The sequence below is a fragment of the Peptoanaerobacter stomatis genome (genome assembly GCF_000238095.2).
Taxonomy (GTDB): Bacteria; Bacillota; Clostridia; order Peptostreptococcales; family Filifactoraceae; genus Peptoanaerobacter; species Peptoanaerobacter stomatis_A.
This window is the reverse complement of sequence record NZ_JH815225.1, coordinates 917,140-974,810: the sequence shown is the minus strand read 5'-3', so window position 1 is coordinate 974,810 and position 57,671 is coordinate 917,140. Positions and strand designations below refer to the sequence as shown.

Below are 57,671 nucleotides of genomic sequence, written 5' to 3'. Positions count from 1 at the left end.
CAGTAGGTAACACCATACAGGAAACAGTAGATAATTATAGAAAGATTACAACTGATATAGCTATTGAAAGTACAGACATAATATCAAAAGAAATAGTTGTAGAAGATGTAAAAAGCGTAGTAGTAGACGGAAACACCGTATTTTATATAAAAGTACAGGGAGAAGATAAAATCTACACAGCTCCTATAGATGTTGACGCTACACTTGCATTTGTTAAACAAGGAGATATATTAAACGTTTTGGGTAATGATGCGGAAAGCACATTTATAATAACTGGATTAAAAAAATAATGACTTATATAATTCAATTTATACTAAAAACTATTTAAAAAATAATGTACAATAGAAAATAATTAGAACAATCACTAAGTCTAAAAAATCATGTATAAAAAAGAGTGATATTTTAAATAGATAATATGTAAATATGTGTGAAAAAGGACTGTTGCAAAATTATAAAAAATTATAGCAACAGCCCTTTTTTTGAATTTATACTAAAAATCAATAAAATAATAGACATTCCTGTTTTTAAAAACTTATTAGCTGAGCAAAATTAAGTATATTTAAAAATAAATAACTTATATAGATGTATCTATTAATTAAATGTAGATTAGTATTATTTTATATTAGGAACTTCGTAATATCTGACGCTTTTGTCTTGCCAAGACCAAACTATCAAATCTTTGCCTGATATAAATAAATTTGCTTGACTTACAGGTACTGTTAAATTTGCAAATTCAATACCGTCTTTGTTTATAAGCTTTACTTCGGATTTATTTTTGCCTTGAAATAGCACTGCCATATTTTTTCCGTCAGTTACAAACCATTTCATATTGCTGTAAAGCGGAGTGCATTTTCCATTTTCAGCAATATATAAAGTAGTATATTTTTTAAAGTATTCGCCTTCTTTTTTAGGTGTATATTCTTCATTGCCCATAAAAAATACTTTGCCCCCTATTGGAATTATGTTAAAATCGGGATCTTTATGATTGCAGATAAGTGTTGTTTTGCTGTCTTTTAAAGAGTATGAGTATAACAGGTTGGCTGTTTTATCATTTTCATCTTGTTTCCAGTAATATATTTGATTTTCACCCATTGTCATATTGTAAATGCCTGGGATTAACACAGTGTCTTTTCCTGTTTTTCTATCTATTGCTACTATGCCGTATTGCGATTCGTCCTCTACATTTTTGGAGTACGGACATTTTATGCAATAAACTACATCTTTTTTTACAGCTGAAAAATTTACATTAGGATGGTGCATTACATCGCTGTAAAATTCGTAAAAATGTTCTTTGCCTTCGCTTTCACCCATAAAATACGGATCCGGAAAACCGTAAAATTTTTTATTTTCTATATCAACATCATAGCTTCCGTACCCTACAAGATATATCTGATCATCTTTTTTATTGTCGATTATATCAGTTTTATTTAGCAATACAGCAAGATTGCCTCCCATAAATCCGCCGCCGTAGTGAGTTGTGATATACAAATTGCCGTCGCTTAACAAATGAAATGAAGGCTGGTAGTCTACCGCTTCAAGAATTTTTACAGCCTTTTTAGATGACATGATATCCTTGGCAAAAAAAGTCGGGGAATTTTCAGAATAAATACCTCTTTTTTCATAAATCATATAATAAAGAGTACCCTTATGTACAGCTAAATTGCTATAGAATGCTTCTATGGGCAGAGTTATAAGTTTTTTCGGTTTTAACACTGAAACGGCGTATATCTGATGAATACTCATAGCGCATAAGATGAATATGGCTAAAAAAACTTTAAAAAACTTTTTCATAATAAATAACCTCCTGAAATAAAATATAAAAAATATTCTCATGTGTATTTATGATTCAATAATAAAATAACAGTATAAAAAAGTCAATTTACCATATAATTAAAAACAGATTAAATATATATGATAAATTTGCTAAAGTTGAGCAATATTATAAAATGTGATATAATTATTTAATTTATTTATTATACGATTAATAAATGCGTTTATTGAAAAAAATATCAAATATATTATTTTGAATTTATAGTGGTAAAATTAAATGATTGTTTTAAAAATTTAAGTTTAGTTGATATATAAATTATGTATAAGATGAGGTATTGATTGTGAATATAGGCATACTTGGAGGCACTTTTAACCCTATACATTTCGGACATACTTTCATAGCGAACTATGTCATGGATTATATGAAACTTGATAAAATAATGTTTATACCGTCGGGAATTCCTCCACATAAAGATTATGTTATTGACAAAAATCATCGTAAAGCTATGGTAGAACTTGCGATAAAGGACAATTCCAATTTTTTGATAAATTATTATGAAATAGAAAAAGAAGATTATTCATATAGTTATGAGACTGTCTCATATTTGTTAAAGGAATATAAAAATGACAAATTTTATTACATAATAGGTCAAGAGGCTTTTATGTTGTTTGATAAATGGTATAAATTTGAAGAACTTAGCAAATTGATAACTTTTATTGTAGTGACAAGAGGAGAGAAAATAAAATCTGAACTTCAGAAAAAATTTATAAAATACGATGTTGATATGTGTTTTTTAGATACTCCCGATATAGAAATATCTTCTACCGACATAAGAAATAGAGTAAAAGAAAATAGAAGTATAAAATATTTTGTCGATGAAAAAGTAGAAAATTATATAATAAAAAATAATCTTTATAAATTATATAATAAAAAATAATCTTTATAAATTGGAGAATGAAAATGGAGTCTATATTTGATAGAATAAAAAAAGATTTGAAACATTTGTTGAGCGAAAAAAGATATCAGCATACATTAGGCGTGGAGAAATCTGCCATCATGCTGTCAGAAAGATATGGAGAAGATATAGATAAAGCAAGAATTTCAGCATTGTTGCATGATATTGCCAAGCAATTAAGTTATGATGAGATAGAAGAAAAAGTAAAAAAATACAATATAGTTTTTGATGAAATAGAGCAAGTAAGTCATCAGTTGCTACATGCGAAGATAGGACGATATATTGCACAGTATGAATACAATATTGAAGACGAAGACATATTAAATGCAATAAGTTATCATACAACAGGCAGGGCTGATATGAGCAAATTGGAGATGATTATATGCTTGGCAGACTATATCGAAGAAAACAGAAAGTTTGAAGGAGTTGAAAAAATAAGGCAATTATCTTATATAGATTTGTACTATGCCTTATACTATGCACTTAACAACACTATGATACATCTTGCAAGCGAAAATGACCTCATACATCAAGACACATTGAATGCACGAAATTTTTTGCTTAAAAATTGTAAGAAGCATTTGGAAGAGGTCAAACATCCTCATATAAAAAAGATAATTCAAGAATAAGTTTTAAATAAAATAGTAATTATGATATGTGTGAAAAATTCTATATACATTTTATAAAAATATTGAAATAAGGCTGGAATTAATAATGAAAAAATTGCTCAAACTGCTTTTATTTATTGTAGCATTTATATTTGTTTTGGTGCTTGTAGCAAATATATATATAAACAATATTAAAAAAAGCAATCCTGATAATGAGTTGACATTGGCGGATTTACAGGAACTATCCAAGACGATGAATGATGACAGAATAAATATACTGCTTTTAGGAGTAGACAGTTTAGACGGCAGTCAAAATCATGCAAATATGAGAACGGATACTATGATGCTTTTATCTGTAGATCCCAAGACAAAAACAGCATTTATATTATCCATACCGAGAGATACAAGAGCAGAAATTGAAGAGTATAAATATAAATTCAATAAAATAAACTCTGCACATTCAATAGGAGGCATAAACTCCACATTAAAAGCTGTAAAAAAATTGTTAAATGTGGATATACATCACTTTGTAAAAGTGGATTATCAAGCATTGTTTAAAACAATAAATGATATAGGCGGAGTAGAAGTAGATGTACCTATGGATATGAATTACGACGACCCTTATGCTACACCACCTCTTCATATAGAATTGAAAAAAGGTCTACAACTGTTAGACGGTGAAAAATCTATGCAATTTTTGAGATTCAGATACGGATATGCAAACCAAGACCTTGGAAGAATAGAATCTCAGCAAAAATTTATGACAAGTCTTATAAAAAAAGTTTTGTCAGTGGAGTCGGCTACACATATACCGCAATATATTGATACATTTTATAAATATGTACAGACAGATATGAGTATTACAGATATGCTCAAAATTGCATCAAAATGTATAGATATAAAACCATATAACATAAAAAAAGAAGTATTGCCGGGAGAAGCGAAGACTATGTACGGAACATCATATTATATAGCAGATCCTGAAAAATCAAAAGAGTTATTGGATATTCTTTTATCAGGGAATTATTATATCTCACAAGAGATGCAAGATGAAAATGCGACTGCACCAGATAGTAAAAATTCTACTGATACGGCAAATGTAACAAATGCTCCTAAAATACCTTATGTTGTCATATTAAATGGGGATGGACGTCAAGGATTGGCACAAAGAGCAACAGATTTATTATTTGTAAATAACATAGAGGTTCAAGACTCAGCAAATGCAGATAATTTTGATTATGAAGAAACTGTAGTATATTATACAGATGATGAGATTTTAGCTCAAAATATAGCAACTATATTAGGTGTCAACAGAATAACACAAGAAAACAAGGCATACTACGGAAAGCCTACAGATATTCTTATAGTTCTTGGAAAAGATTTTGTGAAATAAAATTTATGAATATTTAAAATAGTTTGACATATAATTGTTTAAAGTGTATCATTAGATTAATATAGTGTAAAAATAAAAAATGAGTTTTTAAGGAGAACTTAATTAGATGACTACTAATGAAAAAATAAAAAAAATCTATGAGGTATTGGATAAAAAACTTGGCGAAGATATTGTTGTCTTGAATGTAAATGGAATATCAAGTATAACAGACTATTTTGTAATAGTATCTGCACCAAGTGAAAGACAAGTAAAAGCGTTGGAAGACGCATTGGATTATGAAATGTCGAAACTTGGTGTAGAAGCAAGAGCCGTGGAAGGCAAGAGTAGTGCAAAATGGATATTAATAGATTATAACGATATAGTTGTGCATATATTTAAGACGGAAGACAGAGAATTTTATAATTTAGAAAGGCTTTGGAAGGATGCTGTATTTGTAGATATTGAGGAGATATAGTAAGGGAAATTAGGTATGAGTGTAAAAGATAGATTTTTTTTAATATTCTATGAGAAAGATGAAAAATGCAGAACAGATATAACCTATGTTTTATTAGCTATGGGTTCTTTGGTTGTTCATATAGTTTATCATATTTTTTTTATAAAACACAATAAATTACCACTAATCGAATATAATATATTCAGTGTATTTTTTTACTTATTTTTGGTTATTTTTAGGAAGAAAATACAGCTTGATAAATTTACAATAGTGTGGAATATAGAAGTTATGCTGTTTGCTACGCTTGCAATTATGAAGATAGGCTTTGGATACGGCTTTGAACTTTTGTTTTTGATTCTTATGTCCACAGACGTATTTTTGATGAATAACAACATATTTGTCAAAATGTTAGTCATATTTTTGGAAGCTGTTATATTTTTCAGATTGCTCATATCTAAAAAATTTGCATGGAATTTTGATCCGGCAGTTATAGATTTTTACATATTAAATTTCCTTTCATATTTCTTTTCTGTAAATGTAGTGAATTATGCATCTCTCAGTTTTTTTGAGATAAAAAATAAATTTGAAAATATGAAGTTGGTAGAAGAAAAAGAAAGATACAAGAAGATAGCTGAATATGATGCTTTAACAGGATTGGTAAGAAAATTTTATATGACACAGCAGTTGGATGAAGCCATAGACGATTATAACGGTGGAAAATTGGACAACTTGGTTTTGATATTTGCAGATATAGATGATTTTAAAAGAATAAACGATACATATGGACATCCGAACGGAGATATAGTGCTTGCGAAAGTAGGCATGATTTTCAAACAGAATTTCAGAAAAGATGACATAATATGCAGATGGGGTGGAGAAGAATTTTTAATACTCATGAAAAATGTAAGAAAAGGCTTTGCATATAACATAATAGATAAATTGAGAGAAAAAATATACAAGCAAAATTTTTTGTTTGACGATGTAAACGTATCTATAACTATGACTTTTGGGGTATGTGCAGTATATGATTCCAAAATAAAATACGAAGAGTTAATAAAAACAGCGGACAATTTATTGTATGAGGGGAAACACTCAGGTAAAAATAAGGTTGTCTACAAAGAAATATAATGAGATTTAAAGACTATATTGAATTATTCTGATTAATATAGTCTTTTTTGATAATAATTTCTATTTATACTCTGAATTATGGAATAAATATTGTTTATTACTATAAAAAAATATTGTAAATTTGACGATATAAGCATATAATATAATTATAAAATTAAATTTTTAATAATAGGTTGTTAAAAAATTATTAAGACTGATTTTATTAAGAAAGAAAGGAAGTAGTGTGAAAGCTTTTAAAAGTCAAAGTGATAAACTTTTTGAAGAAATACTTGAAAAAAAAATAGTACCCATGTTGTTGGAGTACAAGCCATTTAATGATATGATCAAGTATGTACGAACACCTCAAATGGAATCTACGATTAAATCACTTAGAGATGTTATGACAATCGAAAAAACACAAGTCTTGGAAGCTAATAACATACATAAGGAAAAATCAAGGCTGGTCTCAAATGTATTATATTTATCAAATCAGTTGAACAATGGTAATGCAAAAGTAGAAAAAGAGCTGGAAGAAACAAGAAACAAAATATTGGAATTTAATGATGAGATAGAAAAAAGAGAAAACAGCATAAAAGAGTTGTTGGTACTGAAAGAAGAACATAATTTACAGCTTTTAAGAGAAACTTTAAGTTGTTGTTACAGCACAATAAAAACTGATGAAAAAGAGTTGGACAGTATATTAAAAAATATAGAGCAATTAAGAAAAGAATTAGAAAATAAACGCATAAAAAGAGATGAATTACAAAATAGAATAGATTCGACATATGGCTTTATTCATGGATTTATGGGAGCGAAAGAAACTCAAAAAATTGATGAACATTTGTTATAAGTTGTTAAAATTGAGATTAGCCTTATCAATTATATTGTGGGGCTAATTTGTATATTTAGAGAAAAATTTTAATATAGTATAGGAAAAACTGTTGTATAATTTTAAAAGTAGAGATAATATATTTTTATATTATATTTATCGTTATAAATACTAAGTATACAACAAATTATAAATGTTTAGCACTAAATAAAAATTTTCAAAAGTAAAGATAAAATTGACTTTAAATTATATTCGTCAGGAGATGAACAAAGGTGAAGTTTTCATCTAATAGGGCAATAGCAAGAATTTTTTTAAACAATATATTACATAACATAAATGAATTTAAAAACATAAGAGATAAAAAAACAAAGATATGTGCAGTCGTAAAAGCAGATGCCTATGGACATGGGAGCATTGAAGTGGCAAATTATATACAAGAATATATAGATTATTTTGCAGTATCAACAGGAGATGAAGCAATAGAATTAAGAGCTGCAAAAATATATAAACCTATAATAATACTTGGATATGTGTTTGAAGAAGAAGTGGAAAATCTGATAAAAAATGATGTGGATTTCACAGTATACAACACTAAAATAGCTGAAATCATATCTAAAAAAGCCGAGGAGCTTAAAATTACAGCTAAAGTTCACATAAAATTAGATACAGGTATGTCAAGAATAGGCTTTTTGATGCAAGATGATTATGTGTCAGAAATAAGCGCTGTTAATGATATGCCGGGCATAAAAATAGTTGGTTGTTTTTCTCACTTTGCGTGTGCGGATGAAGTTAAAAACGAGTTTAATAAAATTCAGTTTGATAATTTTAACGAGATGTGCATAAATTTAGAAAAATCAGGTATAAATCTCGGCATTAAACATATCGCAAATTCATCAGCGTCTGAATCAGTAAAATATGATTTGGATATGATAAGATTAGGTATAGGTATGTATGGATATTCATTAAACGATATAAAAAATCCTTCACTTGATTTAAAACCTGCTATGAGATTGGAAAGTGTCGTATCCAACATAAAACTTCTCAAAAAAGGCACAACCGTAAGTTACGGTGCCAAGTATAAACTTGAAAAAGATGAATGGATAGCAACTATACCGATAGGTTACGCTGATGGAATAAGCAGAGCATTATCTAACAAAGATGTACAAATTTTATTCGAAAACGGAGAAAAAGGTACAGCAGTAGGTAATGTGTGTATGGATCAGATGATGATAAGATTGGACGATTATATAGAGATAGGCAAGAAAGTATATATATTCGGATATGATAACAGCAGTGGATATTACATAGCTAAACTGTCCAATACAATAATAGACGAAACCATATGTGCAGTGCATAAGAGAGTAAAAAGAGAATATCATGCAGAATAATTAGAAAGGAGGTGTGTAATGAAATCTGATAAAGTGGTCAAGAGAGGCGATATATATTATGCGGATTTAAGTCCGGTTATAGGCTCAGAGCAAGGTGGAATAAGGCCTGTGATAGTAGTGCAAAACAACATAGGAAATAAATTCTCACCAACTATAATAGTAGCACCTATAACTTCAAAAATGAATAAAGCCAAATTGCCCACTCATATAGAGATAAGTGCAAAACAATTTGGCTTAGAAAAAGACTCTGTTATGTTATTAGAGCAGATACGAACTATTGACAAAATAAGATTAAGAGAGTTTATAGGGACAGCAGATGAAAATACAATGGGAAGAGTTGATCAAGTTTTAAAAATAAGCTTATCTTTAAATTAATACATATTACAAAAAAACATACATAATAATACTAACACCTATTTAGAGTGATAAATCTAAAATTATTACAATACATATAAAAATATAACTTACACATTTAAGTATACTATTATTTTAATTAGAGATTAGTATGAACTTCAAATTTAACGAGGTACTAACCATGAAAGCTTATAAAAAAGCACTGTTTATATACAACCCATTATCAGGTAATAGAGATATAGCAACAGAATTAGATAAGATAATCGAACACTTTATAAAAAATAAAATAATTTTGACTGTTATAAGACTTGAAGAAGAAATTTATGATATTTTAAGCGAATTGTTGAACACTTTGGATTATGATTTTATTATCGGAGTCGGAGGTGACGGCACAATAGATTCAATAGCAAGAAGAATAGTAAAAAACAATATAACAAAGCCGTACGCTGTAATAGGAAGTGGAACATGTAATAATTTTGCTTCAAATATATCTATGCCGTCAGGAGTATATAAAACGATAGAAGAAATTGCAAAATATAAAACTGCAATGGTAGATATAGGCTGTTTACAAACAGGTCAGATATTTTTATCTTCACTTGCAATTGGAGTTTTTGCAGAGACATCTTTTGAAACCAACTCGGATTTAAAAGAGTGGCTTGGTCCATTTGCTTATCATCTTCAAGGACTTACGCAATTACCTAATATAAAAACTAATAAATTTATAATAAAATCAGATAAAAAAACTGTTGAATTACAAGCATATATGGTTCTGGTCTTAAATGGAACAAATGTAGGAAATATAGGTGGATTATTCGGCAACAACGTGGATATAAAAGATGGTTTATTTGAAATGATTATAGTAAAAGAGGCAAATCCTGTAGATTTGGCAAACTTATTGGTAAAAGTGGTAAAAGGAGAAGACTTTACAAATTCGAACATAATAGAAATAATAAAATCTTCAGAATTTGAAATAGACTGCGAGGACAGGAGTTTGGCGGTAAGTATAGACGGAGAAAAAGGACCGTCACTTCCATTAAAATTGAGTGTAAAACCTAATTATATAAACGTTATAGTAGGCAACACTTATGAGGAATAAAAATCAAAATACATATAGATAATTTTTGGACTAAAATACTATACATAAATTATCTATATGTATTTTTTTGTGCAATTATTAAAAGTTATGCTGTTATTAATAGTATTATATAATGCAAATGCTTAATTAATGAATATATTTATATAAATTATTTATTTTAAGTATATTTAATTTTACTTAGCTAATAAATTCTTAAAAATAGAAATATCCATTATTTTATTAACTTTTAGTATAATATATCTGAAAATATCTTAATTTAAATAAAGTTTAGAACAATAGTAAAAAACACATAATATATTTTTTGAATTAAAAAGAATATATTATGTAAAATTATGGTATAATATTAATATTTATATGATATAAAAAGTTAAAAATTTTATATAGAATATGATACGATTATATCTATTTTTATTGTATAAGTTTTAGAATAAAATAAAAATTTTAGAAGGGAGAATAGTTGATATTTTCATATCAATGAAAGAAAACTATGAAGAGCTATGACATTATTATAGTTGGTGGAGGCTCAGCAGGACTTACAGCAGCAATCTACACATCAAGAGCAAAATTAAAGACATTAGTTTTGGAAAAAGCAACTTTTGGAGGGCAAATATCTAACACTATGGATGTGGAAAATTATCCGGGCTCTCTTGGGAATGAATCAGGTCAAGCCATAATAGATAGAATGTATGAGCAGGCGAAAAAATTCGGTACGGAATTTATAAGTCAGGAAGTAATAGATTTTGATTTTTCTAATAAATTGAAGCTCATCAAGACAAAAGAAGAAACATTTGAAGCAAAAGCTGTTATATTGGCACTTGGTGCAAATCCGAGAAAATTGGGAGTAAAAGGGGAAGATGAGTTTGCATCAAAGGGAGTATCATATTGTGCTACTTGTGACGGCCCTTTTTTCAAAGATATAGAGATTTTTGTCGTAGGTGGAGGAGATACAGCTTTGCAAGAGGCTATATTTTTGACAAAATACGCATCAAAAGTTACAGTAATTCACAGACGTGATGAATTCAGAGCGTCTAAGATATTACAAGAAAGAGCGAAAAATAATGAAAAAATAGAGTTTAAAATGAGCTGCGTCATAGATGAAATAAAAGGTGACGGCTTAGTAAACGAGATTGTGATTAAGGATTTAAAAACAGGAAATACAGAGCAAATAAAACCTCAAAATGAATTTAATATACTTGGAGTATTTGTATTTACAGGTAATGTGCCAAATACCGGCTTATTTGCAAAAGAGTTCAAATTGAACTCTAACGGGTATTTTGTAGCAGGCGAAGATATGAAGCTTGCACAAGGAGTGTATGTGGCTGGAGATTGCAGACAAAAACGTTTCAGACAAGTCGTAACTGCTGCGTCTGACGGTGCAATAGCAGCTCTTGAAGCAGGTGCTTATATAGATGAAAGTTTCTAATTAAAAATTTATTAAATTTAAGAAAGCTATTTTTAAATATGAAAATGATACAATCAAATGACAACAAGTATATAAAACTTGTAAAATCTTTACAAAATAAAAAATATAGAGAAAAATATAATCTTTTTTTTGATGAAGGAGTAAAAAATATCGAGCTTTCTTTGAAATCTGATTATATGATAAAATTTGTAATGATTAGAGAAGATTTTGTAAATGATAAATTGCTTGAAGCTTTAAGAGATAAAGTTGGAGATGAAAATATATTTTTTGTAAAAACTGCTGTATTCGATATTATATCGGATACAGTAAACTCTCAAGGCATAATGGCAATATATGAAAAAAAGGAGTTTTTCAAGCCTTTAAACAGTAAATACATACTTATATTGGACAGATTACAAGATCCGGGAAATATAGGAACAATATTGAGAACTGCAGAAGCGAAAGGTATAAATGACATATATTATATTAAGGGTACAGCGGATTTTTTTTCACCAAAGGTTGTGAGGGCTACGATGGGCAGCATATATTTTATGAATATGTTTATGCTTGATGATGTTCAAATGATTAAGGATTTAGGATATAAACTGTACTCAAGCTCTCTGAAAAATGCCGTTAATTGTGTAAATGCCTTTACAGATGATAAAATAGCACTTATAATAGGTAACGAGGCAAACGGAATAAGCGATGAGCTGTTGTCAGTTTCTGACAAAAAGATAAAAATATCAATGCAAGGTAATGCGCAGTCTCTCAATGTATCAGTTGCAACAGCAATGTTGATATATGAGATGACCAGAAAATAAAATTTATTAATTTAAAATATAAGGAAGTGGAATAATTTGAAAGAGCAGTTGCAAAAAATAAAGGAAGAATTCATCAAAGAAATGCAAAAATCAAGAGATAAATTATCCCTTGAAAATATAAGGCTTAAATATCTTGGAAAAAAAGGTGAATTAACGGCAATCCTTAAACAAATGGGTAAGTTGTCAAGCGAAGAAAGACCTCTTATGGGAAAACTTGCAAACGAAGTAAGAGAAGAAATTGAAAAGAGATTGGAAGAATTTGCAAAAGCTTTAAAGCAAATAGAACTTGAAGAAAAATTAAAATCAGAGTTCATAGATGTAACAATGCCGGTTAAACCAAGATTTACAGGTTCTCTTCATCCACTGTCTACAGTAACTTCTCAAATGGAAGACACATTTATGTCAATGGGATTTTCAGTAGTGGAAGGACCTGAAGTGGATACAATAGAAAATAATTTTGATGCACTTAATGCGCCTAAATACCATCCGTCAAGAGATATGACAGATACATTTTATCTGAACAATGATTTATTGCTTAGAACACAGACATCTACAGTGCAAATAAGAACTATGAAAACTCAAAAACCGCCTATAAGAATGATTTCTCCTGGAAGATGTTTCAGATGTGATACTCCTGATGCGACGCATTCTCCTATGTTTCATCAGCTTGAAGGTTTGGTTATAGATAAAGGAATTACATTTGCAAATTTAAAATATACATTGGAAGAGTTTGTAAGAAGATTTTTCGGTGATGATATAACAGTAAAATTTAGACCGCATAACTTTCCTTTCACAGAACCGAGTGCGGAAGTGGATGTACTTTGCTTTAAATGTAAAGGTCATGGTTGTCCTACTTGCAAAGGTGAAGGATTTATAGAGATACTTGGAGCAGGTATGGTGCATCCGAATGTACTTAGAAATTGCAACATAGACCCTGAAATATACAGCGGTTTTGCATTCGGTATGGGAATAGATAGAATAACTATGATGAAATATGAAATAGAAGATATAAGATATATGTATGAAAATGATATGAGATTTTTGAAACAATTTTAGAAAGATATTATTTAAAAATTTTAATTAAGAATAATATGGTCTGCTAATTTTATAATTATGATTTAGAATATAGATATTTTTTATTTTTCTCATAAATTTTTAAATTTGTGTAAAAATGACTGTTGTTTTATAACGTATAGTATTCAAATATTTATAATGATTCGTTGTTTTATCTTAATTATTTAATCATATAATTAAGATATAAAATTAAAAGACTGTAATATTTTTGGAGGGTTGAATTTGAGAGTACCGGTAAAATGGATTAGAGATTATGTAGATATAGATATAAGTGCCAAAGAGTTGGCTGATGCACTTACAATGACAGGAACAAAAGCAGAGACGATAGAATATCTCGGTGAAGAAATATCAAATGTTGTTGTGGGCAAGATAATGAGTATAGAGAAACATCCTGATGCTGATAAATTACAGGTAACACAGATAGATGTCGGAAAAGATGAATTGGTGCAGATAGTTACAGGAGCACAAAATGTATCAGTAGGAGATGTAGTGCCCGTAGCATTACATAAGTCAACACTTCCTGGCGGAATAAAGATAACAAAAGGCAAATTAAGAGGAGTAGAATCAAACGGAATGTTATGCTCCTGCAAAGAATTGGACGTAGAAGAAAAATATATGGACGAAAAATCTAAAAACGGAATATGGATTTTGGACAGTGATTTGAAAATAGGTCAAGATATAAGAGAGGCTTTAGATTTGAAAGACGCCATAATAGAATTTGAGCTTACAGCAAATAGACCTGATTGTATGTCTATGATAGGCATAGCACTTGAGACTTCATCAACTATAAACAAACCTATAAATCTTCCTGAAAATAAGTTTAATGAAATAGATGAAGAATTTGATTTTGAAGTAAGCTGTGAAGATGAAGCGCTTTGTCCAAGATATATGCTCAGAAAAATAAAAGATGTAAAAATAGAGCCGTCACCTTATTTTATGCAAAGAAGATTGATAGAGGCAGGAGTAAGACCTATAAACAACATAGTAGACATAACAAATTATGTAATGCTTGAATATGGTCAGCCAATGCATGCATTTGATGCAAAAATGCTCGAAACAGATAGAATTGTTGTAAAAAGAGCAAAAGACGGTGAAAAGTTTGTTACCTTGGACGATGTTGAAAGACAGCTTGACAGCTCTATGCTTATGATAACAGACGGAATAAAATCGATAGCAATAGCAGGAGTGATGGGAGGACAAAACTCAGAGATAACAGATAATACAACTGAAGTAGTATTTGAATCTGCAAATTTTGAACAGGACAGCGTAAGACTTACATCAAAAAAATTAGGACTTAGAACAGACTCATCAAGTAGATTTGAAAAAGGTATAGATATACAAAGACCTGAGCTTGCAATAGAAAGAGCTTGCTATTTTATAGATAAATACGGTTGGGGAAAAGTAGTAAAAGGTCAAAAAGATACATTAAAAGAAAAAATAGAAAAAAGAGAAATAACAGTAAATGCAAAAAAAATAATAGCAAAATTAGGAAACGATATAGAAATAGAGCAAGTAATAAAAATATTGGAAAAACTGTTTTTTGAAGTATCAAGAAATGGTGATGAGCTGATTTTGAAAGTGCCGTTTAACAGGAACGACATCTATATGAGTGATGATATACTCGAAGAAGTTGCAAGAATATACGGCTACAACAATATAATCTCAAAAAATATAACATCAACAATAACATTTGGAGAAAAAACACCTCAAAAAAGATTTGAAGACAGTGCCAAGACAGCATTAATGTCTAACGGACTTACAGAAGTAATAACATATTCATTTATAGGTGAAAAAGACCTTGATATGATAAATTTTCCTAAACAAAATTTATTAAAGATAATAAATCCTCTTGGAGAAGACACTTCAATAATGAGAACCACTTTAGTGCCGTCTATGATGAACGTTGTAAAAAGAAATTATAGCAGGAAAAATGAATTTTTTGCGGGTTTTGAAATAGGACACATATTCATAAAAGAAGAAGATAAGATAGAGCCGACACAAAAGAAACAACTTGTAGGGGCAGTATATGGAGATAAAACAGATTTCTTTGATTTGAAATCTATGCTTGAAGGTGCTTTTGAAAATTTGGGGATTTTTGAAAGAAGATACGAAATTGAAAATACAAACGAGCTTTTTCATACTCAAAGATGTGCAAAAATATTTGTAAAAGATAATGTGATAGGCTATATAGGAGAGTTACACCCGATTATATTGGACAATTACGACATAAAAAAGAGAGTATATATGTTTGTAATAGATTTTGATATCTTATTTGAGAGCAAATTTGACGTGAAATTAGCTAAAAATGTATCAAAATTCCCTGCCATTAAAAGAGATATAGCCTTCGTTATAGATGAAAAAGTGCTTTGCAACGACATACAAGACCTCATAGAACAAAATTCAAACGACATAGTTGAAAGCATAGAATTATTTGATATATACTCAGGTTCACAAGTGGAAAAAGGCAAGAAATCAATGGCATACTCAATAATATACAGAGGAAAAGACAGAACGCTTACAGATGAAGAAGTAAACCCTGTCCAAGAAAATATAATAAATAAATTAAAAGAAAAATTTGACGCATATTTAAGAATGTAATAATTAAAGAATCAGGAGAAAATAAGATTACTTGTATTTCTCCTGATTTTTTTCTTTGTTAATATTATATTAGGTTGATACTAGTTTAATACTATTTTCTAATAAAATTATGGACAACTCGTATAATTATATAACATTAATATAAATAGTCTACCAGAAGAATTAATTATTATGTTTTTCTATTATTCTATAAGATTTCGCTATAATGTATATATAATATTTCTGCTTTGATTATACTTAAATTTACTTAGATAATAAATTCTTAAAAACATTTATTATATCTATAATTTATAAATATAAAGAAAATGCCTAAAAATTATTGTAAATAAAATAAAAATAGTATAAAATAAATATGGTAAATGTTTTCTGATTTAAAAGAGTGGAGGTATAAATATGAATCCTTTAATTGATGATAACAGCTTAAATATGAGTGGATACAGTATAGATGAAATCCATGTAGGTATGAAAAAAAGTGTTTCAAAAACTATAACGGAGTCAGACATATATACTTATGCAGGTATTATAGGAGATATCAATCCACTTCATGTTAATGAAGAATATGCAAAGAATACGAGATTTAAAACCAGAATTGCTCATGGTATGCTTACAGCGTCATTTTTTTCAACTTTAGTAGGTATGTGCATTCCGGGAGCGGATGCCATATATTTGGGGCAAACTCTTAAGTTTCTATTACCTGTGAAAATAGGAGATACTATAATAGCTACAGGAGAAATAACTAAAGTAGTACCGGAGAAAAAAATAGCATATATGAAAACTACTGTTGTAAACCAAAGAGGCGAGCTTGTAATAGATGGAGAGGCAACTGTAATGGCAACCAAATAAAATACTATCATTAATAAAATAAATGTTTTTTTATATAATGCTCAAATATATTTTGCTTAGGGTATTTTTGCACAAATATTTTCAATTCCGCTAGCAAAACAATTTGAGCATATATTAATTTAAGCAGGATTTAATATAATACTAATCCCTAATAGAATAATAGATAATTTATATGAAAAAGCTATAAATAGTGTTATATTTTTATTAAATTTACACAATACTATATTTTCCATAGTTCTATTTAGTTTTAGTATAAGGCTGTAAATTAAATAAAAATTGGTATTGCTTTTTAAAAAAAATAATTATATAATAGTATTTATGAAAGCGTTTGATTATAAGGCTTAACTTATCGCATATAAATTTTTAAATTTATAATATTATTTTTAATAGGTCGGTGATTTTATCAGAACTTAATATATTTTATAATTTGCAAAAAAATTTATGATAATTAGTTAAATTTAAGATTATTCGCTTGATGAAAAAATAAATTCGCACAAATGAAGGGAGAACATTTTTATGAAGGTTTATGAATCAGACCAAATAAGAAATATTGCAATACTTGGACACTCAGGATCAGGAAAGAGTAATCTTATGGAGGCGTTCTTATATACAACAGGAAAGACAAATAGAATTTCAAAACCGACAGATCAAGTAAAAATTACTTCATCATTAGGGCTAAACGCTATAGAATGGAAAGATCATAAATACAATATATTGGATACTCCGGGCTATTTTGATTTTGAAGGAGAAACTATATCAGCTTCAATAGCTGCGGCATCTACAATAATAGTTGTTGATGCAACTACATCATTGCAGGTAGGAACAGACAAGGCATTGGAGTTTTCAGATAATTATAATTTTCCAAGATTTATATTTGTAAATAAAATAGATTCTGAAAAGGCTGATTATGAGAGAATATTAGATGAATTAAAAGAAAGATACGGCAAAAAAGTTGCACCTTTCCATTTACCATGGGGAAAAGCGGAAAATTTTAAAGGCTTTATAAATGTAGTTGACCTATTTGCAAGACAATATAATGGTAAAGAATGTGTCACAGTAGATATGCCACAAGATTTGCAAGCGGATGTTGAGAATGTAAGAGCTATGCTTATGGAAGCGGTAGCTGAAACTGATGAGGTATTGCTTGATAAATATTTTTCAGGAGAGGAATTCACAACAGAAGAAGTACATATAGGGCTTAGAAAAGGAGTAATAAGTGGCGATATAATACCTGTGCTTTGCGGTTCAACAGCCAAAAATATAGGTCTACACACATTACTTGACATGATAAATGATTATCTTCCGTCACCTCTTGACAGAATGAAGAGGGATAAAACTGTATTTGATGGACAAATATTTAAAACTTTTGTAGATTCATTCTTGGGTAGAGTATCATATGTGAAGATAAATCAAGGTGTATTAAAGCCTGATGTGGAAGTATATAATATAAACAAGAGAACTAAAGAAAAGATAGCAAAGATATACGTATCTACAAATGAAGGCTTGCAGGAAGTGGAAAAAGCCAATGCAGGAGATATAATTGTACTTACAAAATTACAGACATCATTAACAGGGGACACATTAGCCGAAAAAGTTGACGCATCTGCATATGACTTGCCTATATTCCCTAAACCGCAAATGTTAGTGGCAATAGAACCTGTTAATAAAGGTGATGAAGATAAAATATCACAAGGATTGCACAGATTATTGGATGAAGACCCTTCATTTACTTGGGAAAGAAATGTAGAAACAAAACAAACAGTAGTAGGAGTGCAAGGAGATATACACATAAATTCACTAAAAGACAAATTAAAAGAAAAATTCGGTGTAGATGTTAGAATAGAAGACTTGAAAGTACCTTATAGAGAAACAATAAAAGGAAAATCAGATGTTCAAGGAAAACATAAAAAACAATCAGGCGGACACGGACAATATGGAGACGTTAAGATAAGATTTGAACATTCCGACAAACCGTTTGAATTTACAGAAGAATTATTTGGCGGTTCTGTACCTAAATCTTATGTACCGGCAGTAGAAAAAGGACTTATAGAGTCAATGGAAAAAGGTGTGCTTGCAGGTTTCCCTGTTACAAATATAAAAGCAACACTATATGACGGTTCATATCATGATGTAGACTCATCAGAAATGGCATTTAAGATAGCGGCATCATTAGCTTATAAGAAAGGTATGGAAGAAGCAAGACCTATATTGTTAGAACCTATAATGGATTTAAAAATAATAGTTCCTGAAGAATATATGGGCGATGTAATCGGAGATATGAACAAAAAACGTGGAAAAGTAATGGGTATGGAAGCATATAAAGGAAATAAACAAATTATAAGTGCACAAGCACCACAAGCTGAAATATTCAAATATGCAATAGATTTAAAAGCCATGACACAAGGACAAGGATATTTTGAAATGGAATTTGCAAGATATGATGAAGTTCCACAACAAATAGCACAAAAGATAATAGCGGACGCAAATAAATAAGACTACATTTATGAGATTGTTTTAAATTGATTCAATATAGCTATTACTAAAAAAGTAAAGATATTTTTTATTTAAAAAAATTTCTTTACTTTTTTGCCCTTGTATAAGGATAAACACGATAAACTGATATAGATAATTCATATTAATACTAATATTCGTTTGATGAATGGATACATTTATATAAGTTATTTTTTAAAGTATACTTAATTTTGCTTATCTAACAAATTCTTAAAAATAAAAATATCCATTGTTATGACAGAAATTAGTATAAGAGTTCTATAAACGGTGTTATATTTTATTAAATTATTTTACATAGTTTTATTGGATTTTAGTATTTAAGCGTATAAATATTATAAATCTAACTTTTAAGGAGGCTTATATTATGATAACAAATGATATAATAATCGAGCAGTCAAAAAAATATGACAGTTTTTATTTATATGATGAAGAGGGGATTGTAAACAATATAAACAGATTGAAAAATAATTTTGTAGGTGTTGATTTTCTTTATTCCGTTAAGTGTAATCCTCATACTTTAGTGTTGGATACGATATTTAAAAATAAAATAGGTTCAGATGCAGCCAGCTTGAATGAAGTGCTTATAAGCAAAGAAAAAGGTGTATCTAAAGAAAACATATATTATTCAGCACCGGGAAAAAATAGAAAATCTATAGAACAATCCATAGATATAGCTGTTATAATAGCGGACAGCTTATCAGAGATAGAGCTTATAGATGAAATAGCAAGAAATAAAGGAATTGTAGTTAATATAGGAGTCAGAATCAATCCTGATTTTTCATTTACAGGAGATTTTGGCGGTTCATCAAAATTCGGTATAGATGAAGAACAATTTATAGAAAAAGTTCCATCACTTAAAGAAAAGAAAAATATAAAAATAACAGGAATACATGCACACGTAAAAAGCCAAGAGTTGGAAAAAAACAATCTTATAAATTACTACAAAAGAATGTTTAAACTTTCAGAAAAGATTCAAAATGTGCTTGGATATGAATTGGATTTTATAAATTTGGGTTCAGGAATAGGTATAACATATTCACCTGATGATGTAGAAATAGATATAGAAAGTTTAGCCAAAGAAACTGTTGGTATAATAAAATCATATAAAGAAAAATTTAAAAATACAAGAATATTTATAGAAACAGGAAGATATTTAGTAGGGAAAAACGGGATATATGCAACTAAGGTATTAGACAAAAAGCTTTCTCGTAAAAAGATATATGTTATATTATCCAACACATTAAACGGCTTTGTAAGACCTTCAATGAGCAAAACTGTAATGAAATATGCAAGTTCATCACCGATGCCGTATGAACCTTTTTTTACTTGTGAAGATGCTTTTCAATTTAAAGCGTTGACAGATAGAAGTGATATAGAAACTGTAAATCTTGTAGGAAATTTATGTACAGCTATAGATGTGATAGCTGAGGACATAAGCTTGCCTGTGCTTGAAAAAGATGATGTAATAGTAATCACAAATGCAGGAGCTTATGCATCTGTATTAACACCTATGCAGTTTTCATCACAGGAAAAACCTCAAGAGTTATTTTTAAATACAAAAAATGAGGTTATAGAGTAAACGGCTATAATAAACTTAATGAGATATATGAATTATTGAAAAAAAGTTAGATAATAATAAAAAATCAGGAGATAGATAATGAGTGAATTTTATATAAAATCAGATGAAATTTTCACATTAAACGGAGTTTTTTCGGGATATATAAAGATAAAAGACGGAGTTATAGAAGAAATTTCAAAAGTTGCGGATGAGAGTATAGAGATAAAAGACTATACAGGTAAGATAGTAGCGCCTGGATATTTTGATACACATGTTCACGGATATGGTGGTCATGATATAATGGATGCCACAAAAGAAGGACTTCTTGAAATATCAAAGGGAATAGTTCAAACAGGTGTTACATCATTTTTGGCAACTACACTTACAGATACTACTGAAAAATTGGACAAAGCCTGCAAAAATGTAGGAGATAATAAAGATTTTTGTGAAGGAGCGAAAGTTCAAGGAATATTTTTGGAAGGACCGTTTTTTACTGAAGAATTTAAGGGAGCACAAAATCCTGATTATATGACAAATCCTGATATAAATAAATTGAGTAATTGGAAAAAACTTTCAAAAGGTCTTGTAAATAAAATTGCCATAGCTCCTGAGAGAGAAAATAGTGAGGAATTTATAAAAGATGCTTTAAAATTAGGTGTAAAAGTTGCGCTTGGTCACAGCAATGCAACATATGAGCAGGCTAAAAAAGCTGTAGATGTAGGTGCAAATATATTTGTTCACACATATAACGGTATGAGTCCGTTACATCATAGAAATCCCGGAATGGTAGGAGCAGCGCTTTCAACAGAAAACACATATGGAGAAGTTATATGCGATGGACACCATGTACATCCGGCAGCAGTAAAAGTTGTTATGAGAGCAAAAACTTATGATAACACCTTGCTTATAACTGATTGTATGATGGCAGGTGGAATGCCGGAAGGTGATTATAAATTAGGAGATTTTGATGTAAAAGTAGAAAATGGTACTGCAAGAATACAAAACGGTTCTCTTGCAGGTTCTATATTAAGACTTGATAATGCTGTAAAAAATATTGTAAAATGGGGATTAGCTTCACCTTTTGATGCAGTTAAAATGGCAAGCTTAATACCTGCAAAATCCGTAGACTTGGATGATAAGATAGGAAGTATAAGCGTAGGAAGATGTGCAGATATAAATATATTGGACAAAGATATGAATGTTCTTGAAGTGTATATTGACGGTGAAAGAAAGTTCTGATTATATAATATTTTAAATAAGTTTTAGTATAAAAAATTTTATAATATAAATTTGTATGACAATTTAATCGCAAGTGACTTATGTTTTAGCTACTACAAAATAAAAAAGGCGGGCAAAATATGTATGGAGTAATAATAGCAGCGCACGGAGGATATTCAACGGGCATATATAGCGGTTTGAAATTGGTGTGTGGAGAAATAGAAAACCTGAGAGTTGTAGATTATTTAGAAAATCAGACATATGAGCAGTTAGATGCTAATTTAAAAAAAGCTTATGAAGAATGCAACGCTTATGAAGGAGTAATATTTATTGCAGATTTATTAGGAGGAATACCATTTTCAAGGTGTGCATTAAATTTTGGGCATATAGATAATGTCAGAGTTCTTGCAGGACTTAATTTTTCTATGCTTTATTCCGCTGCTGTAATAGAGCCTTCAGGTGATATGGATAAAGATATTGAAAATATATTGAACATTGGTAAAGCCGGCATAACGGTATATAAAGCAAATTAAAAATAGAAAAATTTTGTGGATGACAAAATGCAGCTTATAAATCAAAAAACTATTTATTAGTCAAATTTTAAGATTAGTAAATAGTTTTTTCGATTTTATACTAAAAAGCAATAGAAATATTGAAGAATGTAGTAGATAGATTATGTGACACCATAAATTTATTAAATAAAGATATTGTAAAAGTGTTGCTCATAGGATATGGATTATCTCTACTGTTTAATTGGTTATTAGTATTAAATTAACTTAAAATTATATTTTGATAATAATTTTACTTTTGCTTCAAATAAATAATTAAAGAAATAGTCTATTAGACCGATATTTTTAAAGGAAAATTTAAATTAGAAAGGAAATACTATTTGTAATGAGTAAAAAGATAGACAAAAGAAAGACAATTGTGGAGAGTAAAAAAGGTATATGTTGCACTTTGCTTGCTACAGGATTATTATTACAGACTTGTAGTTATCCTGTGTTTGCTGACACAGGTTCAAGTATATCAAACTTAGGAAGTTTTTATGTCTTAAATACTTCACAAAGTGATTTACAACTTCTAAATGATAGAATAGGAAGCCTTGAAGCGCCGACTCAGGCAGAGGACGGAAATATCGTAATCAATGAGCATTCATTAAACCTTGACGTAGGTGATGAATTTCAATTAAAACTCATCAATATAGACGGTTCTGATGTAAATGATGTAGAGTGGTTTGTAAGAGTTAGGGTACCGCAGGATACTTTATACACTGCTGAAAGTTTTAGTAGGCTAAACGGAGTCAGTATAAGTATTAATGACGGACTTGTAAAAGCTAAAGCACAGGGAAATGTTGAAATATGGGCAAAGAAAGGTGATGCCTTATATAAATGCGTAGTAAATGTAGAAAAAGAAAAAGATTCATTAGTTGAAAAAAAGGTAGAAGAAATAGCTGATAAATTCAGACATCTAAGCAGTGATGTTGACAAGCTTATGGCTGTACATGACTATCTTATAGATAATATAGAATACTCAAATGAACATATAGTTAGCTATGCCTATGGCGCATTAATAGAAGGAAAGGCAGTCTGTCAGGGATATTCACAGTCTTTTCAAAAAATTATAGATAAGCTGAACATTGAGGGACGTACTTTAAAAGGCTGGAGTACCGCAGTAAAACCGGAATTCCACCAATGGAATAGGGTAAAATTGGATGACGGTTGGTACTTTGTGGATGTTACTTGGGATGATTTGCATGAAGACCAATATAGAAGTTATAAGCACTTTTTGATAAATAGTGAAACCTTAGGAAAAAATCATAAAGATTGGGTTTCTTATAATGATGAGGTTGATGGGACTAAGTACACATATTACGCTTATAAAAAGCAAGGTGTATTTGCAAATAATAGGGAAGAACTTGAGCAAATACTTAGGAATCAAATAAATTCAACTAATCTACCTTATGTGACTATAAGAGTAGCTATTCCAAATTCAATTAGTGATAGCGAAATAATATCTACTTTAAAAAGTATAACAGGTGGAAATCCAAGTTTTAATGAGTTAAATAGAGTAAGAGATACATTTGGAACTCATCAGTTTTATTCTTATGAGGTTTCCAATATTCCTGCTAAGCTTTCAAAAGATGTAAGTTTATTAGAAATAAAACCCACGAATAATGTAAATGAAACTACAACTTCTGTAATGCTTACATTTGATCAAGATATAGATGATCTTACTGTAAATGATATAAAAATAGATGATGTTCATAAAACTGCTGTAAATAAAATAGATAACAAAACTTATGAACTTACATTTAAAGATATGATGTTTCAAAGTAGTAAGACTCTTCCTGTAGAAGTAAGTAAAAGAGGGTTTAATATAGCAAACAGCATACAAAATGTAGATATAAACATAGTAAAAGAACAAAAACCAAACGCTATATTTAAAGCGACAGGAGATAGAGAAGGCAGACTTGAAAATGTTGAAAGAGGAATGAGATATGATTTGGGAGATGGAATTTGGCGTGATATAAATTCAAGTGAGCCTGTAAATGTCACAACAAAATATCAAGAGCCCATCTTAATACAAAAACAAAGTACTACAGATTCAATACTACATTCAGATGTACAAAAGATACTTCCAAGAGAAACAACAGTAAGTCCTATGGGAATAAAAGCTGTAAATAGCGTAGGAGATAAAAATAACGGTAAGATAATCTATGTAAATAGAAAGATGGAATATAAGAAAAAAGATGCTCAAGACTGGACAGCTTGCATTGGCAAAGAAGTAACAGGACTTGCAGAAGGTGAATATCTTGTAAGATACAAATCTGACGGACTTAAACTTGCTTCACAAGCGGAAGAAGTTAAAATAAATGTAATACCTGAAGAAAATAATAATTCTAACGAATCTAATAATGGAAATGGTGGTTCATCAACACCGGATGTTCCTGAGCAATCAACTGAAGAACAAAATAAACCAAATCCAAAACCTGACTCACAAAAACCGAGTCAACCAAGCGAAGAACAAAATAAGCCAAGTCAAAAACCACAAGATTCAAAGCTTGATTCTCAAAAAACGCCGGAAGAACAAAAAGATTCACAAAAGCCTAAACAAAAAGAAGAAAAATCAAATTCAGGTAATTCAGGAGGTGGTGGAGGCGGTTCATCAGCACCATCAAAATCTGTACAAAAATCTGATCAAACTCCAACAAAAACTGTAACTCAGGAAAAAGTACAAGAAAAATCACAAATAAGCCAGTCATATCAAGAAACATCAAAAGAAATAGAAGTATCAGATATAATGACTGTGCAAGAAGCAGAAATGACATTAAACAAGCTAAAAGATACAGAACAAATAACATGGAGTAAACAGTCTGTAATAAAAGTAATGCAAAAAGGAATAATGACAGGAGATACAAATGGAAACTTCATGCCAAGGAAAAGCGTAACAAGAGCAGAAGTAGCCCAAGTAATAGCAAATATAATAGGAGAAAAAACAAGTACAAGAAAAATAACAGATGTAGACAACAACAAATGGTATGCAAAAGCAGTACAAACAGTATTAGAAAACAAAATATTCACACAAGACGAAAAAGGCAACTTCAGACCGGAAAGTCAAATAACAAGAGCAGAACTGTTCGTCGTAATAGCAAAATTAAAAGATATAAAACCGTTAGATAATACAAGAGCAAAAGAAGTACTGTCAAGATACACAGATGTAGATTCCATACCATCTTGGGCAACAGGATATGCATCAGCATTAGTAGAAAAAGGTATAGTAAGCGGAGCAAATAATAAGATAAGTGCGAATGATATGCTTACAAGAGAGCAACTGGCAACAATATTTGCCAATATAGTAGAATAATAGCTCTGACAAATAAAAATAAAATTGACATGACTATAAAGCAACACATTTAAAGCAAAAATATTATTAAGTAAGAAAAATATACTAAATAAAAAAGACTGCTGTTCTTTAAAATAAAGTGAACAGTGGTCTTTTTTTATTTATTTTATATTTATACTAAAAGTAAGCCATTGATTTTATTAAAGTGCTATTAAGTTATATCCCATATATTTTTAGCATATATGATTAACTAAATATATCTTATACTAATACTATGTTTAATTAATAGATATATTTATATAATTTGTTTATTTATAGTATACTTAATTTTACTTATCTAATAAATTCTTAAAAACAGAAATATTCATTATTTTATTAACTTTTAATATTAAAAATCTTTTAAAAAGCTATATAATATGAAATAATGCAATAGATGTTCACCCAAATGTATGATATAGAAATCAAAACTGTATAGTATTTCAAATAGAGAATAGTATTAATGTAGATATACAGAATATAATGATATTGTAAAAATATATACATTTAAAAAAATGGAGATTTAAAAAAAAGCGTTGAAAAAAATATTTTCCTACTTGACAAAAATGAAAGAAAGAGTTATTATATTTGCATAAAGCACAATGCATTATACATATTAACTTTTTAATTTAAATTTTTTGATTTTTTAGGAGGAAAAAAATTATGGACTTTTCAAAATACCCTGCAGAACCTTTTAAGATTAAAGTTGTTGAACCTGTAAAAATGATTTCTAAAGAAGAAAGAATAGCAGCTATAAAAGAAGCTGGATATAATACATTTAACTTAAAATCTGAAGATTGCTACATAGATTTATTGACAGACAGTGGAACAAACGCTATGTCTGATTCTCAATGGGCAGGAATGATGATAGGTGATGAAGCATATGCAGGATCTAAAAACTGGGTATTCTTAGAATCAACTATAAAAGAATTATTTGGATTTAAGCACGTTGTTCCTACTCACCAAGGACGTGGAGCAGAAAATATACTTTCTACAATAGCTATAAAACCTGGACAATATGTACTTGGAAACATGTATTTCACAACTACTCGTTACCATCAAGAAAGAAACGGCGGTATATTCATGGATATAATCCGTCAAGAAGCACATGATGCTACTATAGACATACCTTTCAAAGGTGATATAGACGTAGAAAAAATGGAAAGCATAATAAAAGAAAAAGGACCTGAAAACATAGCTTATGTTTGCTTGGCAGTAACAGTAAACTTAGCAGGTGGACAACCTGTTTCTATGAAAAATATGAGAGAAGTAAGAAAAGTTGCAGACAAATACGGAGTTAAGGTATTCTATGATGCTACTCGTTGTGTAGAAAATGCATACTTTATAAAAGAACAAGAAGAAGGATATCAAGATAAAACTATAAAAGAAATATGCCACGAAATGTTCAGTTATTCTGACGGAGCTACTTGCTCAGGTAAAAAAGACGGTATAGTAAACATAGGTGGATTCTTAGCTATAAATGATGATGAATTATTCGGAAAAGCTAAAGAAATAGTTGTTGTATTTGAAGGTATGCCTTCATACGGCGGTATGTCAGGACGTGATATGCAAGCTATAGCTATAGGATTTAGAGAAGCTATGCAATTTGAATATATAGAACACAGAGTTAAACAAGTTCGTTACTTAGGAGATAGATTAAAAGAAGCTGGAATACCAATAGTAGAACCTGTTGGAGGACACGCTGTATTCCTTGATGCAAGAAGATTCTGTCCACATCTTGATCAAGAACAATTCCCAGCACAATCATTAGCAGCAGCATTATATGTTGAAGCAGGTGTTCGTTCAATGGAAAGAGGAATAGTTTCTGCAGGTAGAGATGCAAAAACAGGCGAAAACCATAAACCTAAACTTGAAACAGTAAGACTTACTATACCAAGAAGAGTATACACATATGCTCATATGGATATAGTTGCTGAAGCTTGTATAAAACTATTCAAACATAAAGAAGATATAAAACCGTTGAAATTCGTTTATGAACCAAAACAATTACGTTTCTTCACAGCAAAATTTGATATAGCTGAATAATAACTTGATTAAAACGACAGCTTTATAAAAAGCTATATGTAATTAGTTGATTATTTATTATAAGTTTACTCAATTTTCGCACAATTCATTTATTATAGTAATTAAAAAGACTTAACTGAATATAAGTGCGAGAATTGAGTTTTATTAATATATAGATATGAATCTTTATAAAAAATAATAAATTCAAATATACATAAAAATCAATCAAACCGAAATTATATATATTTTTCTAATCTTAAATTACAGACTGTTTTATTAAAATATATTTTTGTTTTATCAATTTATATTTACTATATTTTTGATTGTGTTATTTGGGAAATCGTTTTAAAAAAATAACGATTGCGAATAAAAATATTTATAGTATTGACAAAAAGCAAGGAGGGTTAGTAATGGGTAATAATAATGAAAAACAATTTAAGTCTAAATGGGGATTTATACTTGCATGCGTAGGTTCAGCAGTTGGTATGGCTAATGTTTGGGGATTCCCGTATAAGCTTGGAAGTATGGGAGGCTCAGCCTTTTTAATAGCATATTTAATATTTATAGTTATATTCAGTTATGTAGGACTGTCTACTGAATATGCTGTAGGTAGAAGAGCTAAGACAGGTACTGTCGGAGCATATACAATGGCTTGGAAATCAGGCGGACAAGATAATGCAATAGGTAAAAATGTAGGTTGGTTGCCACTTGCAGGTTCAATGTGTATTGCCATAGGATATGCCGTAATAATATCATATGTACTAAAAGGATTGTTGCAATCTATAACAGGCAGTATAATGACTGTGGTTCCAGGTGAATGGTTTGAATCATTTGCAATGAAGGATTTTTCAGTTGTACCTCTACACTTGGCGGTACTTATAATAACATTGATTACACTTATATTCGGAGCAGAAAGTATTGAAAAAAGTAATAAGATAATGATGCCTTTATTTTTCATATTATTCGTGTTCATGGCAATAAGAATAGCTATGTTGCCGGGAGCAATCGAAGGATATAAATACATATTTATTCCTGATTGGAGTAAACTTGCAGACCCTATGGTTTGGGTATGGGCAATGGGACAAGCTTTCTTCTCGCTTTCAGTTACAGGTAGCGGTATGATAGTTTATGGAGCATATTTGTCAGATTCTGAAGACGTAATAGATGGAGCAAAAAATACAGCATTATTTGATACAATAGCAGCTATGGTTGCAGCGCTTGTTATGATACCTGCATGCTTTGCATATAATCAAGATCCAGGTGGTGGACCGGGACTATTGTTTGTTACTCTACCGACTATTTTGCAAGATATGCCTGGAGGAAGATTATTTGCGATAGTTCTTTACCTTGCAGTTGTATTCGGTGGAATATCATCACTTCAAAACATGCTTGAAGTTGTTTTGGAATCAGTAAATTTCCGTTTACCTAATATAAAAAGAAATTATATACTTGCAGGATTGTTTGTAATATGTATGGGTATAGGCGTATTTATGGAGCCTATAACTAAATGGGGTCCTTGGATGGATTTAGTTTCTATATACATCATACCGATAGGTGCTACACTTGGAGCTATATCTTGGTTCTGGGTTATGAAAAAAGAAGATTTGATTGATGAAATAAACAAAGGTGCAAAAAAACCTGTATCTGAGATATGGTACTTAATAGGAAAATTCATATATGTTCCTTTTGCACTTATCCTTTGTATAATAGCATTGGTTAAAGGTATTTCTTTCTAATTATTTAAAGTTTGTCGTTATATAGATTATGATTATATAATAAAAATACAAGTTTAAATTCAAATTAAAAAAGAGGGTATCTGCTAAAAAAAGCGGCTACTCTCTTTTATTAAGAACGAGGTTTTTGCAAAATAAAGTAAAATAAATATGTGGCTGTTGCTATGATTTTCAGAATTTTGAAATAGCCATATACTAAAAATTAATAGAATAATAGATATTTTTGTTTTTAAGAGCCTATTAGTCGATACCAATAACCGTTTATAATGTAAATTTTTTATATTTGATGAATTTATAATATTTTATCGATTAGCAATAATTTTGTTGTAATATGATTACACAGTTATTTAATGAGTTTTTAGTATAAGTAAAATTAAGTATATTTAAAATAACTTATATAAAAATATCCATTAATTAAACATATATCCGTATCACTACTGATTATAAGATTTTTTTTCCAAATACCTTCTTATAAATTCCAACGCTAATAATATTGCTATACCGAGTATAAATCCGAATATGTTAAATGTTGAAAAACTTAATTGAGGCAAAGGATTTTTCAGTGTTGTAGGTCCCATAGATATAGCGTATAATGAGCCTATCATTAAGCCTGTTATAAAATAAATCATCTTACTTTTGTGATTTTTAAGTGCCAAGCGTATGGTTTTAATAGAAATGGCAAGTCCGAACAATATTCCAAGACCCAATGCCATAAGCCCCCATATTACTGAAAAATTGAATGTCATAAACTCTTTTATTGCTGTGATTGTCGGAACATAAATTCCGAATATAAGAAGTAGTGTAGAGCCGGATATTCCCGGCAAGACCATTGCAGTTATGGCAATCATACCTGATATGAACACATATATAAATTGCGATGCACTGAGAGATTCAAAATGAATTGATGAATTATTCAGTACAGATGAACGCAGAGAAGATATTGTTATTACAAGAGCTATGCCGAGTATGGAAAATAATATTTCTCCATATTTTCCTTGTATATTTTCCTTTTCAGATATTATTACAAATGGAATTGATGACAAGGTAAGTCCTAAAAATATTGAGCTTAGAAGATATATTTTGCTTTCAAATAAATTGGAAAGTACCGCAACGGACATACCCATTCCTATAATCCAGCCGATTATAAGTTTGGCTATAAAATATATGGCTTGACTTCTTTTTTTCGGATCTTCTTTTGAAAACAGGTAATGTACTGAATCCAATAATTTTTCATAAAAACCAAGTATAAAAGCTATCGTGCCTCCTGAAACTCCTGGAACGCTGTCGGCAAGTGCCATACAAAAACCGTAGAATATATTTATAATCATTAATTATCTCCTGTTTATATTTTTTCTATTTTGAAGAACTTTATTGCATTTTGCTTCGTTATATTGAATATTTCTGTTTCATCCAATCCTTTTAACTCAGCTATTTTTTGCCCTACATATCTCACGTTGGCAGGTTCATTTCTCTTACCTCTTTTAGGCTCCGGAGACAGGTATGGTGAATCCGTTTCTATAAATATTCTGTCAAGTGGTGCATACTTTGCTACTTCTTGAAGATTGGTAGATTTTTTGAAGGTTATGGGACCTGCGAATGATAAATAGCAACCTAAATCAAGATATAATTTTGCCATTTCCTTACTTTGTGAATAGCAGTGCAAGACGCAATCTGCATTTTTTTTATGTTTTTTCAATACTTCATATGTGTCATTTGAGGCATCTCTTGAATGTATTATAAATGGTAAATTAAGTTTGTTTGCAAGCTCTATTTGTTTTATAAACACTTCGTGTTGTACATCTCTTGGAGAGAAATCATAGTAATAATCAAGACCTATTTCACCTATTGCAACAACCTTATTCTCTTCTACAGCCATTTTTTCTATTTTTTGAAAATTATCATCGTTCATATATTTTGCTTCGTGTGGGTGAAATCCTACAGCGCTATATATAAAATTATATTTATTGGATAACTCGACAGATTTTTTTGATGTGGCTAAATCACAACCCGGATTCACTAAAAGAGATATGTCATTGTCTTTCATATTTTTGATAACTGTATCCAAATCTTTTTCAAAATCCTCACTATCGAGATGAGCGTGTGTATCAAATATCATTTTAATCTCCTAAAATATCTGTGTAGTAATAAAAATTTGTGTGAATAATATTTTAAAATATATAATTTAAAAGAGCAATGTATAACATTGCTCAATTATTTGTAAAAGAAAAATTTTATGATACGGTTGCACTATCATCTATGCCGTCTGCATTTAATACAATAAGGTTTTTATCATCTGCAGTAGCTGCTGATAATATCATTCCATGAGATATTAAGCCTCTGAGTTTTCGAGGTTTTAAATTTGCAACGTAGACTATATTTTTTCCGATTAAATCTTCAGGTTTATAGAATCTTGCTATACCTGATACTATTTGTCTTGTATGATCGCCTGATTTTATTTGGAAAACCAATAATTTATCAGCTTCGGGATGTTTTTTTGCATCTATTATTTTACCGACTCTCAAATCCAATTTGTCAAAATCATCTATTGTTATTTCAGATTTTTCTTCAAGATGTTCTTCTTTTTTTACTTCTTCTTTGTTAGGGTCTTCTTTTGGTGCGAACATATCGTGCATTACTTGCAGTTCTTTTTCTATATCGAGTCTTGGGAACAGTATTTCACCTTTTTGTACTTTTGTACCGCCTTTTGTCAAGCCGTAAGTAAGTGCAGATTCATAGTTTCTAAGTTCTTCAGGTGTATTTAATTGTGCAAAAATTTTGCTTGCAGTATAGTGAAGTATAGGGCTTATCATTATAGTTGCAATTCTGAGTGTTTCTGCCAAATCATATAGTACCGCGTTTAATTGTTCTTTTGAGTTTTCATCTTTTGCAAGTTTCCAAGGCATTGTTTCGTCAACGTATTTGTTGGCACGTCTTATAACTTTCCATATTTCCTCCAACGCTTCGCTGAACTGCAATTCATTCATAGCGCTGTCAACTTTTTGAGGCATAGCCTTAACTACTTCTAATAAGCTCTCAAAATATGGAGTGTTTTCTTTTTTCTCTAAAATCACACCGTCATTATATTTTTCTATCATAGAAACTGTTCTTGACAATAAATTTCCGAGGTCATTTGCAAGATCGGAGTTGATTCTGTTTAAAAATGCTGAATTGGTGTAATTTCCGTCCTGACCGAAAGTAAATTCTCTAAGTAAGAAATATTTTAAGCTGTCAATTCCATATCTTTCGATTATCGGTTCAGGATAGACTATATTTCCTTTTGACTTGCTCATTTTGTCGTCAGAAAATAATATCCAGCCGTGACCATATATTTTTTTAGGAAGAGGAACGTCAAGTGCCATTAAAAGTGCAGGCCAAATTATACTGTGGAATCTTACGATTTCTTTTCCTACTAAATGCACATCTACAGGCCAATATTTTTGAAACAAGCTGTCATCGTCACTGCCATATCCGAGTGCTGTTATATAATTGGATAGTGCGTCCACCCATACATAAATAACGTGTTTTTCGTCAAAAGGAACTTTTATTCCCCAGTTAAATGACGAACGAGATACTGATAAATCTTCAAGACCTTTGTCTATGAAATTGCTAAGCATTTCATTCTTACGGCTTTCAGGGAAACAGAAATCAGGATTTTCTAAAAAATGTTTTTTTAATCTTTCGCCATATTTTGACAATCTGAAAAAATAAGAAGTTTCTTTTCTTTTTTGTACTTCTCTTTTGCAGTCCGGACATTTACCGTCTACTAATTGTGAATCTGTCCAGAATGACTCACAAGGAACACAGTAATTCCCTTCATACTCGCCTAAGTATATATCACCTTTATCGTATAGAGTTTGGAATATTTTTTGTACAGCTTTTTTGTGTCTTTCTTCAGTTGTTCTTATGAAATCATCATAAGATATTTCCATAGTCTCCCATGTTTTTTTTATGTCAGCAATCATGCCGTCAAGATATACTGTAGGCTCAAGTCCTAATTCTGTAGCTTTTTTTTGTATTTTCTCGCCATGTTCATCAGTACCTGTGAGAAATCTTACATCATAACCGGTAAATCTTTTATATCTTGCCATTGCATCGGCTGCAACAGTAGTATATGTGTGTCCTATATGAAGTCTACCGCTTGGATAATATATGGGAGTTGTTATATAAAATCTCTTTTTTTCACACATTATTTTTCCTCCAATTTTAATATTTAATCTCACTTATATTTTTATAAAAAGTTATTATTTTCAGAAAATAAATTAGATTTTTATTTACTCTTTATTTAGAAAATAAATTAATATTTTAAAATTCCAATATAACTATAATACAAAAAAATATCAAATAATACAAGAATTTTTGTAAAAAGAATGAAATTTGTAAAATACAAAGATATGATAAAATGTTTAATAAAAAATAACTTATATGTAAAGTGTTTATTTTTTAGATAAATGTATATAAATAATTTATGATATTGCGTTTTTTAACAATGAAAGGAAAGAATGATTTATGAAAGGTACTGTTGTAAAGCTTTGGATAAATACTCTTAAAGGTATACATGGAGAGAATGATATAAATGAAATTATAAAAAGTATAGGAATGGATCCTACAAGAGCCATATCTCCACTTGAAAATGTGGAAGATAGTCTTGTAGACAAGATGATAGGTGCAGTAGCACAAAATTATAATATTACCAAATCAAAACTGTGGAGGATGATTGGTGAAGATAATATAAAAGAATTTTTCAAATGGTATCCTATATTTTTTAACAAGGCTAATATGTTCTTCTTCTTGTGTTCATTAAATAACATACACCAAGTTGTCAGAAAAAGAATATCAGGCGCAAATCCTCCTATATTGGATATAGATATAGTAGGAGAAAAAGAGGCTACTATGACGTATAAGTCCGGCAGAAATATGTTTGATTATCTTATCGGACTTTTAGAAGGAACTAAAAAGCATTTCAATGAAAACGTAAAAATTGAAGAATTATCCAAGGGCAAAGGTATTTTAGTTTTAAAATTGTCTTTTGATTATGAACTTGTAGAGCATAAAAAATACTTGTTTGGAAAAGTTCTATCATTAGGATTTATAAAAAGTCAGCCGATAAAAATATTTTTATTTTCTGTAATACCGGCTTTAATTTTATCAATATTTATAAAAAATCCTTTTGTAATATCAGTAGTATCTGCCGTATTTGCACTTTTAGGAAGTAAAATTCTTATGACTCCTGTTGAAGATGTGAAAAATGAAATTGATAAATTATCTAATAAAAACTATATTTCTCGCAAAAAATATAACACATACGATGAATATGATGAGATATTTGACAGCATAAAAGAGCATAAGGAAAAATTTGCAGAAGGTTTTATAGATTTATCAAGTATGACTGGGGAAATGGCATCATTTTCAGGGGATTTGCTTGAAATATCAAATGCAATGCAGAAAACAAGTGCGGAAATATCAAAATCTGTTGACAGGTTAAATGAAAAGTCTTTGCAACAGTCAAATTATACTGAAAAAAGTGTTTCTATACTTTCTGATAATGTAGAAAATATAATAGAATTGTCAAAAACGGAGATTAACAATAAAGCTGAAGTTGAAAAAGCTGTGCAGACAACTACAAAATCATTTGAAAAGTTAAATGAAACTACGAAAAATTTACAATTTATAGTTGATAAATTTGAAAATTTAAAAGAAAACAGTGACAGATTAAAATCAAACGGTAAAGAAATAGAAGACATAGCATCTTTCGTATCAAGTATAGCATATCAGACAAATTTACTTGCATTAAATGCATCAATAGAGGCTGCAAGAGCAGGTGAAGCCGGTAAAGGCTTTGCGGTTGTGGCTGAAGAAGTAAGAGAGCTCGCACAAAAATCAGAGCAAGCCGCTACAAAGATAAAAGACAATATATTTAGTTTTTTAAGTGATATAGAAACTATGGTATCTGAGATATATGAACAAAATGAAATATTACAATTAGGCACACAAACTATAAAAGAATCTATGGATATAACAAAAATATCAAACGCTCAAATAGAAAAAATATCCATGCAGATGTCATTATCAGCCGATAAATTGGAAAAACAAGCTCAAAATTTGAAGCACATGCTTGAGGATATGAATTTATTATCAGAAACTGCTTATGATAATGCAAACTTGACACAGTCAGCAAGAGATAATGTAAACAGTTATTCAAGAGAATTGGATAAACTTGTTTTAGGAATAAGAAACTTTGAATCTGCAATAGGTCAATTTGACAAGATGCTTTCAGAATATAAACTTTAATAAAAAGGAATAAATTATGCTGTATATATGCCCTACACCAATAGGAAATCTTGAAGACATAACAATAAGAACATTAAATACATTAAGATTTGTAGATGAAATATATTGTGAAGATACAAGACATACAATAAAACTGCTAAATCATTATGAAATTAAAAAGCCACTATTTTCATTACATGAACATAACGAAAATATGAAAAGCGATGAAGTTATAGAAAAAATAAAATCAGGCAAGAATATAGCATATGTATCAGATGCGGGAATGCCAGGAATATCGGATCCGGGCTCAAAATTAATACAGCTTTGTATAGAAAACGGTCTTCAAGTTACAACTTTACCGGGTGCAAGTGCTATGGTTGTAGCACTTGTAAATTCAGGTTTGGATACAAGAAGTTTTACATTTGTAGGTTTTTTGGAAAGAGAAAACAGCAAGAAAAAATCACAGTTGCAAAAATTATTTCAAAAAGAAGAAACGCTTATAATTTATGAGTCGCCGCATAGAATAAAACAGACAGTCAAACAACTCCATGAGGTATTTTTAAACAGAAAAATAGTGATAGCAAGAGAAATCAGTAAAAAATTTGAAGAATATATAAGAACGGATTTACAAACTTTGGATTATATGTTAAATTATGAGAAAAAAGAACTTATAGGAGAAATCATATTAATAATTGAAGGCAATAAGGATATAAATCAAGAGCAAGTATTATCTGATGATGAAATAATCTCGATTTTAAAAGAAAAAACAGATTCGGGATTATCCACAAAAGATGCTGTAAAGTTTGTTTCAAAAGAGTATAATATTAATAAGAACAAGGTATATAATATATCTACATTGTTATCCAAGTAATAAAGAGAAATTATAATTAATTTTTTTATTTATAATTATAGTTAGAAAAAATTTTTATTATGCAAATTATAAAAAGGTGAATGATTATGTATACTTCAGTGCATAGCAGTAAATTTAAAGAGCATTTAAAAAAAGTCTATACAGATTTCAAAAATAAGCATTGTTATATAAAAATGACAGATTCTGTTTTCAATAAAATATATTTTAAACATAATTATATAAATAAACCGAGATACAGCAGCAGTTTCATAGATAGAATATATAAGATGAAACATAGATATATAAACGATATTTTTGTAAACAGCTATGATTATATACAAGAATATGATATTAACGGCAGTTATAACAGTTATTTTTCGTATGGTAGTTATAATTCGTATAACTCATATAACAGTTATAACTCATACAGCTCATATAACTCTTACAATTCATATAATTCATATTATACTTCATATAATTCGTACAATTCTTATGGTTCATACGGTTCATTTGCAAATGCGTACAGTTTATATAATAGCTTTTACGTCTGTACCTACAATAATGTATCCCCTTTTGTAAATTTGGGAATATATCAAGATAAGCGGAGAAATATATATAAAAATGAGTATCAATACATTTCTTGTGATATAAGACAGAATTTTTTTGTCATGGGATACGGATTGGAGCTTATATAGACAATTTTATGTTGGAGGGTTAGACATGAATGCTTTTCATTGTATATGCAGTAAACCTGCATTTTATAATCAGGAGTTTTATATGCAGGACTATCAAATATTGACTATGATATTATCTGCGCTTCAATGGCGGAAAAATGGCGGTAGTATAAAACTTGTATTAGATAAATGTGCTTTAAAATTTATAAAAGACAATTTTTTAGAATATATATGGAATGATATAGAATTATTAAAAGAAGAAGATATAGATTATGAGATGTTTTGGGCAGGTGCAAAAATATTTGCTTTAAAATCTCAAAATGCTCCTATAGCAATGATAGATTTGGATATGATAGTATGGAATAATATGGAAGACGAGCTGTCTGATAAAAAAATAGCAGCTATACATAGTGAACCCATAATATCCAATACTTATAAAGACAAATATTATTTTAATATGAGGCGTGACTACGCATTTGATGATGAATTTGACTGGGAAGTTTTGCCTTCAAATACGGCTTTTTTATACATACAAGACGAAGCATTTAAGAATTATTATTGTGATGAAGCTATAAATTTTATGAAAAATTCAGCCAAAAGCGATGACAAACTATGTTATATGGTTTTTGCAGAACAAAGGCTTTTATCCATGTGTGCAAAGAAAAAAGATATAGATATAGATTATTTGATAGAATTTCCAAAGGCTATAGGAAATCAAGATAATTTTACACATATATGGGGATATAAAAATGTATTGGCACAAAATGAAAGTGAAAACTACAAGTTTTGCAAGAGATGTGTAAACAGAATTATTAAAGATTTTCCTAAAGAAAGTGCCTTGCTTATGGATAAAACATTTTTTTATAAATATATGGATTGATTTAGTATTATTATAACTTTATCTTGGAGAAAATAAATGGATAATATAAATAATATTTTGAAAAAATCTATACTTTTTGAGAACGTTACAGAGCAGGAATTAAAAGATATAATTGAATTTTCAAAAGCAAGATTAATTAGTTTAAAAAAAGATGAATATCTGTTTTATCAGGAAGACGAGCCTGAAAATCTGTATATATTGATAGACGGAGCGGTACAAATAGAAAAAACCGATGTAAACGGTAAAAGAATGATAATGAACAGGTTTGATGAAGTGGGGGTTATGTTTGCTGAAGTTTATGTATATTTCAGCGATAAGTTATATGATTATTCCTGTATAGCCATCAAAAATACTAAAGTTCTTGCCATACCGAGAGAATTTTTTATGAATATAGACAGTTTAACTCAGAGTTATAACTATAAAATAACTCAAAATATGCTTAAAATTTTATCGAGAAAAGCTTTATATCTAAATCAAAAAGTGTTGATACTGAGCAGTTTTACGTTAAGACAAAAAATAGCAAGTTATCTGTTGCAAAGGCTTAGAGAGTGTGAGGGTGAAGAAAACAAGAAGATAAATCTGCTTTTTAAACGTGAAGAATTGGCAGATTTTATAGGAACTACAAGACCGTCTCTTTCAAGAGAAATGTTACTTATGCAGGATCAAGGCATAATAGACTTGGACAAAAATACATTTACAGTCTTGGATATAAAAAAATTGCAAGAAATAATATAATGATTGAAATATAAATATTCTGTTTTTAAAAAAACTTATTGTGAACTCTTTATTTAAGTGATTTATGCTTATATAAAGAGTTTTTTGATTATAAAAATCATATGATATAATTTATCGACATTTTTTGAAAAATAATCTATAAATTTGTAACAAATGATACGGAATTTATATATATTTTTTTTTATAATTAGTAAAGAAAAATAAATTATATAAATTTAAATACTGAAAATTACAGAAAATTAAGATTAAAGTAAAAGCGGAGGTAAATTATGAGCAGTATGTTTTGTTATCAATGTCAGGAAACAGCCGGAAATAAAGGTTGTACAGTAAAAGGTGTGTGCGGAAAGACAGCGGATGTAGCAAATCTTCAAGATATGCTTGTTTGGCAAACAAAAGGATTGGCTATATTGGCTAATAAGTTAAGAGCAAAAGGCGAGCAAATATCCAAACAGGTAAACCATATGGTTTCTAAAAATCTTTTTATTACTATAACAAATGCCAATTTTGACGATGAGGCTATAGTTAGAGAAATACACAAAACTATGGATATGAAAAAAGAACTTTTATCTAAATTATCAGATGAAGAAAAACAAGGTTTAAAAGACGTTGTATTCTACGATGAAAGAGATGCGGCTAAACTTCTTGAAAAAGCTACAAAAATAGGTATATTATCAATAGCTGATGAAAACATAAGAAGCTTAAAAGAACTTATAACTTACGGATTGAAAGGTATGGCTGCATATGTAAAACATGCCAACAACCTCAGAAAAGATGATGAAGAAGTTGACGCATTTATACAAGATACACTCGAACAATTGCTTGATGAGAATAAGACTTTAGATGAGCTTGTAGCACTTACACTTAAAACAGGAGAATTCGGTGTAAAAGGTATGGCACTTTTAGACGGTGCAAACACATCAACATATGGTCATCCTGAAATGACAAAAGTAAATATAGGTGTTGGAAAAAATCCGGGAATATTGATTTCAGGACATGATTTATTTGATATGAAAATGTTGCTTGAACAAACTCAAGGCACAGGCGTAGATGTTTATACTCACAGTGAAATGTTGCCTGCGAATTATTATCCGGAGCTTAAAAAATACCCTAACTTTGTAGGTAACTATGGTGGAGCATGGTATGCTCAAAAAGACGATTTTGAAAATTTCAACGGAGTTATACTTATGACTACAAACTGTATAGTACCACCAAAAGACAGTTATAAAGATAGAATGTATACAACAGGTGCGGCTGGATATCCTGGATGTAAACATATAGAGGGAGAACCGGGAGAGCATAAAGATTTTTCTGAGCTTATAGAACATGCAAAAAAATGTCCTGCACCGAAAGAAATAGAAACAGGATATATAGTAGGAGGATTTGCACATAATCAAGTATTTGCACTTGCAGACAAAGTTGTTGAGGCTGTGAAAACAGGAGCAATCAAAAAATTTGTAGTTATGGGCGGATGTGACGGAAGACAAAAGGGTAGAAGTTATTATACTGAATTTGCAGAAGCTTTGCCAAAAGATGCAGTAATATTGACAGCAGGATGTGCAAAATACAGATACAATAAACTTAATCTTGGAGATATAGGCGGAATACCAAGAGTTCTTGACGCAGGACAATGTAACGATTCATATTCATTAGCTGTAATAGCTTTAAAATTGAAAGAAGTGTTCGAGCTTGACGATATAAATAAATTACCTATAGTATTTAATATAGCATGGTATGAGCAAAAAGCAGTAATAGTATTACTTGCATTGTTGTATTTAGGAGTTAAAAATATCCATTTAGGGCCAACACTACCAGGATTTTTATCACCTGCAGTTGCAAATGTGCTTGTAGAAAACTTTGGTATAGCAGGAATAGGAACAGTAGAAGACGATATGAAATTATTCTTTGAATAATATAACAGAGCCACTTTATTATTTTATGATAGAGTGGTTTTTTATTTTATTTTTTATTTTAAATTTAGAATAATATACTAAAAAAGTGGTATATTAAAAACATAGTAAAAAAATCGTGTTTTATCACTTAACAAATCCCGAGTAATATGCTATAATATACAAGCTGAAAAAAATAATTTAAAAAACTTAGTAAAATCAATTATTATAGAATTTAAAAAAGTATAGTTTTAAAAAAAATAATTTTGAATGAAATATTAATTGATAATTAGTTTTGTTCTGTTGATATATTTATAGATTTTTTTGTGTGTATAGGTTTATTTTATAAAGTTTGTTTATATAAATCTTATACTAAGAATTAATTATAGAATATGATTTATAAAATTTATCATATTTAATACAATTTTATGAGGTGGACAATGGGAAAGCTTTTAGAAATAAAAAATTTATCTGCAAGTGTGGAAGATAAGAATATTTTAAAAAATATAAATCTGACTGTGAATGCAGGAGAGATACATGTGCTTATGGGACCTAACGGTGCCGGTAAATCAACACTTATGAACGTTATAATGGAACATCCTAAATATACGGTAACTGAAGGACAGATAATTTTTGATGGAGAAGATATAACTGACAGCAGAACTGATGAGCGTGCAAAAAAAGGAATATTTATGTCTTTCCAAAATCCTGAAGAAATACAAGGTGTGGATGTTGAGGAGTTTTTGAAAGAGGCTCTGAATTCTCAAGGAAAAGATTATGGAAGTTCGCTTAAATTTCATAAAGAGCTTGTTAAAAAAATGGATTCATTAAAAATGGACAACTCTTATGCTCAAAGATATGTGAATGTAGGTTTTTCCGGCGGAGAGAAGAAAAAAAATGAGATGTTGCAAATGTCTATATTAAATCCTAAACTTGCTCTTTTGGATGAAACGGATTCAGGTTTGGACGTTGATGCTGTAAAAATTGTGTCTGAGGCTATAAAGGATTTTTTTGATGAAACTAAAGCCATCATAATAATAACTCACCACAAGGAAATATTAAAAAATGTTAAAGCCGACTATGTTCATGTACTTAAAGACGGCGAGCTTATAAGGACTTCTGATGCAACATTGATTGACAAGATAGAAGAAAACGGATATGAAAATATTGCAAATCTATAATATAGTACAACTGTTTTTATCACTTGTTTCACAGCTTAAAAAGTGAAAGGAATTTTAATAAATATGGAACCTAAGAAAAAGACATATATAGCTGATATAAATAGGGGAATTTATGATTTAAAAAATGAGTTTACCTATTCACAAAAAACTGATAAAGGACTTAATGAAGATATAGTAAGGGAGATATCAAGGAATAAAAAAGAACCTGAATGGGTACTTGAAAAAAGGCTGAAATCTCTCGAAATATTTAATAAAACTGAAAACCCTACATGGGGACCGGATTTATCTGAATTTGATATTTCTGAAATAACAACATATATAAGACCGAAAGCCGGTCTTGCTACAAACTGGGATGCTCTTCCTGACGATATAAGAAACACTTTTGATGTGCTTGGAATACCTGAGGCTGAAAAAGATGCTCTTGCAGGTGTAGGGGCACAATATGACTCTGAAGAAGTATATCATAGTATTAAACAATATCTTATTGATCAAGGTGTTATATATACAGATTTTGATGCGGCTATAAGAGAATATCCTGACATAGTTAAAAAATATTTCCAAAAAGCAATACCGCCTACACTTCATAAGTATGCTGCATTACATGGCGCTGTATTTTCCGGAGGAAGTTTTGTATATGTGCCGAAGGGTGTAAATGTAGATATACCTTTACAATCATATTATAGACTAAATGCTCCGGGTGCAGGACAGTTTGAGCATACTATGATAATAGTTGAAGAAGGTGCAAATTGTCATTTTATAGAAGGGTGTTCAGCTCCTAAATATGATGTTACTAATCTTCATGCAGGAAGTGTTGAGATATTTGTAGGTAAAAATGCGACTATGAGATTTTCTACAATAGAAAACTGGTCAAGAAATATGTATAACTTGAATACAAAAAGGGCCATTGTTGAAGAAAACGGTAGAATTGAATGGGTTTCAGGTTCATTCGGCTCAAAAGTATCTATGCTTTATCCAACTTCTATACTTATAGGTGAAGGTGCAAGCAGTGAGCTTACATCTATAAGTTTTGCAGGAGAAGGACAATATCTTGACAATGGCGCTCAAGTTTTCCACTATGCGCCTAATACAAAATCTTCGATGAATACAAAGAGTATATCATCAGGTAACGGAGTATGTGTTTTCAGAGGAGTTATAAAATCTTCAGAGAATGCAAACGGAAGTAAATCTACTGTAAATTGCGAGTCATTAATGCTCAGCGAGGAGAGCAGATCTGATACTATTCCTGTTATAGATTTATACACTGATGATATAGATATAGGACATGAGGCAAGAATAGGCAAGATAGATGAGAGCTCTATATTTTATCTTATGACAAGGGGTATAAGTGAGCAAGAGGCAAGAGCAATGTTAGTAAGAGGATTTGCAAATCCTGTTGCCAAGGAATTACCGATAGAATATGCTGTAGAAATGAATAATCTTATAAATATGGAGTTGGAAGGAACTAATGGTTAGGAGGAAAAAATGTTAGCAAATGTAATCTCATCACCTACATTTAGATATCTGAAAGGCAATAAAGCGGATATAGAGTTTGAAGATATAACTCCCAAACCATATGCAAATGTAGACGATAATTCAAAAGCTGAAGAATTAAATAAAGAATTTGAAAATTTAGATATAGGTGTAAATAAAGAGCTTATTCAGCTGAATAATGAAAAAGCAAATGCAAGATATATAATAAAAGTGGATAAGGATACCGATAAGACTATAAAGTATGAATTATCTGCCCAAAATGATGTACTGCTTGATGATATAAAGATACAGGCTGAAAAAAATACAAAGAGCAGTTTTATAATAGATTATAGCAATAAAGAAAATGAAAAGACATTCAGAAATTCCGTACTTTATGTATATGCAAAAGAAAACGCAAATGTAGATATATTTTTGGTATCAAGACAAAATGATAATGCTAAGATATATCAAAGTGTAGGTGTTATAACAAAAGAAAACGCAAATGTAAACTTGTATCAGGTAGAGCTTGGAATGGGAGATAAATTATTTTCTTGTAAAGCCAATGTAGACGGAAATAAAAGTGTGTTTAACATAGACGGAGCATATTTTTTGGAGAAAAAACAGACTTTTGATATGCTTTATAATGTAAATTTATTCGGTGCTCAAAGTGAGTCGCAAATAACAATAAACGGTGTTCAAAAAGACGAATCAAAGAAAGTGTTTAAAGGAACATTGGATTTCAAAAGAGGGGCAAGAGCGTCAAAAGGCTCAGAATCGGAATATGTAACACTTTTAGATAAGACGGTAAGGTCAAAATCACTTCCTATAATTTTGTGCAGTGAAGAAAACATCACAGGAAATCATGCCGCAAGTGCAGGCCAAATAGATGAAGATATGTTGTTTTATATAATGAGTAGAGGATTTTCCAGAGATGAGGCTACAAGCCTTATAGTAGAAGCGAGATTAGTACCTGTAATTGATAAATTACCGGATACAAAGCTTAGAGATGCATTGCTTGGAAATCTTAAAGAAAAAATGACAAGAAGGTAGGATACTATGTTATTAGATGATAAGATTGTTAAAATAAGGGAAGATTTTTCTTATTTAGATGAGCAAAAATTGGGAAGAAAGATAATATATTTAGATAATGCTGCTACTTCACAAAAGCCAAACTGTGTAATAGATGCAGTGAGCGATTATTATAAGTATCAAAATGCAAACCCTCATAGAGGGGCGCATTATTTGACTGTCAAGGCTACAGAGGCATATGAAAATGCAAGAAGCTCAATAGCAAAATTTATAAATGCAAAATCTTCAGATGAAATAATATTCACAAGAAATACGACAGAAAGTTTGAATTTGATAGCATATAGCTATGCGCTTGAAAATCTGAAAAAAGATGATGAAATATTGATAACAATACTGGAACATCACAGCAACTTTACAACTTGGCACTATGTAGCTGAAAAAACAGGTGCTAAATTGAAAATAGTATATCTTGACGACAATTTCAGTGTTGATATGACAGATTTTGAAAATAAGCTTACTTCAAAAACAAAATTGGTATCTGTTACAGGCGCATCAAATGTTACATCTTGTATGCCTGATATCGAAAAAATAGTAGAGCTCTCTCATAAAAATGGGGCTATAGTAGTTGTTGACGGTGCACAGCTTGCTCCACATAAAAAAGTTGATATGCAAAAAATAAATTGTGATTTCTTTGCTATTTCAGGACATAAAATGCTGTCACCTATGGGAATAGGTATATTATACGGAAAAAAAGATATACTTGACAATATGAAACCATTTATGTATGGAGGAGAGATGATAGAGTATGTTTATGAAGACCACTCTACATTTACACTTTCTCCTACAAGATTTGAAGCAGGTACTATGAATGTAGGCGGTGCTATAGGACTTGCAAAAGCAATAGAGTATATGGAAGCTATAGGTATGGATAACATATATGAAAGAGAAAGACAGTTGAGCGAGTATGCAGTATCACAGCTTAATAAAATACCGTATATAGACATATATTATCCGCAAAACGCAAAAAATGTAGGCAGTGCCATAGCGTTTAATGTAAAAGAAATACATCCTCATGATGTGGCATCTATACTTGATAATTTTAATATAGCTGTAAGAAGCGGTCATCACTGTGCAATGCCTCTTCACAAATATTTAAAAATAAATGCAAGCTGTAGAGCATCAATATCTTTTTATAATATAAAACAAGAAATTGACGAATTCTTGACACACCTTGAAGATGTAAGGAGGACACTCGGTTATGGACTTGAATGATATATATCAGCAAATAATATTGGAGCACTCAAAGAGCAAAAAAAATAAACATGATTTGGAAAGTTATGATATGTCCGAGCCGGGACATAACCCAAGCTGTGGTGATGAAATAACATTGCAGGTAAAATTGAGTGATGATAAGAAAAATATACAAGATCTTGCTTTTACAGGTGTAGGTTGTGCAATATCTCAAGCCTCCGCATCAATAATGTGCGACCTTTTAAGAGGAAAAACCATTGAAGAAGCAAAAGAATTGTGTGAAATATTTTTAGGTATGATAAGACGTGAGATAACTGACGATGAAACTCTTGAAAAACTGGAAGACGCAGAGGCGCTCAGAAATATAAGCAATATGCCGGCAAGAGTAAAATGTGCAGTACTTGCATGGCATACCTTAAATGATATGATAGCGAAAAAGTAATAAGATTATATGAAAATATAAATTTATAAAAAAGTTCCTAAATTATAGTGAATACTATTTTTAGGAACTTTTTTTACGGATTTAAAATATTATCTTGCTATATGTTCTGAATCACAATAAGCGCATCTGTAAACTTTTTTATCTCTGTCAACCAATTTGAAAGTATGGATTATTTCTTGTTCGACAGAAGTTATACAACGCGGATTTTTACAAATTACTACGTCTTTAAGTGTTTCAGGCAAAGATAGGTGTACTTTACTGGACAACTTGCCGTCTTTTACCTTGTTTACAGTAATATTGCTGTCTATATAACCTAATACATCAAAATCCAATTCTATATCTTCGTCTATTTTTATTATATCTTTTTTTCCGTATTTTGTACTGCTTACATGCTGAATTATAGCTACCGTACAAGTCAATTTATCCAATCCGAGCAATTTATATATCTTCATACTTAGACCTGCTTTTATATGGTCAAGCACAATACCGTTATTTACACCATCTACGTTCATAATTGCCTCCTAATTTTAATTTGTAATACTATTTATACAGAAAAATGGATAATTATTTTTGCATATATATTTATACAGATGAAAAATTTATTTTCGTAGATAAAAACTATATCCATTTTTCAAATAAATATTAGTATAAGTAAATTTCAATACAAAGTAAGAGCTTATATGATTTTTCTATACCTGTATATTTAAAAGTAATAATATCAATGCCATTCTTATGTGTTTTCCACATAATGCTTGGAAGAAATAGCATGCTCTTTCATCATCATCTACTTCTACAGATATTTCATTTACTCTTGGAAGAGGGTGCATTATTGTAAGATCTTTTTTTGCAGTTTCCAGTTTTTCTAAGTCCAATATATAGCTGTCTTTTAATCTGATATAGTCAGCTTCGTTGAAAAATCTTTCTCTTTGAACTCTTGTCATATATAGTATGTCAAGCATAGGCATAGCTTCTTCTAAGCTTTCAACTTCTGTCCATAATACACCGGCTTTGTTCATGGATTCTTTTATATAATCGGGTACTTGTAATTCTACAGGTGAGATTAAAACAAATTTTATATTGTCATATCTTAACATAGCTTCTATAAGCGAATGGACTGTACGTCCAAATTTCAAGTCTCCGCATACACCTATTGTCATATCGGACAGTCTGCCTTTTTTACGCTTTATAGTTAATAAATCTGTAAGTGTCTGAGTAGGATGAAAATGTCCTCCGTCACCTGCATTTATTATAGGAACTGTAGTTCGCTGTGCACCTACTATTGGAGCACCTTCTTTTGGGTGACGCATAGCGATTATATCTGCATAACAACCTACTGTTCTTATTGTGTCGCTTACACTTTCACCTTTAGCCGCCGAACTTGAGTTTGCAGATGAAAAACCTAATACACTTCCTCCAAGCTCCAACATAGCAGCTTCAAAACTTAGACGTGTTCTTGTACTCGGTTCAAAAAATAATGTAGCAAGTTTTTTATGAGCGCATATGTTTTCATATTTGCTGTGGTTTTTGACAATATCATCTGCAACTTCGATTAATTTGTCTATTTCTTGCACGGATAAATCTGTTATATTGATTAAATTTCTCACCCTATCCATTATTTTTCTCCTTTCATCCAACTTTCATCTTGTGGGTTATCTCTAAATTTAAGTATTTTTGTTTTATCGTCAGCTTTTATATATCTTGTTTCTATTGCTACATCGAGTAAAGTATCCAAATCACAAAGACTTATGTTTATAACATTATTTTCTTTTAATTTGTCTTTTGATTTTTTCATATTGTATGTGAATATGCTGGCGATTCCAAGTACATCAGCATCATGTTCTCTAAGTACATTTACAGTTTCTATAGATGAACCTGCCGTAGAAATAAGGTCTTCAATTACAACTACTTTTTGTTTAGGTAACAGCCTTCCTTCTATTTGATTTGTTCTACCGTGATCTTTTGCAGAGCCTCTGACATATCCCATAGGTATATTCATAAGGTGTCCTACTATTGCAGCGTGTGCAATACCGGCAGTACTTGTACCCATAACAACCTCGCAAGTAGGGAAATATGTTTTTATCGTTTTTGCTAAAGATTGCTCGATTAGTGTACGAACTTGTGGTGAAGTAAGTGTAAGTCTGTTATCACAATATATAGGGCTTTTTATTCCTGATGCCCATGTAAAAGGTTCATCAGGTCTTAGAAATACAGCTTGTATGGATAGCAGAGCTTTTGCAATATCATTTTTCATATATACCTCCTGATAAAAATACTTGATATAAAATAAGTTAATAAGCAAAATTTAATTAACAGATTGTATAGTTGTAAATTTTTTAAAATTAAGTGTGTTATAATACAAAAAAATATTGATTAGTTTTATAATATTTTAGAGTATTAAATTTTATATGAGTTAAAATTTTTATAAAAACTCTTTTAAGCATCTTTCATATGCGAGTACAGGATCATCCGCTTTTGTAATAGGTCTGCCCACTACTATGAAGTTTGAACCCAATTTCTTTGCATCTTCAGGTGTAGTTATACGTACTTGGTCATCTTTTTTTGCATCTGCAAATCTTATTCCGGGAGTAACGGTAAGAAAATCGGAGCCACAAGCGTTATGAATAAGAGCGGACTCTCTTGGGGAGCATACAACTCCGTCAAGACCTGCAAATTTTGTATTTTGAGCGTATTTTGTAACTGTATCTTCCAAACTGTGATTTATAAGCAGTTCTTCTTGCATTCTTTCTTCACTTGTGGAAGTGAGCTGAGTTACCGCTATGAGCAAAGGTCTGTTTTCTCCTTTTATAGAAGTAAGACCTTTTAAAGCTGCCTGCATCATCTCAATAGTGCCTGCTGCATGAACGTTACACATATCCACATCCAATTTAGCCAATGACATCATGGCTTTTTCTACTGTATTAGGAATGTCGTGAAGTTTTAAGTCTAAAAATATCTTGTGTCCTCTTGCTTTTATTTCATTTATTATGCTTGGCCCTTCGCTGTAAAAAACTTCCATGCCTATTTTTACAAAAGGTTTTTTGCCTTCAAATTTATCTAAGAATTCTAATGTTTCTTTTCCGTTTGGAAAGTCCAGTGCTATAATAACATCTTTTTTCATAACAACACTCCTTAATATAAAATTATTTTTTTGGTTAACAATATTGAAAGTGTAAAAAAGTAAATTATAATATTTTTATTTGTTTTTTTACATTATCTGAAAATAATATATCAATCGGCAATCAAATATCCTTTTTTCACGTTATCTTGTATATTTTCATAAATAAAGTTGTAGATTTCTTCGCTAAAATCCTTTATAGGTTCCATTCTTTTTAAAACTTGCGATACTTTTATTTTATGTTCAGTCCAAGTACCGCCGTCATTACTGAACAGATTACTTAGCATAGGTTGGAGTCTGTCCATTGCATTAGCATATTTAGACTCATTTGTTTCCCCGTTTTCAAATTCGAGCCAAAGTGATTCTAAAAGTTCAGCCATATTTTGAGGCAAAAAGCCTTTTAGCTTATTCATAGCCTGAGTTTCTCTATAAATCTTATCTTCATATCCGTTTGTATCATAAGCGAAAGTATCGCCTGCAAATATTTCTACAAGGTCATGTATTAAAAGCATTTTTATAACCTTATTTATGTCTGTTTCCAATTTTGAATAATTTTGCAAAAACAGACTCATAGTAGCAACGTGCCAAGAATGCTCTGCGTCATTTTCTCTTCTATTGCCTCCTAATACCTTGGTTTGTCTTTGTATTTTTTTCATTTCTTCGAGTAATATTATAAATTCTATATCTTTTTGAACATTCATTTGATTCCTCAATTCTTAGGCTTTATTTCACAATTCCTATTATATCACTTAATTTTTCTATATTGAGTTCTTGCATTTTAGAAGGGAGAGAGTCTATAATCTCTTTGCATATAAACGGATTTACAAGATTTGCAGCACCGATTTGCACTGCAGTTGCTCCTGCCATCATCATTTCTATAACATCAGATGTACTGCTTACTCCACCCATACCTATTATCGGTATTTTTACAGCATTTGCAACTTGATATACCATTCTGAGAGCTATAGGGAAAATAGCAGGTCCTGAAAAACCTCCCATTTTATTTGCAATTACGGGTGCTTTTTTTCGTATATCTATTCTCATACCGAGCAGAGTATTTATCATACTTATACCGTCTGCACCGGAATATTCGCACGCTTTTGCAATTTCGGTTATGTCTGTTACATTAGGGCTTAATTTTATATATACAGGTTTTGAAGTTACTTTCTTTACAGCTTTTGTAACTTCCGATACGCTTTCTGGGCATACTCCGTAAGCCATTCCACCGTTATGCACATTGGGACAACTCACATTGACTTCTATTATTCCCACCATATCTACTTCATTCATAGCCTCTGCACATTTTACATATTCATCTATGGAAAAGCCACTAATATTTGCAATTACTTTTTTATGATATATTTTTGCAAGATTTGGCAATTCTTCTGATATTACTTTTTCCAAGCCAGGATTTTGTAGACCTACGGAATTTATAAGTCCTGCTGTACATTCTGCTATTCTCGGTTGCATATTTCCAAAACGCATGTCAACAGTAGTGCCTTTGAATGAAATTGAACCTAATATATTTATATCATAAAAATCTTTGTACTCTTGTCCAAATCCGAATGTACCGCTTGCAGGGATGATTGGATTGTCAAGGACAAGACCGCTTAGATTTACTGAAGTATCTACCATTTTATCTCCTCCTTGAAAAGTATAGGACCTTCTTTACATATTCTTTTATAGCCTGATTTTGTTTCATGAGAACATCCCATACATCCTCCGAATCCACATGCCATTCTCGCTTCAAAACTGAATTGACCGTCTACATCAAGATTGCTGAGAGCTTTTAACATAGGTTCAGGTCCGCAGGTACATAGATAATCATAATCTATACTTTTAAGAGCATCTGTTACGAAACCGTGAACTCCATAAGAACCGTCAACAGTTGAAACAATAGGATGTATTCCAAGATTTTCAAACATATCTACGGCAAATATTTCTTCTTTTGTATTGAAACCTATTACTACTTTAGGTGTTTTACCAATTTTTATCATATTTTTTGCAAGGTTAATAAGTGGAGGAACGCCTACACCTCCACCTATTAATACTGTATTTTTTGTGGTTTTATCTATATCAAACCCATTGCCTAAAGGGAGTAATATATCAAGATAGTGTTCAGGCTTTTTTTGCGAAAGAGCAAGTGTACCTTCACCTACAACTTTATATATTAATTTGAGAGTATCTTTTTCAAAGTCGCATATGGATATAGGTCTACGCAAGTAAAATGATGATATTGATATGTTTGCAAATTGTCCTGGATTTTTTATTTCATCAGTATTTCCTCTAAGCGTAAGAAGAAATACATCCTTTGCAATTTTTTTATTTTCTAAAATTTTAAATTTTTCACATTTCATTTGATTCTCCTAAAATTAAATATTGTTTCAGAAGTTTAGTATAAATAGATTTTTGGAAAATTATTTTTGGTAATTTGGCAGATTTTTGTAATCATAAACCATATTTCCGTCTACAAAAGTATATAATATATCTCCGATTACATATTCTCCATCAAATGGAGTGGCTTTTCCTTTTGATAAGAAATTTTTAGAGTCTATTTTATATTTTTTGCTAAGATCAAGTACAGTTATATCTGCAGGTGTATCATTTTCTATATATAAAGAGCCTGTTAATGGAAATCTCTTTCGTGGATTTATGCACATGAGCTCTATAAGTTTTTCAAGGCTTATTATATCTTTTTTTACAAGATGAGTGTATAAGAGTGAGAAGGCTGTTTCAAGTCCTACTATACCGAATGGACTTTTTTGTAAGCCGCGAGATTTTTCATCTTGTGAATGAGGTGCATGGTCTGTTGCAATCATATCTATTGTACCGTCTTGTATACCTTTTATAAGTGCTGCTCTATCTTCTTTTGAACGTAAAGGAGGATTCATCTTGAAACGACCTTCTTCCTTCAAATCTTCATCACACAATATCAGATAGTGAGGAGCTGTTTCACAAGTTACGTCTACATTTTTCGCTTTTGCACGCCTTATTATGTCCACTGTTTCTTTTGTGGATATGTGGCATACGTGATATTTACAACCTGTTTTTTTTGCAAGCTCCACATCTCTTGCTACTTGAACCCATTCACTCTCAGAAGATATACCTTTGTGGTTATGATTTTCTGCATATATACCTTTATGGATATATCCTCCGTCTAACAAGCTTTCATCCTCACAATGTGCAACTATTATTTTATCGAGTGATTTTGCCATTATCATTGCTTCTTCCATTAGTTCTCCTGTTTGTACACCTTTACCGTCATCAGAATATCCTACGACATAATCTGCCATATCAGCCATTTTTGATAATGTACTCCTGCCATCTCCACGAGAAGTTATAGTTGCGTATGGAGTTATGTGTACAACAGAGTCATTTTTTATAATTTCGAGTTGAACATCTAATGATTTAAGATCTGCAGGTGCAGGGTTTACATTAGGCATAGTGCAAACTTGTGTGTATCCTCCACGAGCAGCTGCAAGTGAACCTGTGGCTATGCTTTCTTTATAAAAAAAGCCGGGCTCACGAAAATGTACATGCACATCCGCAAAACCTGGCACAATATATAAACCGTTGCAATCTATAGAATTATCAAAAGAAGTATCATCTAAAGTAGAAATTAAAGACACCTTGGAATTAGAAATTAAGATATTCGTCTTTTTAAAGCCGTTTGGAGTAAAAACATTACCATTTTTTAATAAAGTAGACATTTATAAGCTCCTTTCTTGAAGAATATATATAAATTAGTTTATAAAAATATTTTGTAATAAAATTCATATTAAAATAATGTTTTGTATTTAAAAGTCAAAAATGTTTTAATACAAAATACAGGAATATTATCGTATTCTTGCTATGATTATAACAGAGCAAGACATAAAAAAATATACTTATAAAAATAATTCTGCTTAAATCTTCGATATTCTATCACAACATAGAACATATGTCAATATATAAAATATTATATTTTAAAGAGTTTAAAAAATTCAAATATTTTTTGTATGTAGTATATAATATAGGTTTAAAATATAAGTGAAATACTAAATAAAAAACTTATAAGTTCTTATATTTTTTATAAAGCCACTTAAGAAGTTAGGTGGTTTTATAATATTGTATTATTTTCAATATAGTTGTATAATCTTTTATATTAATATGTATTGTTAAAATCAATATAAATGTCAAATATATTTTATTAAGTGTTGCACTTATATTGTAAACATAAAATTATAAAATATTACTTATGGATAATTTATTTTGGTATAAGAAGGCAAAACTCCTACTTGAATTTTAAAAAGAATATTCCTATATACGCAACGCATAATACAATCAGTATAAGCATATTCTTAATATATAAATACTGTTGAGCAAGTATGGAGAATTAATCTCTATGAAAAAACTCATAAATGATACGGATTAGGCTATGTAATTTGATAAATACTTCATTCTTTCAAAAATATGAATTAGAGAATGGCTTTGTTATGGTCATTGTTATAATGAAATTATTAAAGTCAGTCTTACTATGATTTAAAGGGAGATTATATATGAAAATAAATGATTTAAATTATAAATCTTCTATAAATACGATATATAATACTAAAAATTTAAAAACTTATTCAAAAGAAACTGATAAGAATTCATTTAAAACAGATACTGTTGAAATATAGGACGAAGGGAAAAAACTATTATATAATGATATGTCGGCAAGATCTGGGGAAGATATCTTGGGCATTGAAAAAGGGAAGTTTGATAATACCTTTGTAGTGCATTTTTCAAGATTCAGCTATGGTAGCAAAGCGGTTTCAAGAGGATATATAATGGTAAATGGAAAGAGAATAGAATTGTCAGAAGAAGATAAAAAAGCAGAGGAATTGAGAGAGTACTATTTAAATATGCACTCATTGGAACATAATATGAAAGTAGCAAAGCAGCAAGGTGCAGTATGGGAGTTGTATTTTAAAGAAGAAGAAAAGATTTTAAAATCAAAATAGAAATTAGCAAAAGGCGAAAAACTTACACCTGAAGAAGAAAAAATGATTTTAGAAAGAGATCCGGAAGGCTATCAAATGGCAGTTATGATTAGGAATATGAAGAAGAATAAAAAAGAAAATAGTAAGATTTCATCTATTCAAGATAAAGCTTAAGAAAGTTATATGGACGAGTTACATGAGAGAGCTAAGGGTGTATCTTTGGAAGATACCGAATTAAAAGGTTGCAATACTGTTTTAAATCTTTCATTTTTAGGAGAAAAAGCCGAAATAGGTGAAATATCAACGCAGGAATTTTTTAGAATCAAAGTAGAATAGTAAGAAAAAGTGATATATATGAATAATGCAATAACATAAAAATATATAATATAGAAATCAAAACTACGTTTCAAGTAAGAAATAGTATAAATTGACAGATAAGAGGTTTTTATGGAGTTAAATTTCAAGGAAAAACAATTTTTTGAATATATGAAATCTTTGACGGATAAAAAAGTTGTGGTAGCTTTTTCGGGTGGGGTTGACAGCTCGCTTGTTCTTAAAACAGCAATTGATGTGTCATCTGCAAATGATGTATATGCTATAACTTTTGATACGGTGCTCAGTCCTAAAAATGATATAGAGATTACAAAAAAATTGGCTGAAGATTTTGGAGTAAGACTTGAAGTTGTACAAACAAATGAAATAGAGGATGAAAAGATATTATATAATGACAAGCAGAGGTGTTATTATTGTAAAAAAAATCTTTTTGAAAATGCTATAAAATTAAAAGAAAAATTAGGGTTCGGCTATGTGCTTGACGGTTCTAATGCTGACGATGCAAATGTGTACAGACCTGGAAGAAAGGCACTTAAAGAGCTTGGCATTATAAGTCCGCTTGAAAAAACAGGAATGAGTAAAAATGAAGTCAGACAACTTGCTAAAAAACTTGAAATAAAAGTGCATAACAGGCCTTCGTCTCCATGTCTTATGACAAGATTTCCGTATAATAAAAAAGTGGATATAAGTATATTTCCAAAGATAGATGAAGTAGAAAATTATTTGAAATCACTCGGTTTTGATAATAATAGAGTCAGATTGTACGGAGATGTGACAAGAATTGAGGTGGATGTAGATAAATTTCCTTTATTTTTTGAAAAAAGATTGGAGATTATCAAGAAATTTAAAGAAACGGGGTTTGTCTATGTAAATCTTGATATAGAGGGATTTAGATCCGGAAGTATGGATATTGTAATAGATAAAGATTAGAAAAAATATTTTATAATTTTTGGAGATTTATTATGAATGATAGAGAATTTTTGGAAGGTATAAAAAACGGAGCCATGTCTATTGAAGATGGTCTTGAATATATGAAAGATTCAAATTACAAAGATTTAGGCTTTGCAAAAATTGACTTTGACAGAAAAAAAAGAAGACATCTGCCTGAGGTCATATTTGCACAGAGTAAGTCTGATGAACATTTGATAGCTATATTTAAGTCTTTTTTTGAAAGAAAAGAAAATATTTTGGCAACAAGAGCGAGAAAAGAACAATTTGAGCTTTTGGCAAAAGAGATGGACAATCTTATATATGACGAATTGTCAAGAACTATAAGATTGGAATTTGAAAAAATAGAAAAAAAGGGAAATATAGCAATATGTTGCGGTGGAACAAGCGATATACCTGTATGCGAGGAGGCAAGAATAACGGCAGAATTTTTCGGTGCAAATGTAACTACTTTTTATGATATTGGCGTATCGGCTCTTAAAAGATTATTGTCCTCCATAGATGAAATAAAAAAAGCAAATGTAATAATTGCAGTTGCAGGTATGGAGGGTGCATTATCGACAGTAATAGCCGGTTTGTGTGATAAACCTATAATAGCAGTACCTACATCTGTAGGTTATGGAGCAAATTTTAACGGCTTGGCACCACTTTTGACCATGATTAATTCATGCAGTGAAGGTATAAATATCGTGAATATAGATAACGGCTACGGAGCAGCTTATAACGCAGTACAAATAAACAGATTGATTGAAAAATATTAAAAATATTGATTTAAATTTATTGAATGTAAAACCCAAATAGCCATGTGCATAAGACTCTTTAAATATACGATTTAGAGTTGTGCATATGGCTATTTTATTTTACTTTACTACTAATATTAATAAAAATTAATGGAATAATGAATATTCTTGTTTTTTTAATTTATTGGCTAAGTGAAATTATATATCTTAAAAACAAAATTTTATATATTGATTAAGCGAATATTAGTATAAGATATTATGATATATATAGTATGTACTATTTTTGGTATATAAAATGTGATAAGATTATAGTAAATTTATATATAATCAAGAAAAATTTATTATAAATACTACTAATTATATAAAATTAAATTTTGCATAATATATTATTTGTAGATATAAGCATAAAAATTAAATTTTTCTTGTGATATATATTTTTTATGCTTTTTTTATATATCGTGATTTGTTTTTATAAAATTTTAATTTTGGACAAATTTATTAAAAAAGGAGATAAGTATAATTATGGGATATATTGATGATAGTATAGATTTAGGTAATAATATGCAATGTAAAGATGATGATAGTGAATGTCTACATGAAAATATTACTAGGTATGAGAAGATTGAATCATATCAAGATGGCATGAATATTATAAGAAAAGAAATAGGTGGTAATGAAAGTTATAAATATGTATATATAGACAGGGAAGGCAATGAAATAATAGAAGCTATATATTCAAATATAAGTTTTCTTTTTAAAGAAGGTTTGGCAGCAGTACAAAAAGATGGAAAATGGGGATTCATAGACAAAAAAGGAAGAGAGATAATAGAACTAAAATATGATGATGTAAGGCATTTTAAAGATGGATTGGCAGAAGTACAAAAAGATAAAAAATGGGGATTCATAGATAAAAAAGGAAATGAGATAATAAAATTAAAATATGATGAAATATGGTATTTTGAAGAAGGTTTGGCAGAAGTACAAAAAGATGGAAAATGGGGATTCATAGACAAAAAAGGAAGAGAGATAATAGAGCTAAAATATGATGGTGTATATAGTTTTGAAGAAGGTTTGGCAGCAGTACAAAAAGATGGAAAATGGGGATTCATAGATAAAGAAGGAAGAGAGATAGTAGAGTTAGAATATGATGATGTATATGGTTTTGAAGAAGGCTTATCAGCAACAGAGAAAGATGGAAAATGGGGATTCATAGACAAAGAAGGAAGAGAGATAGTAGAGTTAAAATATGATGAAGCATGGTATTTTAAAGATGGATTTGGAGTAGTACAAAAAGATGGAAAATGGGGATT

Annotated in this window: 51 protein-coding genes (1 of these 51 running past the window's edge); 39 read left to right on the top strand and 12 right to left on the bottom strand. The window is 30.1% G+C overall.

The features are described 5' to 3' along the window. Positions 1 to 290: the 3' end of a hypothetical protein gene (locus HMPREF9630_RS04165; protein ID WP_009527289.1), read on the top strand. It extends 1,366 nt beyond the left edge of the window; only the last 290 of its 1,656 coding nucleotides appear in the window; the start codon falls outside the window, past its left edge; it ends in the stop codon at positions 288 to 290. Between the two features lie 322 nt (positions 291 to 612). On the opposite strand, the gene HMPREF9630_RS04160 is transcribed toward HMPREF9630_RS04165, so the two are convergent. Then, the gene (locus tag HMPREF9630_RS04160; RefSeq protein ID WP_009527288.1) at positions 613 to 1,791 is read right to left on the bottom strand and encodes a hypothetical protein; all 1,179 of its coding nucleotides are present in this window, start codon (positions 1,789 to 1,791) and stop codon (positions 613 to 615) included. Between the two features lie 320 nt (positions 1,792 to 2,111). Here HMPREF9630_RS04160 and nadD point away from each other — a divergent pair, with 320 nt between their 5' ends. From nadD to HMPREF9630_RS04055, 21 genes are all read left to right on the top strand, one after another. Beyond that, positions 2,112 to 2,708 carry a nicotinate-nucleotide adenylyltransferase gene (gene nadD / locus HMPREF9630_RS04155; RefSeq protein WP_009527287.1) on the top strand — a complete coding sequence of 199 codons (597 nt, stop codon included), beginning with the start codon at positions 2,112 to 2,114 and terminating at the stop codon, positions 2,706 to 2,708. 23 nt (positions 2,709 to 2,731) lie between these two features. Next, on the top strand, positions 2,732 to 3,355 hold the full coding sequence (gene yqeK, locus HMPREF9630_RS04150) for a bis(5'-nucleosyl)-tetraphosphatase (symmetrical) YqeK (RefSeq protein ID WP_009527286.1): 624 nt from the start codon (positions 2,732 to 2,734) through the stop codon (positions 3,353 to 3,355). Between the two features lie 85 nt (positions 3,356 to 3,440). Next, the gene (locus tag HMPREF9630_RS04145) at positions 3,441 to 4,727 is read left to right on the top strand and encodes an LCP family protein (protein WP_009527285.1); all 1,287 of its coding nucleotides are present in this window, start codon (positions 3,441 to 3,443) and stop codon (positions 4,725 to 4,727) included. Between the two features lie 106 nt (positions 4,728 to 4,833). Further along, entirely contained in the window at positions 4,834 to 5,181 is a 348-nt protein-coding gene (gene rsfS / locus HMPREF9630_RS04140) for a ribosome silencing factor (RefSeq protein ID WP_009527284.1), read from the top strand. A gap of 15 nt (positions 5,182 to 5,196) precedes the next feature. After that, entirely contained in the window at positions 5,197 to 6,288 is a 1,092-nt protein-coding gene (locus HMPREF9630_RS04135) for a GGDEF domain-containing protein (RefSeq protein WP_009527283.1), read from the top strand. A 223-nt stretch (positions 6,289 to 6,511) separates the two neighbouring features. Further along, the gene (locus HMPREF9630_RS04130; protein ID WP_009527282.1) at positions 6,512 to 7,117 is read left to right on the top strand and encodes a hypothetical protein; all 606 of its coding nucleotides are present in this window, start codon (positions 6,512 to 6,514) and stop codon (positions 7,115 to 7,117) included. 251 nt (positions 7,118 to 7,368) lie between these two features. Further along, entirely contained in the window at positions 7,369 to 8,484 is a 1,116-nt protein-coding gene (alr, locus tag HMPREF9630_RS04125; protein WP_009527281.1) for an alanine racemase, read from the top strand. 18 nt (positions 8,485 to 8,502) lie between these two features. Then, positions 8,503 to 8,859 carry a type II toxin-antitoxin system PemK/MazF family toxin gene (locus tag HMPREF9630_RS04120; protein WP_009527280.1) on the top strand — a complete coding sequence of 119 codons (357 nt, stop codon included), beginning with the start codon at positions 8,503 to 8,505 and terminating at the stop codon, positions 8,857 to 8,859. Positions 8,860 to 9,019: 160 nt separating this feature from the next. After that, positions 9,020 to 9,934 (top strand): YegS/Rv2252/BmrU family lipid kinase, encoded by a 915-nt coding sequence (locus HMPREF9630_RS04115; RefSeq protein ID WP_009527279.1) that lies wholly within the window; start codon positions 9,020 to 9,022, stop codon positions 9,932 to 9,934. Between the two features lie 487 nt (positions 9,935 to 10,421). Next, positions 10,422 to 11,357: a thioredoxin-disulfide reductase gene (gene trxB / locus HMPREF9630_RS04110; RefSeq protein WP_009527278.1), complete on the top strand. Its 936-nt coding sequence runs from the start codon at positions 10,422 to 10,424 to the stop codon at positions 11,355 to 11,357. Between the two features lie 38 nt (positions 11,358 to 11,395). After that, on the top strand, positions 11,396 to 12,157 hold the full coding sequence (locus HMPREF9630_RS04105; RefSeq protein WP_009527277.1) for a TrmH family RNA methyltransferase: 762 nt from the start codon (positions 11,396 to 11,398) through the stop codon (positions 12,155 to 12,157). 36 nt (positions 12,158 to 12,193) lie between these two features. Then, positions 12,194 to 13,213: a phenylalanine--tRNA ligase subunit alpha gene (gene pheS / locus HMPREF9630_RS04100; protein WP_009527276.1), complete on the top strand. Its 1,020-nt coding sequence runs from the start codon at positions 12,194 to 12,196 to the stop codon at positions 13,211 to 13,213. Between the two features lie 240 nt (positions 13,214 to 13,453). After that, complete coding sequence (pheT, locus tag HMPREF9630_RS04095; protein WP_009527275.1) at positions 13,454 to 15,829, top strand: phenylalanine--tRNA ligase subunit beta; 2,376 nt, start codon at positions 13,454 to 13,456, stop codon at positions 15,827 to 15,829. Positions 15,830 to 16,222: 393 nt separating this feature from the next. After that, positions 16,223 to 16,672, top strand: a complete 450-nt coding sequence (locus tag HMPREF9630_RS04090) for a MaoC family dehydratase (RefSeq protein WP_009527274.1) — start codon at positions 16,223 to 16,225, stop codon at positions 16,670 to 16,672. 516 nt (positions 16,673 to 17,188) lie between these two features. After that, positions 17,189 to 19,165 (top strand): elongation factor G, encoded by a 1,977-nt coding sequence (locus HMPREF9630_RS04085; RefSeq protein ID WP_009527273.1) that lies wholly within the window; start codon positions 17,189 to 17,191, stop codon positions 19,163 to 19,165. Between the two features lie 382 nt (positions 19,166 to 19,547). Continuing rightward, a complete protein-coding gene (locus tag HMPREF9630_RS04080; protein ID WP_009527272.1) occupies positions 19,548 to 20,762 on the top strand; it encodes a diaminopimelate decarboxylase family protein in 1,215 nt (404 codons plus the stop codon). 78 nt (positions 20,763 to 20,840) lie between these two features. Beyond that, a complete protein-coding gene (gene nagA / locus HMPREF9630_RS04075; protein WP_009527271.1) occupies positions 20,841 to 21,980 on the top strand; it encodes an N-acetylglucosamine-6-phosphate deacetylase in 1,140 nt (379 codons plus the stop codon). A gap of 119 nt (positions 21,981 to 22,099) precedes the next feature. After that, a complete protein-coding gene (locus HMPREF9630_RS04070; RefSeq protein ID WP_009527270.1) occupies positions 22,100 to 22,492 on the top strand; it encodes a PTS sugar transporter subunit IIA in 393 nt (130 codons plus the stop codon). A gap of 361 nt (positions 22,493 to 22,853) precedes the next feature. Continuing rightward, entirely contained in the window at positions 22,854 to 25,823 is a 2,970-nt protein-coding gene (locus HMPREF9630_RS04065) for an S-layer homology domain-containing protein (RefSeq protein WP_009527269.1), read from the top strand. A 678-nt stretch (positions 25,824 to 26,501) separates the two neighbouring features. Beyond that, on the top strand, positions 26,502 to 27,884 hold the full coding sequence (locus HMPREF9630_RS04060; RefSeq protein ID WP_009527268.1) for a tyrosine phenol-lyase: 1,383 nt from the start codon (positions 26,502 to 26,504) through the stop codon (positions 27,882 to 27,884). A 389-nt stretch (positions 27,885 to 28,273) separates the two neighbouring features. Next, positions 28,274 to 29,599 carry a sodium-dependent transporter gene (locus HMPREF9630_RS04055; protein WP_009527267.1) on the top strand — a complete coding sequence of 442 codons (1,326 nt, stop codon included), beginning with the start codon at positions 28,274 to 28,276 and terminating at the stop codon, positions 29,597 to 29,599. A 431-nt stretch (positions 29,600 to 30,030) separates the two neighbouring features. On the opposite strand, the gene HMPREF9630_RS04050 is transcribed toward HMPREF9630_RS04055, so the two are convergent. From HMPREF9630_RS04050 to metG, 3 genes are all read right to left on the bottom strand, one after another. Beyond that, positions 30,031 to 30,924, bottom strand: coding sequence for a DUF368 domain-containing protein (locus HMPREF9630_RS04050; protein WP_009527266.1), 894 nt, complete (start codon positions 30,922 to 30,924; stop codon positions 30,031 to 30,033). A gap of 14 nt (positions 30,925 to 30,938) precedes the next feature. Next, positions 30,939 to 31,712, bottom strand: coding sequence for a TatD family hydrolase (locus HMPREF9630_RS04045; RefSeq protein ID WP_009527265.1), 774 nt, complete (start codon positions 31,710 to 31,712; stop codon positions 30,939 to 30,941). A gap of 115 nt (positions 31,713 to 31,827) precedes the next feature. After that, positions 31,828 to 33,783, bottom strand: coding sequence for a methionine--tRNA ligase (metG, locus tag HMPREF9630_RS04040; RefSeq protein WP_009527264.1), 1,956 nt, complete (start codon positions 33,781 to 33,783; stop codon positions 31,828 to 31,830). A 319-nt stretch (positions 33,784 to 34,102) separates the two neighbouring features. Between metG and HMPREF9630_RS04035 the strand changes: the two genes are divergently transcribed. The 11 genes from HMPREF9630_RS04035 (at position 34,103) to sufU (ending at position 46,261) form a co-directional block, all read left to right on the top strand. After that, positions 34,103 to 35,884 carry a heme NO-binding domain-containing protein gene (locus tag HMPREF9630_RS04035; protein WP_009527263.1) on the top strand — a complete coding sequence of 594 codons (1,782 nt, stop codon included), beginning with the start codon at positions 34,103 to 34,105 and terminating at the stop codon, positions 35,882 to 35,884. A 16-nt stretch (positions 35,885 to 35,900) separates the two neighbouring features. Continuing rightward, entirely contained in the window at positions 35,901 to 36,734 is an 834-nt protein-coding gene (gene rsmI / locus HMPREF9630_RS04030) for a 16S rRNA (cytidine(1402)-2'-O)-methyltransferase (protein ID WP_009527262.1), read from the top strand. 86 nt (positions 36,735 to 36,820) lie between these two features. Beyond that, on the top strand, positions 36,821 to 37,408 hold the full coding sequence (locus HMPREF9630_RS04025) for a hypothetical protein (protein WP_009527261.1): 588 nt from the start codon (positions 36,821 to 36,823) through the stop codon (positions 37,406 to 37,408). A gap of 25 nt (positions 37,409 to 37,433) precedes the next feature. Then, positions 37,434 to 38,267, top strand: a complete 834-nt coding sequence (locus HMPREF9630_RS04020) for a DUF6734 family protein (protein ID WP_040465179.1) — start codon at positions 37,434 to 37,436, stop codon at positions 38,265 to 38,267. 36 nt (positions 38,268 to 38,303) lie between these two features. Next, positions 38,304 to 39,002 (top strand): Crp/Fnr family transcriptional regulator, encoded by a 699-nt coding sequence (locus HMPREF9630_RS04015; protein ID WP_009527259.1) that lies wholly within the window; start codon positions 38,304 to 38,306, stop codon positions 39,000 to 39,002. Positions 39,003 to 39,271: 269 nt separating this feature from the next. Next, positions 39,272 to 40,912 carry a hydroxylamine reductase gene (gene hcp, locus HMPREF9630_RS04010; RefSeq protein WP_009527258.1) on the top strand — a complete coding sequence of 547 codons (1,641 nt, stop codon included), beginning with the start codon at positions 39,272 to 39,274 and terminating at the stop codon, positions 40,910 to 40,912. A gap of 416 nt (positions 40,913 to 41,328) precedes the next feature. After that, the gene (gene sufC, locus HMPREF9630_RS04005) at positions 41,329 to 42,069 is read left to right on the top strand and encodes a Fe-S cluster assembly ATPase SufC (protein WP_009527257.1); all 741 of its coding nucleotides are present in this window, start codon (positions 41,329 to 41,331) and stop codon (positions 42,067 to 42,069) included. Positions 42,070 to 42,132: 63 nt separating this feature from the next. Beyond that, entirely contained in the window at positions 42,133 to 43,542 is a 1,410-nt protein-coding gene (sufB, locus tag HMPREF9630_RS04000; RefSeq protein ID WP_009527256.1) for a Fe-S cluster assembly protein SufB, read from the top strand. Between the two features lie 9 nt (positions 43,543 to 43,551). After that, complete coding sequence (locus HMPREF9630_RS03995) at positions 43,552 to 44,589, top strand: SufD family Fe-S cluster assembly protein (protein ID WP_009527255.1); 1,038 nt, start codon at positions 43,552 to 43,554, stop codon at positions 44,587 to 44,589. A 6-nt stretch (positions 44,590 to 44,595) separates the two neighbouring features. After that, positions 44,596 to 45,840 carry a cysteine desulfurase gene (locus HMPREF9630_RS03990; RefSeq protein ID WP_009527254.1) on the top strand — a complete coding sequence of 415 codons (1,245 nt, stop codon included), beginning with the start codon at positions 44,596 to 44,598 and terminating at the stop codon, positions 45,838 to 45,840. After that, positions 45,827 to 46,261 (top strand): Fe-S cluster assembly sulfur transfer protein SufU, encoded by a 435-nt coding sequence (sufU, locus tag HMPREF9630_RS03985; RefSeq protein ID WP_009527253.1) that lies wholly within the window; start codon positions 45,827 to 45,829, stop codon positions 46,259 to 46,261. Before HMPREF9630_RS03990 ends, sufU begins: the two co-directional genes overlap by 14 nt. A gap of 89 nt (positions 46,262 to 46,350) precedes the next feature. On the opposite strand, the gene HMPREF9630_RS03980 is transcribed toward sufU, so the two are convergent. The 8 genes from HMPREF9630_RS03980 to HMPREF9630_RS03945 form a co-directional block, all read right to left on the bottom strand. After that, the gene (locus tag HMPREF9630_RS03980; protein WP_009527252.1) at positions 46,351 to 46,773 is read right to left on the bottom strand and encodes an aspartate carbamoyltransferase regulatory subunit; all 423 of its coding nucleotides are present in this window, start codon (positions 46,771 to 46,773) and stop codon (positions 46,351 to 46,353) included. A gap of 177 nt (positions 46,774 to 46,950) precedes the next feature. Next, complete coding sequence (gene pyrB, locus HMPREF9630_RS03975) at positions 46,951 to 47,874, bottom strand: aspartate carbamoyltransferase (protein ID WP_009527251.1); 924 nt, start codon at positions 47,872 to 47,874, stop codon at positions 46,951 to 46,953. Continuing rightward, positions 47,874 to 48,512, bottom strand: a complete 639-nt coding sequence (gene pyrE, locus HMPREF9630_RS03970) for an orotate phosphoribosyltransferase (RefSeq protein ID WP_009527250.1) — start codon at positions 48,510 to 48,512, stop codon at positions 47,874 to 47,876. The genes pyrB and pyrE overlap by 1 nt, the downstream gene beginning before the upstream one ends. Positions 48,513 to 48,680: 168 nt before the next feature. Next, positions 48,681 to 49,379, bottom strand: coding sequence for an orotidine-5'-phosphate decarboxylase (gene pyrF, locus HMPREF9630_RS03965; RefSeq protein ID WP_009527249.1), 699 nt, complete (start codon positions 49,377 to 49,379; stop codon positions 48,681 to 48,683). A gap of 110 nt (positions 49,380 to 49,489) precedes the next feature. After that, positions 49,490 to 50,077: an HD domain-containing protein gene (locus HMPREF9630_RS03960; RefSeq protein ID WP_009527248.1), complete on the bottom strand. Its 588-nt coding sequence runs from the start codon at positions 50,075 to 50,077 to the stop codon at positions 49,490 to 49,492. 22 nt (positions 50,078 to 50,099) lie between these two features. Then, positions 50,100 to 51,011: a dihydroorotate dehydrogenase gene (locus HMPREF9630_RS03955; RefSeq protein ID WP_009527247.1), complete on the bottom strand. Its 912-nt coding sequence runs from the start codon at positions 51,009 to 51,011 to the stop codon at positions 50,100 to 50,102. Beyond that, the gene (locus HMPREF9630_RS03950) at positions 51,005 to 51,733 is read right to left on the bottom strand and encodes a dihydroorotate dehydrogenase electron transfer subunit (protein ID WP_009527246.1); all 729 of its coding nucleotides are present in this window, start codon (positions 51,731 to 51,733) and stop codon (positions 51,005 to 51,007) included. Before HMPREF9630_RS03950 ends, HMPREF9630_RS03955 begins: the two co-directional genes overlap by 7 nt. Positions 51,734 to 51,793: 60 nt before the next feature. Further along, complete coding sequence (locus tag HMPREF9630_RS03945; protein WP_009527245.1) at positions 51,794 to 53,086, bottom strand: dihydroorotase; 1,293 nt, start codon at positions 53,084 to 53,086, stop codon at positions 51,794 to 51,796. 828 nt (positions 53,087 to 53,914) lie between these two features. Here HMPREF9630_RS03945 and HMPREF9630_RS10595 point away from each other — a divergent pair. The 6 genes from HMPREF9630_RS10595 to HMPREF9630_RS03925 form a co-directional block, all read left to right on the top strand. Beyond that, positions 53,915 to 54,037, top strand: coding sequence for a hypothetical protein (locus HMPREF9630_RS10595; RefSeq protein WP_009527244.1), 123 nt, complete (start codon positions 53,915 to 53,917; stop codon positions 54,035 to 54,037). Positions 54,038 to 54,094: 57 nt separating this feature from the next. Beyond that, on the top strand, positions 54,095 to 54,361 hold the full coding sequence (locus HMPREF9630_RS10530) for an enolase-like domain-containing protein (RefSeq protein ID WP_242824678.1): 267 nt from the start codon (positions 54,095 to 54,097) through the stop codon (positions 54,359 to 54,361). A 162-nt stretch (positions 54,362 to 54,523) separates the two neighbouring features. After that, positions 54,524 to 54,676, top strand: a complete 153-nt coding sequence (locus HMPREF9630_RS10525) for a hypothetical protein (RefSeq protein ID WP_242824677.1) — start codon at positions 54,524 to 54,526, stop codon at positions 54,674 to 54,676. 111 nt (positions 54,677 to 54,787) lie between these two features. Beyond that, positions 54,788 to 55,603 (top strand): ATP-dependent sacrificial sulfur transferase LarE, encoded by an 816-nt coding sequence (gene larE, locus HMPREF9630_RS03935; protein WP_009527242.1) that lies wholly within the window; start codon positions 54,788 to 54,790, stop codon positions 55,601 to 55,603. A 32-nt stretch (positions 55,604 to 55,635) separates the two neighbouring features. After that, the gene (gene larB / locus HMPREF9630_RS03930) at positions 55,636 to 56,382 is read left to right on the top strand and encodes a nickel pincer cofactor biosynthesis protein LarB (protein WP_009527241.1); all 747 of its coding nucleotides are present in this window, start codon (positions 55,636 to 55,638) and stop codon (positions 56,380 to 56,382) included. Positions 56,383 to 56,883: 501 nt separating this feature from the next. Then, on the top strand, positions 56,884 to 57,671 hold a 788-nt coding region (locus HMPREF9630_RS03925), incomplete at its 3' end, for a WG repeat-containing protein (RefSeq protein ID WP_009527240.1).

Bases quoted from the DNA above. Each gene is read 5' to 3' on its own strand.
- pyrE (WP_009527250.1), bottom strand. From the start codon at position 48,512: ATGAAAAATGATATTGCAAAAGCTCTGCTATCCATACAAGCTGTATTT.
- HMPREF9630_RS04060 (WP_009527268.1), top strand. From the start codon at position 26,502: ATGGACTTTTCAAAATACCCTGCAGAACCTTTTAAGATTAAAGTTGTT.
- HMPREF9630_RS04160 (WP_009527288.1), bottom strand. From the start codon at position 1,791: ATGAAAAAGTTTTTTAAAGTTTTTTTAGCCATATTCATCTTATGCGCT.
- sufB (WP_009527256.1), top strand. From the start codon at position 42,133: ATGGAACCTAAGAAAAAGACATATATAGCTGATATAAATAGGGGAATT.
- HMPREF9630_RS04070 (WP_009527270.1), top strand. From the start codon at position 22,100: ATGTATGGAGTAATAATAGCAGCGCACGGAGGATATTCAACGGGCATA.
- HMPREF9630_RS04035 (WP_009527263.1), top strand. From the start codon at position 34,103: ATGAAAGGTACTGTTGTAAAGCTTTGGATAAATACTCTTAAAGGTATA.
- sufU (WP_009527253.1), top strand. From the start codon at position 45,827: ATGGACTTGAATGATATATATCAGCAAATAATATTGGAGCACTCAAAG.
- yqeK (WP_009527286.1), top strand. From the start codon at position 2,732: ATGGAGTCTATATTTGATAGAATAAAAAAAGATTTGAAACATTTGTTG.
- HMPREF9630_RS04105 (WP_009527277.1), top strand. From the start codon at position 11,396: ATGAAAATGATACAATCAAATGACAACAAGTATATAAAACTTGTAAAA.
- trxB (WP_009527278.1), top strand. From the start codon at position 10,422: ATGAAGAGCTATGACATTATTATAGTTGGTGGAGGCTCAGCAGGACTT.
- pyrB (WP_009527251.1), bottom strand. From the start codon at position 47,874: ATGGATAGGGTGAGAAATTTAATCAATATAACAGATTTATCCGTGCAA.
- rsmI (WP_009527262.1), top strand. From the start codon at position 35,901: ATGCTGTATATATGCCCTACACCAATAGGAAATCTTGAAGACATAACA.
- larB (WP_009527241.1), top strand. From the start codon at position 55,636: ATGAATGATAGAGAATTTTTGGAAGGTATAAAAAACGGAGCCATGTCT.
- HMPREF9630_RS03945 (WP_009527245.1), bottom strand. From the start codon at position 53,086: ATGTCTACTTTATTAAAAAATGGTAATGTTTTTACTCCAAACGGCTTT.
- hcp (WP_009527258.1), top strand. From the start codon at position 39,272: ATGAGCAGTATGTTTTGTTATCAATGTCAGGAAACAGCCGGAAATAAA.
- HMPREF9630_RS04020 (WP_040465179.1), top strand. From the start codon at position 37,434: ATGAATGCTTTTCATTGTATATGCAGTAAACCTGCATTTTATAATCAG.
- HMPREF9630_RS04050 (WP_009527266.1), bottom strand. From the start codon at position 30,924: ATGATTATAAATATATTCTACGGTTTTTGTATGGCACTTGCCGACAGC.
- HMPREF9630_RS03960 (WP_009527248.1), bottom strand. From the start codon at position 50,077: ATGAATGTTCAAAAAGATATAGAATTTATAATATTACTCGAAGAAATG.
- rsfS (WP_009527284.1), top strand. From the start codon at position 4,834: ATGACTACTAATGAAAAAATAAAAAAAATCTATGAGGTATTGGATAAA.
- HMPREF9630_RS03980 (WP_009527252.1), bottom strand. From the start codon at position 46,773: ATGAACGTAGATGGTGTAAATAACGGTATTGTGCTTGACCATATAAAA.
- HMPREF9630_RS03950 (WP_009527246.1), bottom strand. From the start codon at position 51,733: ATGAAATGTGAAAAATTTAAAATTTTAGAAAATAAAAAAATTGCAAAG.
- HMPREF9630_RS10525 (WP_242824677.1), top strand. From the start codon at position 54,524: ATGGACGAGTTACATGAGAGAGCTAAGGGTGTATCTTTGGAAGATACC.
- HMPREF9630_RS04045 (WP_009527265.1), bottom strand. From the start codon at position 31,712: ATGATATTTGATACACACGCTCATCTCGATAGTGAGGATTTTGAAAAA.
- HMPREF9630_RS04055 (WP_009527267.1), top strand. From the start codon at position 28,274: ATGGGTAATAATAATGAAAAACAATTTAAGTCTAAATGGGGATTTATA.
- HMPREF9630_RS04135 (WP_009527283.1), top strand. From the start codon at position 5,197: ATGAGTGTAAAAGATAGATTTTTTTTAATATTCTATGAGAAAGATGAA.
- HMPREF9630_RS04015 (WP_009527259.1), top strand. From the start codon at position 38,304: ATGGATAATATAAATAATATTTTGAAAAAATCTATACTTTTTGAGAAC.
- HMPREF9630_RS03955 (WP_009527247.1), bottom strand. From the start codon at position 51,011: ATGGTAGATACTTCAGTAAATCTAAGCGGTCTTGTCCTTGACAATCCA.
- HMPREF9630_RS04080 (WP_009527272.1), top strand. From the start codon at position 19,548: ATGATAACAAATGATATAATAATCGAGCAGTCAAAAAAATATGACAGT.
- HMPREF9630_RS03995 (WP_009527255.1), top strand. From the start codon at position 43,552: ATGTTAGCAAATGTAATCTCATCACCTACATTTAGATATCTGAAAGGC.
- HMPREF9630_RS10595 (WP_009527244.1), top strand. From the start codon at position 53,915: ATGAAAATAAATGATTTAAATTATAAATCTTCTATAAATACGATATAT.
- HMPREF9630_RS04115 (WP_009527279.1), top strand. From the start codon at position 9,020: ATGAAAGCTTATAAAAAAGCACTGTTTATATACAACCCATTATCAGGT.
- HMPREF9630_RS04065 (WP_009527269.1), top strand. From the start codon at position 22,854: ATGAGTAAAAAGATAGACAAAAGAAAGACAATTGTGGAGAGTAAAAAA.
- larE (WP_009527242.1), top strand. From the start codon at position 54,788: ATGGAGTTAAATTTCAAGGAAAAACAATTTTTTGAATATATGAAATCT.
- sufC (WP_009527257.1), top strand. From the start codon at position 41,329: ATGGGAAAGCTTTTAGAAATAAAAAATTTATCTGCAAGTGTGGAAGAT.
- HMPREF9630_RS04025 (WP_009527261.1), top strand. From the start codon at position 36,821: ATGTATACTTCAGTGCATAGCAGTAAATTTAAAGAGCATTTAAAAAAA.
- nagA (WP_009527271.1), top strand. From the start codon at position 20,841: ATGAGTGAATTTTATATAAAATCAGATGAAATTTTCACATTAAACGGA.
- metG (WP_009527264.1), bottom strand. From the start codon at position 33,783: ATGTGTGAAAAAAAGAGATTTTATATAACAACTCCCATATATTATCCA.
- HMPREF9630_RS03990 (WP_009527254.1), top strand. From the start codon at position 44,596: ATGTTATTAGATGATAAGATTGTTAAAATAAGGGAAGATTTTTCTTAT.
- HMPREF9630_RS04085 (WP_009527273.1), top strand. From the start codon at position 17,189: ATGAAGGTTTATGAATCAGACCAAATAAGAAATATTGCAATACTTGGA.
- pyrF (WP_009527249.1), bottom strand. From the start codon at position 49,379: ATGAAAAAAGATGTTATTATAGCACTGGACTTTCCAAACGGAAAAGAA.
- HMPREF9630_RS04090 (WP_009527274.1), top strand. From the start codon at position 16,223: ATGAATCCTTTAATTGATGATAACAGCTTAAATATGAGTGGATACAGT.
- HMPREF9630_RS04145 (WP_009527285.1), top strand. From the start codon at position 3,441: ATGAAAAAATTGCTCAAACTGCTTTTATTTATTGTAGCATTTATATTT.
- HMPREF9630_RS04120 (WP_009527280.1), top strand. From the start codon at position 8,503: ATGAAATCTGATAAAGTGGTCAAGAGAGGCGATATATATTATGCGGAT.